Below are 56374 nucleotides of genomic sequence, written 5' to 3'. Positions count from 1 at the left end.
CCGCTACGAAGCCGCCGGACTGATCTTCATGGGCCGCGCCGACGAACAGGTCAAGCTCGGTGGACGCCGCATCGAACTGGGCGAAATTGACGCCGCCCTGCAGGCCCTCCCGCACGTTGCCGGAGCTGCTGCAGCAGTACGGACAACCGCTGCAGGAAACCAGATCCTGGTGGGCTACCTGGCCGCCGCCGACGCTGACCTGGATCTGGCGGCCGCCCGCAAACTCCTGGCGGAGAGCCTACCCGCGCCGCTCATTCCGCTGCTGACCGTCGTCGACTCCCTGCCTACCAAAACCAGCGGCAAGGTGGACCGCCACGCCCTGCCCTGGCCGCTGACCGGGACCGGCGCGGCGGAAGCCGACGCTGCCCCCTTGAACCTGCCCGAAGATGCCTCCTGGGTGGCCGAACAGTGGACTGCAGTCCTGGGCAGCCGCGTAACAAGCCTCGACGCCGACTTCTTCGCCTACGGCGGCGGCTCCCTGTCCGCTGCCCAGCTGGTCTCAGCCCTCAGGGTCCGGTACCCGACCATCACAGTCGCCGACATTTATGCCACACCCAGGATCGGTGCGCTGATTGATGCGGCCCGCCAGACCCTTCCCGACGGAGTGGCCACCGGGCCGGCGCCGTCCCGGACTGTACGCCCCACCGCGTTTAAGTCCCAGGTCTTCCAGTCGCTGATGGGTATTCCCTTGCACATTCTGGTGGGGATGCGCTGGCTGACCTACCTCATGGCGGCCAACAACGTGCTGGCCGCGATGGCCGGCTTCAGCGCTGCCCCCACCGTTTCCTGGTGGTGGGTGGCCGCCTCCTGGCTCGTCTTCGTCTCCCCGGCCGGCCGGATGCTGATTTCCGTGGCCGCGGCCCGGATGCTGCTCCGGAAGGTGCGGCCGGGAACGTACCCGCGCTCCGGGCGGGTGCACCTGCGCCTCTGGCTGGCCGAACACGTCCAGGACCTCGCCGGGGCCATCAGCCTCGCCAGTGCACCATGGGTGCCGTACTACGCCCGGGCGTTGGGCGCCAAGATCGGCAACAACGTCCAACTGCACTCGCTGCCGCCTGTCACCGGGATGCTTTCCCTCGGCAGCGGCTCCAACGTCGAGCCTGAGGTGGATCTTTCCGGTTGGTGGATCGACGGGGACATCGTCCACATCGGGGCCGTCCATATCGGGGCAGGAGCCAGCGTCGGGGCGCGCAGCACGCTGATGCCCGGCGCTTCCATTGGCGCCGGAGCCCAGGTGGAGCCCGGCTCGGCCGTCCTCGGCAAGGTGAAGGCCGGCCACCACGTTGCCGGGTCCCCGGCCGAGCGCAGGGGCAGGGCCAAGCACTCGCTGCCGGACACTCCTGCCGAACATCGGCTGATTGGCCGGCTCTGGTTCGCCGGATTCGCCATGGCTTCAGCCGTGCTGGCCCTGATCCCTTACGTCTCCGCCGCCGCTGCGGCACTGGTGGTCTTTGCCTTCATCCAAGGCAGTGAATCGCTCTACGCAGCCGTCCCGCAACTCCTGCTGGCCCTCGCACCCGCGGCCCTCGTGTGGTTCGTCGTCAACCTCCTCCTCATTTTGGTCACTACCCGGCTGCTCGGCATCGGCCTGGCGGAGGGCTACTACCGCGTCCGCAGCCGGATCGGCTGGCAGGTCTGGGCGACGGAACGCGTACTGGACCTGGCCCGCGACCTGCTCTTCCCCATCTACGCTAGCCTTTTCACGCCGGTCTGGCTGCGCCTGCTGGGCGCCAAGATCGGCAAGAACGTCGAAGCCTCCACGGTCCTGCTCATCCCCAAGATGACCACCGTGGGCGAAGGCGCCTTCCTGGCCGACGACACCATGGTGGCCTCCTACGAGCTCGACGGCGGGTGGCTGCGGATTGCGCCCGCGAAGATCGGCAAGCGCTCCTTCCTGGGCAACTCGGGCATGACCGCTGCCGGCCGGAATGTCCCCAAGAACTCACTCGTCGCCGTCCTGTCGGCCACACCGGCCAAGGCCAAGTCCGGGACCTCCTGGTTGGGCAGCCCGCCTGTGCGGCTCCGGCGCACCGCCATCGCCTCGGACGACACCCGCACGTACCAGCCGCCGCTGCGGCTCAAGTTTGCCCGCTGCCTCTGGGAACTGGGCCGCTTCATCCCCGTGGTGGTAACGGTGGCGATCGCCGCCGGCGTGATGCTTGCTTTTGACTGGCTGGCCGCTACCTACAACTACGGGATTGCCGCAGCCCTGGGCGGCGTCGTGATGCTGCTGGCGGGCGCGGCGGCCGCGGGCAGCGCCGTCGTCGCCAAATGGGTCCTCGTGGGCCGGATCCGGGCCGGCGAGCACCCGCTCTGGAGCTCCTTCATTTGGCGCAACGAGGTGGTCGATACGTTTATCGAAATGGTCAGCGCCCCCTGGTTCGCGCGGGCAGCCACCGGGACCCCGGCCCTGGTCTGGTGGCTCCGGGCGCTCGGTGCCCGGATCGGCCGCGGCACGTGGTGCGAAAGCTACTGGCTCCCCGAAGCGGACCTGGTCACCCTCGGGCGGAACTCCACCGTCAACCGTGGCTGTGTGGTCCAGACGCACCTGTTCCATGACCGGGTCATGAGCCTGGACACTGTTACCCTCGAAGACGGAGCCACCATGGGGCCCCACGGCGTTATCCTGCCGCAGGCAAGCATCGGCAGCGGCGGAACTGTTGGACCGGCTTCTCTGGTGATGCGGGGCGAATCCGTTCCCGCCGCGACCTATTGGATGGGCAACCCGGTGAGCCCCTGGAGCGGTCCCGCAGCGTCCGCTCCCAAACCCCGCTAGCCCCGCAATACCAGCTGTCCTGTCGCCCAACGCTGATCGGAAAGACCGTCTTATGAGTTCCCCCGCACCGAGCCCCACGGCCGCGAATACCGGCCCAGCACGCAACTCGGAGCACGGCGCATCTGCGCCCGACCCCTATATGCCCGGCCATGGCACAAACGCGTACAAGGTCCGCCGCTACGAACTGGACATTGACTACAAGCTCAGCAGTAACCGCCTGAGCGGGCGTGCGGTCCTGAGCGCGGTCACACAGTACGCTACGGCGGCCCTCGTGCTGGACCTGACCGGGCTCCGGGCCACGAAGATCCAGCTCAGCGGGCGCCGGGTCAAAAAGTTCAGCCAGCGCGCCGGGCAGTTGGTCATTGTGCCCGAGGCCGCGCTGCCGGCGGGCGAGGAATTTACCCTCGACATCCGCTACGAAGGCAACCCTGGTCCCCGGCGCGGGTTCTGGGGCGAGGTGGGCTGGGAGGAACTCACCGACGGGGTCCTTGTGGCCGGCCAGCCGAACGGCGCCGCCTCCTGGTTCCCGTGCAACGACCACCCCGGCGACAAGGCCAGCTACCGGATCAGCGTGACCACCGACGCCAATTACCGGGCCGTGTGTAACGGCACCCTGATCTCCCACACCAGCAGGGCCAGCCGCGAGACCTGGGTCTACGAACAGGCCGAGCCCATGGCCACCTACCTGGCCACGGTCCAGATCGGCCGCTATGAGTTCCTCGCCCTGACCCCCTTCCCCGTGGACGGGCAGGTTCCGCAGTTCGCCGCCGTCCCGGCACTGCTGGTCGACACGGCCCGCGAAGGCCTGGCGAGGCAGCCTGAGATGATGCGCACCTTTGCCAGCTGTTTCGGGCCCTACCCTTTCCCGGAATACTCCGTGGTGGTGACCGAAGACGAGCTGGAAATACCGCTTGAAGCGCAGACGCTCTCCATTCTGGGCCGGAACCATCTGACGCAGGAGTGGGAATCCCAGCGGCTCATCGCCCACGAACTCGCACACCAGTGGTTCGGGAACTCCCTCACTGCCGCATCATGGTCGGACATCTGGCTCCACGAGGGCTTCGCCTGCTATGCGGAGTGGATCTGGTCGGAGGAGGCGGGCGTCCTGCCTGTCGCGAACCGGGCCGCCGCAGCCTGGCGGAAACTCGCCGCCGGCAGCCAGGACATTATCGTGGGCGACCCCGGGCCGGAGCTTATGTTTGATGACCGCGTCTACAAGCGGGGAGCCCTGGCCCTGCATGCCCTGCGGGTCCGGTGCGGCGACCTGGCATTCTTTGCGTTGCTGCACGACTGGACGGATGCCCACCGTCACGGTTCAGTGTCCACGGCGGCGTTTATTCTCGCCGCGGACCGGGCTACCGGCCTGGACACCGAGGCGCTGCTGCACCCGTGGCTGCTCGAAGCAGCCCTCCCGCCACTGCCGGTGCGCTGACCAGCAAAACGCTGACGACAACGTCGCTAGCTGCCGGTGCGCGATACCGCGACGGCGGCGCGAAAGTTGAGCGGGAGGCCCGCCTCGCCGGCGGCCAGGTCCCGGATTTCCTGGCGCGACAAAACGTCGAGGGTGTCCGGTGCCGTGGCGAGACCGTCGCCCGTCATCTTGAGCCAGGCTTCCTTGCGCGCCCAGAGCCTTGCCCGCTCCTGCAGCAGCAGAGGCCCGGCCAGCCCGGTTAGGCCCGCGCGCTCCGCGGCGGTGAGGGCCACGCCCTCGAACCCCTCAAAGGCCATGCCGGACGGGTCCGCCAGGTCCAGGCCCATCGTGACTCCGGCCGGTGGATCCACCACGGCGCCCAACAGGATCCACCCGGAACTCCGGGACAGGCTCAGCGCGAGCGGCACCGGCTCTCCCCTGAACGCATAGCCCGGCCTGCCGTGCGATAGCTCGGGGCCGGAGCCGCACCGGGGGCAGCTGAAGTGGGTGGTGAGGTCCGACGCCGGGACGTCCAGCAGTTCTGCTGCGAACCTTCGCAGGGCACGCCGGCCGGTGACAAAAACGGCCCGCGGGCCGGGTGCCAGGGCCGCCGCGCGGGCCAGCTCGGCGGGCCCCAGCACTATCGACTGGTGGCCCGCCGTCGGGTCCTGCCCTCCGGATACGCCGGGAGGGCAGGAACGCAGGACCGGCGCCACCGGCCCCGCCCCCACCAGCCCTGCCATCCGGATCCGCGTTTAGCGCTGGACGGCGCCGAAGCGCTCTGCAGCCAGGGCAACCGCGCTTTCGCGCGCAGCCGAGGCCTCATCGGCTGTCAGCGTCCGGTCCGTTGCCCGGAAACGCAGGCCGAAGGCGAGCGATTTCTTGCCTTCTTCAATACCCTTGCCGGCGTAGACGTCGAACAGCGCCACGTCCTCCAGAAGCTCGCCGGCGCCTTCGCGGAGCGCTTCGAGGACCTGGTCCGCGGGAATCTCCTGCGGCACCACCAGGGCAACGTCCTGGGTGGCCACCGGGAACGTGGAGATGTAGCGGGCCACAATCACATCCGCGGCTGCCTCGAACAGGGCATCCGCGTTGAACTCCAGCGCCACCGAACGGGCAGGCATGTCGTGCGCGGCCAGGAGCTTCGGGTGCAGCTCGCCGGCGTAACCCACTACTTCGCCGGTCCGCAGCGAGAGCTGCGCGGCACGGCCCGGGTGGAACGCCTGGTGCGCACCCTGGCTGACCACAACCTCCACACCCAGGACATCCCCGGCGAGCCGGGCAATGTCAAGTGCGTCGGACCAGTCCCACAAGCGCGGCGTGTGGCCGGCAGCAGCGGGTGAATCATGGCCGGTGAGGACAGCGGCGACGTGCAGCGGCTGGTCCGGAACGCCGTCGTACAGTGCATCCAGTACCTCGTCGGAAGGCTTGACGCCCAGCGGCGGGATCGACGGCGTACCCAAGGTCTCGCCCGGCAGGAAAACGAGGCCCGACTCGAACAGCGCCAGGTCGCGGAACCCGCGGGAGTAGTTCCGCTTGGCCACCTCGATCAGCCCGGGGAGGATGGACGTGCGCAGGAAGCCGTGTTCCTCGCTGATCGGGTTCGCCAGCTTGACCGCGCTCCGGGCCGCACCCTGCTCGGCGACGCCGAACGTGTCGTTGGCCGCCTTGGAGGCGAACGGGTAGGCCAGGACTTCGGTCAGACCGGCGTCGGCCAGTGACTGGATGAGCCGACGTCGCTGCTGCTGCACGCGGGTCAGGCCACGTCCCGGAGGGGCCACCGGAAGGGTGGCGGGGATGTTGTCGTAGCCCACCAGCCGCGCGATTTCCTCGGAGAGGTCTTCCTTGGTTTCCAGGTCGTTGCGCCAGCTGGGGGCGGTAACGGTCCAGCCGCCGTCGGCTTTTTCCACCACGGCACCGAGGTCCACCAGCGAGGTGGTGATCTGCTCTTCGGTGAAATCGATGCCGATCCGCTGGGCGGCGAAGGCTTCCGGCAGCGCGATGGTCACGGCATCCGGTGCGGTCCCGACGTCGGTCCCCGCCTCGTCAGCAACCCCGCCGGCGAGGTCCACCAGGAGGTCAACAACACGCTGGGCAGCGATGTCCGCAACGTGCCAGTCGACGCCGCGCTCGAAGCGCTTGGACGCCTCGGACGGCAGCTTGTGCCGGCGGCGGGAACGGCCAATGGACACCTCGTCGAAGTGCGCAGCTTCCACCAGGACGTTCGACGTCGAATCGCTCACCTCGGTGGCTGCGCCGCCCATCACGCCGGCAATGCCGATCGCGCCGGATCCGTCGGTGATGAGGAGGTCCTCGACGTCGAGCGTGCGCTCCTTGTCGTCCAGGGTGGTGATCTTCTCCCCCGCCACGGCCCGGCGGACCACGATGTCGCCGGACAGTTTGTCCAGGTCATAGCAGTGCGTGGGCTGGCCAAGCTCGAGCATCACGTAGTTGGAGATGTCCACGGGCAGGGAGATGGAACGGATCCCGGCAAGCCGGAGCCTTGAGGTCATCCACGGCGGCGTCGGCTTGGTGGCGTCGACGCCGCGGACGGTGCGGGCCACAAAACGGTCGCAGCCGGGTTTGCCGTAGATGGGCGCGTCGTCGTTGAGCTTGACGCCGTAGCCGCCGGAAAGTTCCGCCGGGGCCTGGACCTTTGACGCGGGGTCCGTGAACCCCGTGCCGGTTGCGTGCGCATATTCGCGGGCCACACCACGGATGGAGAACGCGTAGCCGCGGTCCGGGGTCACGTTGATCTCGGCTGCCTGGTCATAGAGGCCCAGCAGTTCCATGGCATCCGTGCCGATTTCCGGATCAAGCCCGATGCGGGACAGGACCAGGATGCCGTCGTGGTCTTCACCGATGCCCAGTTCGCGGACGGAGGCGATCATGCCGGCGGAGAGGTGGCCGTAGGTCTTCCGCGCGGAGATGTGGAAGTCGCCGGGCAGGACCGCGCCGGGCAGCGTGACTACCACCTTGTCGCCCTCCACGAAGTTGTGCGCGCCGCAGATGATCCCCTGCACCCCGGACGGGTCGATGCCTTCGCCGGTCAGGGACTGTTCCTGGCCTTCGGGGACAACCCGGACCTGGCACCAGTTGATGGTTTTGCCGTTGGTCTGGGGTTCCTTGACGATGCTCAGGACCTGGCCCACAACGATGGGACCCTGCAGGGTGTCCGTGGGGCGGTGGACCGCTTCCTCTTCAAAACCGACCTTGACCAGTTCGGCCATCAGGTCTTCGGCCGTTGCTCCGGCCGGTACTGCTGCGAATTCACGCAGCCAGGAAAGTGGGATACGCACTGTTAGATCTCCATCCCGAAGTGCTCGCTGAAACGTACATCGCCTTCGATCATGTCGCGCATGTCGCCCACCTCATTGCGGAACATAAGGGTGCGCTCGATGCCCATGCCGAAGGCAAAGCCTGAATAGATGTCCGGGTCGATGCCCGCGGCGCGGAGCACGTTGGGGTTGACCATGCCGCAGCCGCCCCACTCGATCCAGCGGGGGCCGCCCTTGGCCCCGGGGTGCCAGATGTCCAGTTCAGCGGAGGGCTCGGTGAACGGGAAGTAGTTGGGGCGCAGCCGGATCTGGGCTTCGTCGCCGAACATCTGCCGGGCGAAATGCTCCAGCGTTCCGCGGAGGTCCGCCATGCTCAGGTGCTTGTCGATGGCCAGGCCCTCGAACTGGTGGAACACGGGTGTGTGGGTGGCGTCCAGCTCGTCGGTGCGGAACACCTTGCCCGGGCACAGCACGTAGATGGGGGCTTCGCGTTCCAGCATGGACCGGACCTGCACCGGCGAGGTGTGGGTACGCATCAGGAGGTGCGCCTCGGGCGGCTCCACGAAGAACGTGTCCTGCATTTCGCGGGCCGGGTGGTCCGGCTTGAAGTTCAGTGCGTCGAAGTTGAACCACTCGGATTCAACCTCGGGGCCTTCGGCGATTTCCCAGCCCATGCCAACAAAGATGTCCGCCACGCGGTCCTGCAGCGTGGACAGCGGGTGCCTCGCGCCGGCACGACGGCGGCGCGGGGCGGCCGTGACGTCCACTGTCTCTTCCAGCAGGATCCGGGCGTCGTTTTGTGCTTCCAGCTCGGCCGTGCGGTCCGCGAGCGCCTTGTTGACCCGGCCGCGGGAGGAACCCATGAGTTTGCCGGCGACGGCTTTCTGGTCTTTCGGCAGGCCACCGATTTCGCGGTTGGCCAGGCTCAGCGGTGACTTCTCACCGGTATGCGCCAGCCTCACCGCCTTGAGCTCGTCGAGGGAGCCGGCGCCGGCAATGGCGGCGATGGCCTGGTCTACAGCGGCAGTGATGGCGGCTTCATCCGTAGGGTTCGGGATGGCGGCGCCCGGCAAAGTTTCAGTCATCTACTGTTCTTAGCTACGAGTCGGGGCTGCCGGTGAGGGGTGCAGCCGTGCGCGGTTTCCCGGCAGCGCATCCGTCACTGGCAGGTCATGTTGTGGATTCACCCAAGGTGAAGGCACTCGATGACCAGGTCAGGGCACACCGGTCAAACTGGCGGCCACTATCTTCCAGTCTAAGTGAAGGCTCCGGCTACCATGGCCTCATGACACAAGGGCAGGGCCTGTCAGCCGCGCAGCTGTTGACGCCGGGGCAGCGCGTACGACAGCTCGCCAACCTGGTCAACGGCACTACCCTGCTGGGCCTGGCCGTTGCCGCGGCAGCGGGAGCCGCCGTCAGCAAAGGCCCCCGCGGGCTGGTCATAGCGTCCGGCTACCGGTGGCGCATTCCGTATGCGGGGGCCTTCACCCTGGGCAACGTGGTCATCTGCCGGATCCGGACTGAAGAACTGACGTCCAATCCGGCGCTCCTGCGGCATGAGGAAAAGCACTGCAGCCAGTACGCCTACTGCCTGGGGTTGCCCTTCCTTCCGCTATATTTCCTGGCCGCCGGCTGGTCGCAGCTCCGGACGGGCAATCCGGCGTCGGCAAATTTCTTCGAACGGCAGGCCGGCCTGGCAGCCGGCGGTTACGTTGACATCAGGACACCAAAGCCGGCGCCCCATGGGGCCGGCGGAATCGAGGTCTGACAATGACGGGCGAACCCAACACCACGACCAACAACAGGACCATCACCGTGACCGGAACGGGGACGGCGGAGGCGCCACCTGACTTACTGACGATTTCTGTGGGAGTCGAGTGCCGGCGGGACAGCGTGGGCGCCGCCTATGCGGATGCAGGAACAGCGTCCGCAACCGTATCCGGTGCGCTCCGCCGGCACGGCGTGGCTGACGCGGACATCCGGACCTCCGGGCTGAACGTCCGGCCGGAGTTCGTCTGGCGCGACGGCGGGGGCCAGCAGGTGACCGGGTACGTGACCTCCAGTGTGCTCACCGTGCGCCTGCGGCAGGTGAGCACGGCATCCGCTGTCATAGCGGCCGCAGTAGATGCCGGCGGCGATGACGTGCGCCTGAACGGACTGGAACTTGGCTTCTCGGATGAGTCAGCCGTCGCTTCCCTGGCCCGGGAAGCTGCATGGCAGGATGCCACTGCCAGGGCCGAGCAGTTTGCATCACTGGCGTCCGCGCGGCTTGGCGCGGTGATGTCCGTTGCCGAGCACCCGGATGCGCCCGGGCCGGTTCCGGTGGCCCGGATCCAGCGCGCCGCCGCCAGCGAAGCCATCAGCGTGGAGACGGGCCACGCGAGCATTAACGCCAGCGTCACCGTGGTGTGGGAATTGCTGGCCTGACGGTTCCCGGGGGAAGTACAGGGTGACGGTTCGACAGGAACTGCAGGAACCAGCAGTTCCCGCCAGCCGGAGGTGAGCCCGGCGCGCGGACTTCCGCGGCGCCCGGTCCTTGACTTAAGTTCGAACATATATTCGAATAGGGGACATGAGATGGGATGCACAAGCGCTGATGCCCCGGCCCGCCGATGACCTCGGAAGTGGCCCATCACCCGCCCTGCTTCCCCTTGCCGGGTTGGTCCGTTCTGTGACCACCCCCGAATTCGCCGGCATCACCTTCCATGAGGTCACCGCCAAATCGGTGCTCAATAAGGTGGTGGCCGGGTCGCGGATGCCGTTTGAGTGGACCGTGAACCCATACCGCGGCTGCAGCCACGCCTGTGTTTACTGTTTTGCGCGCAAGAGCCACACGTATCTCGACTTTGACGCCGGACTGGATTTCGACAGCCAGGTGGTGGTCAAGGTCAATGCGGCCGAGGTCCTCCGGAAGGAGCTGGCCAAACCGTCCTGGGGCCGTCACCAGGTGGCGCTTGGCACCAACACGGACCCCTACCAGCGGGCCGAGGGCCGTTACCAGCTGATGCCGGGAATCATCACGGCGCTGGCTGACTCAGGCACGCCGTTGTCCATCCTCACCAAGGGGACGCTGCTCGGCCGGGACATCCCGCTCCTGAAGCGGGCCGCCGCCCAGGTGCCGGTAGGGGTGGGCATTTCACTGGCCATGACGGATGAGGCACTCTCGGAAGCCGTGGAACCAGGCACGCCCGGGCCTCGGGCGCGGCTGAAGCTGGTCTCACGCTTACGCGATGCCGGGCTCCCCTGCGGTGTTATGGCGATGCCCATCCTGCCGTGGCTGTCCGACAGTGACGAAGCCCTTGATTCCCTGTTCGCTTCGTTGGCCGCGGCCGGTGCCACGGGCGTCACCGCCGGCGCCCTCTACCTGAAGCCGGGAACACGCGAGTGGTTTATGCAGTGGATTGCCAAGAACCATCCGGAACTGGCTGGCCGCTACCGGCGCCTCTATGGCACAGGGTCCTACGCGTCCAAGGAATACCGCACCTGGCTCGCCGCAAAGGTGCGCTATTTCAAGCACCGGCACGGCTTCACCAGCGGCCACGGCTTCAGCCACCGTGACCTCGAAGATGATCCCCGTGGCGAGGAAGCCCAGTATCCGGCGGGGAGTATCCCGTCTACCGGCGTCGGCACACAGGAACGGCCGGCTGGGGAGTCCCAACCGGCCGCCGCCGGGCCGCGTCAGCAGCCCACCCTGTTCTAGGACGGATTCCAGCTGGCCGGAATGACCAGGCCCTTGTACTTCTCCTGCAGGAAGTACTTCATGTCCTGCGAGGTCAGGATCTTGCAGAGCTTCTGGACCCGGGGATCGTCCTTCATCTCGGCTGTGACTGCCAGCACGTTGTAGCAGGCGCTGTCCTTGCCTTCCACCAGCAGCTGCTTGTCCGCGCTCAATCCGGCAGGCAGTGCGAACGCCAGGGTCACAATGGCGGCGTCCTTGTCGTTGAGGGCCTGCGGGACGCTGGCGTTCTCAATCTCGGTCAACTGGATGTTCTTCGGATTGGCCGTGACGTCCTTGAGCGTAATGGGGTCTCGGTCACCTCGATCAGGCCCTTGGAGGCAAGCAGTTTGAGGGCCCGGGACTCGTTGGTGGGATCGTTCGGGATGGCGATGCTGGCGCCGTCGGGCAGGTCCTGGAACTCGGCGATGTCGTTCGAGTACAGGGCCATCGGCGGCAGGTAGACCTTGCCGACGCTGACCAGGTTTTGCCGGAGGCTTTGTTGTAGGTCTCCAGGAACGTGGTGTTCCGGAAGAGGTTGGCATCAATGTCACCGTCGCTGACGGCGGGGTTCGGCGTGTTGTAGTCGCTGAACTCCTTGTACTCGACCGTCAGGCCTTCCGCCGCTGCAAGCTCGCGCTGGACGTGCTTGACCATGTCCCCGGCGGGAACGGCGAGGGCGCCCACCTTGATGGTGCTGGACGCATCTGAGGACCTGCTGGAACCGCAGGCGGACAGCGCCAGGATGGCTGCGATACCGGCGGCTGCTGCTTTGAGGACATGTGTTCGGATCATGGGGATCTCTTTGAGGACATGTGTTCGGATCATGGGGATCTCTTTCAGGATGGTGCGGGGTGATTTGGGGATGCGTCACTAAGGGAATACGGGGTGCCGTGGCCAGCGGTGTGCTCCAGGATTCGTCCCTGGCTCATCACCGCGGCGGAGTCGCAGAAGCTGGACGCCAGTGCGCGGGCGATGCCCACGCGCTGCTTCTGGCCGCCGGACAGCTGCGAGGGATAGGCGGAGGCCTTTCCGTGAAGGCCTACAAGCTCCAGGATTTCCAGCGCACGCGAACGGCGTTGCCCGCAGCTGGCACCTGTGATTTCCAGTGACAGCTCCACGTTCGCCTGAACTGTGCGGCTACTGAGCAGGTTGAAGTGGAGACATCGTCCAACGCCCGAACCCGTTTCGGGACGTCGGGGCGTCCTAAAATTCAGCGGGGAACGATTGAGCCCACGGGCGTGCCCAGTGATTCAAGAAGTGCTCGGACAATCGGGAAGTCGGCGGGAATCCACGGAAGACTGAGAGCTTCATCACGATTCGTGGTGCTGATCCATCTCAGCTGGTCATGGTCTTCGAGCGGCTGGGGATCGCCGTCGGAAATCTCCGCGAACCAGACCCGCATGCTGGCCCGCTCATTCAGCCGCCAACCAGCTGCCGTCCCGGCGGGGAGTTCCGGCCCCAGACGGACCTCTACGCCCAGTTCTTCCCTGAGTTCCCGGTGCAACGCGGCCTCGCATTCCTCACCGGCGTCCACTTTCCCGCCGGGAAATTCCCAGAGCCCAGCGAACTGCTCGGGAGCAGTCCGCCTGGCCACCAGCATGCGGGCAGGGTTCGCCAACGAGTCCACTATTGCTCCGCCAACTACCTGTATCAGTCCACTCACCGCCCCAGTCTATGAGGGAGAATGGTTTGCGGACCCTCCCCCAGCATCCCCTTTGAAAAGCAGGCCCATGAGCAGCGTCGTCCAAACCTCCACCGCATCCAAGACGAAGTCTCCACACGTTGGCGCAGCGATTTTTGCACTGGCAATGGGCGGCGTCGGAATCGGTGTCACGGAGTTCACCATGATGGGCCTGCTGAAAGAGGTGGAACAAGGACTCGGAATCAGCACCCCGGAGGCCGGACACCTCATTTCCGCCTACGCGCTCGGAGTTGTGGTGGGCGCGCCGCTGCTCGCCGCAGTCGGTGCCAAACTGCCACGCAAATACCTCGCACTGGGCCTCATGCTGTTCTTCACGCTGGCCAACCTGACGTCCTATGTTGCTCCCGATTACGGGAGCATGCTGGTTTCCCGGTTCGCGGCCGGGCTGCCGCACGGTGCATTCTTCGGGGTCGCGGCCGTGATCGCCGCCTCCCTGGTTTCCCCCACGCGTCGGGGTTGGGCCATCTCCATGGTGATGGCGGGCCTCTCCGTTTCGAACGTTATCGGCGTGCCCGCGGCCACCTGGGTGGGCCAGACCTTCGGCTGGCGGCTGCTGTTCCTCCTCGTAGGAGGCATTGGCTTGCTGACACTGGTGCTGCTGTGGCGCTATGTCCCATACCAGGCCCCCCATCCTGACGCGAGCATCCGCCGCGAACTCGGTGCGCTCAAGCGGCTCCAGGTGTGGCTGGCCATCCTGATCGGCATCGTGGGTTTTGGTGGATTCTTCGCGACCTACACCTACATTGCGCACACAATGACCCTGGTGGCCGGGATTCCGGGATCGCTGTTGCCTATTGTGGTGGCTCTCTACGGACTGGGCATGGTGGCCGGAACAGTCGTCGGCGGCAGGCTTGCCGACAAGTCAGTGATGGGCACGCTGTACTGGGTCCTGCCCGGTATCGGCGTCGCCCTGGTGGTTTACGCGGTGGCTGTGCACTGGCCCTGGTCAGCCCTCGTGATGGTCTTTGTGGTGGGGGCGTCCGGCTCCATGCTGATCCCGGCCCTCCAGACCCGCCTGTTGGATGCCTCGCCGGACGCCCCCTCCCTCGCTTCTTCGCTCAACCACGCCGCGCTCAACGTTGCCAACGCCTTGGGCGCCTTCCTGGGCGGCCTGGTGATCGCCTGGGGCTGGGGCTTCGTGGCTCCCGCGCTCGTGGGGGCCGTGTTGGCTGTCCTGGGCTTTGGCATCGCCGTGACCAGCGGGATCCTGGAACGCCAGAAGCCGCTGGCCACCTGATCCTGGGGAACGGGCAGCCAGCGGCTTCACCAAAGCATTTGGTGCGCTGAGGAAGGAACGTCAGGCCTGCGGGTCCTGAGCCCCGGCCTCCGCGGCTATCTGGCCGGCATTGGGAACCTGACCGGCGCCTGAGACTTCGTCCGTGCGACTGTCCTCGCGGTGCAGATCCGGTTCGAGGTAGATCACCCGGGCCATCGGAACGGCCGTGCGGATTCGGGACTCGGCACCATCAATCGCGGCGGCGATGTCCCGGCCGGTTTCTGCGGCACCCACGGAAATCTTGGCGGCTACGAGCAGCTCCTCCGGTCCGAGGTGAAGGGTCTTGAGGTGGATGATGCGGTTGGTTCCGCCGGCCTCGATGGCCTCGCTGATGCGGGCCACGTCATCCCGGGTGGCGGACTCGCCCAGCAGCAGCGACTTGGTTTCGACAGCCAGCACCACAGCGATGGCCACGAGCAGCAGGCCGATCATGCCGGTACCCGCGGCGTCCCAGATCCCGTTGCCGGTGACGAGGGTCATGCTCACACCCACGAGCGCGAACACAAGGCCAAGAAGCGCCCCGAGGTCTTCCAGCAGGATGACCGGCAGCTCCGGCTGCTTGGCCGTGCGCACAAAGCTCACCCAGCCCTGCTTGCCGCGGACGTGGTTGGATTCGATGATGGCCGTCCGGAACGAGAAAGACTCAGCAACAATGGCGCCGATCAGCACCGCCAAAGGAACCCACCAGAAGTCCCCTTCGATGGCGTGCGGGTGCTGCAGCTTCTCCCACGCTTCGAACAGTGCAAAAAGCCCGCCCACGCTGAAGAGCACGATCGAGACGATAAAGGCGTAAATGTAACGTTCACGGCCATACCCGAACGGGTGCTCCGGGCTGGCTGCCTTCCTGGCGCGCTTGCCGCCGATCAGGAGCAGCAGCTGATTGCCGGAGTCGGCAATCGAGTGGATGGCTTCGGCCAGCATCGACGAGGAAGCCGTCAGAAAAAAGGCCACGAATTTCAGGACGGCGATGGTCAGGTTTGCGGCTAGGGCCGCGACGATCGCCTTGGTACCGCCATTTGCAGCCACGGAGGCTTCTCCTCTTCACAGGTTCAAGAACAAGCAGGGATTCGCGGCGCCGAAGTCGGCTCCGCCCACGAATACCGTACCTTTTCGGGCGCAGAAGACGCACCTCTGACATGCACTAAGCCTGCTGACATTAGAGGGGCCATATGTTAGCTTGAACACTAATCGGGACGATTAATCCCGACGAATATGAAGGAGGAGACATGGGTTTTCTTGCTTGGATTATTCTCGGCCTCATCGTAGGGGCCATCGTCAAAGCCGTTATGCCGGGCAAAGTCGGCGGCGGCTGGGTGACGAGTCTCGTGCTCGGCGTTGTCGGCGCGATTGTAGGCGGCTGGATTGGCAGCCTCCTGTTCGGCAAGGGTGACCTTGCCTTCTTTGATCTGGGTACCTGGATCCTGGCCATCGTAGGCGGCCTGGTCGTTGCCGGCGTCTACGGCGCCATCACAGGACGCAGCAAGAGCACACGGGCGCCCTGATTAACCCCTACCTCATCTGATTCATACAGCAAGGGCCCCGGCGAACTTCCGGGGCCCTGCCTTTTAAGGCACGTATTCAGTCACGCCTTCTGGGATCTGGCACTCGCGTAGAGGCACACCGTTGCCGCCGTGCCGAGGTTCAAGCTTTCCGCTGCGCCGTAAACAGGCACAGCCACCCGGTGATCGGCCAAGGCCAGTTCATCTTCGGCGAGCCCCTGCGCTTCATTTCCGAACAGCCACGCTGTGGGACCCTCCAGGGCGAACAGCGATTCGACGCCGGGGCCAGCGATCCGGCGTGCGGCGTTTTCGTCCTGGAGCGTATCCAGGTTGACGTCACCGTCACCGTCGGCGGCCAGTATGCCAATCCCCCGCGCACGGCAGGCGGCTGCCACATCCGCGATATCGGCGCCCAGGACCACGGGCAGATGGAACAGGGAACCGGCGGTGGAACGGACCGCCTTGGGGTTATAGATGTCAACGCTGGACGAGGTCAGGATGACGGCGTCCGCCCCGGCCGCGTCAGCAGCCCGGAGTACAGTGCCGGCGTTGCCGGGGTCCCGGACCTGACACAGCACTGCAAGCAGCCGAGGGCCAGCGTCGAGGACCTGCTCGAGGCTCACGTCCAGGAAACCGCAGACCGCGAGAATGCCCTGCGGGGTAACCGTGTCCGCCATCGCGGCCAGCACTTCGTCGGTAGTGAGGTATGCGTCAATGCCCTCCGCGAGAGCCTCCAGGTCCGGGTGCCGGTCGAGGCAGGCCTCGCTCGCGTACACCTCATAGACGACGCCGGGCTCGCCCGCTGCAATCCTTTTCTGGTGCAGGGTGAGGGCCTCACGGACAGCTTGGGGACCCTCCGCCAGGAACTCGCTGCGCTTTGAACGGGCCGGGCGCCCGGCAAGCTGTGCCACCTTCCTCACCCGATCAGCTCGGGGGTTGGACAGTGGAAAGTCTTGCGGGCGCCCGGTTTCGTTCATATAAGAACCTTAGTGGCTTCAGCCACCAGTCCTCGAACTGGCGTGGGTGCTACTTGGCAGCCACGTCAGCGGCAGGCTTTGCAGCCTTGGCCTTGGGTGCCTTGGCAGCCTTGGGGGCTGCGGCTTCGACGGCCGGAGCGGACGTGTCGGCAGGCAGGGAATCCTTGGCGATCTTCACCAGCGCGGCGAATGCGTTCGCATCCGAAACGGCCAGCTCAGCAAGCATACGGCGGTCAACCTCAACCTCAGCGGCCTTCAGGCCCTGGATCAGACGGTTGTAAGTCAGGCCGTTGGCGCGGGATGCAGCATTGATGCGCTGGATCCACAGGCGGCGGAAGTCGCCCTTCTTCTTCTTGCGGTCGCCGTAGCTGTACACAAACGAGTGCAGCAGCTGCTCTTTGGCCTTGCGGTACAGGCGTGAACGCTGTCCACGGTAGCCCTTTGCGCGTTCAAGGATAACCCGGCGCTTCTTGTGGGCGTTGACCGCCCTCTTCACACGTGCCACGTGCGTACTCCTTCGAAAATTCTGATCCCAAGCATCTACTGCCGGAACAACCGGCTGGCCTGAGAAGCCTTTTTGGTAGTTGACTGCTGCCAGGTGGCATCAGTCAGAGAACTTGGAACTTAGATGCCGAGCATCTTCCGGATGACCTTAGCGTCACCCTTGAAGACAATCTTGTCGCCAGCGAGGCGACGAGTCAGCCTGGAGGACTTGTGCTCAAGGTAGTGGCGGCGGTTGGCCTGCTGGCGGCGCAGCTTGCCGCTGCCGGTCAGCTTGAAGCGCTTCTTAGCACCACTGTGGGTCTTCATCTTCGGCATGGGAACCGATCTCCTTACGTGTCCACAGACATGGTCTGCAGTTCGTTCGAGCAGCCGCCCCTGCAGGCGGCATACTGGTTGCGTACTGCAGGAGGATAACCTCCCGCAGCTTTGAACTAGGTAGTCTTCTTGCCAGCCGGCTTCGGAGCTGCCTTGGGGGCAGGCCTTGCAGCAGGCTTCGGCGCTGCCGGCCGCGCGATCGGCTTAGGCATCGGCACCGGCGGCCTCGGAACTGCCGGAGCCGCAACTTCGGCGGGCTTGGCAGCGACAGGAGCCTTGACAGGTGCCGGGGCTGCCTTGGGAGCCTCACGCTTGGGAGCAGCGGCCCTCGGGGCAGCCTGCTTGGGCGCCTCCTGGACGGCGGCTTCCTTCACGGGTGCTGCCTTGGCGGCGGTTTCCTTTGCAGGAGCTTCCTTCGCGGCGGCTTCCTTGACGGGAGCTTCCTTCGCCGGCGCTTCCTTGACAGGGGCTTCGGCTTCCGGAGCGGCTTCAGCAGGCGCCTCAGGTGCTTCAGACTGTGCCGGAGCTTCGGTTTCCGGCTCCGTGGTGATGGCGAAACCTTCCGGAAGAAGGTCAGCCAGCGACTGCGTGAGCGGTGCCTGGTCGTCGCCGGAGACGTCGATGCGGCCGCCACCCGTAGCTTTCGCTTCGTTCTGCGCCTTGGCCTCTGCACGCTGCGATGCGCGGCGTGCCTCAGCCTTTGCTTCGGCCTTGTTCTTCAGCGGGCCCACCACCATGACCATGTTGCGGCCATCGATGCGGGGGCTGGACTCCACAACGCCCACTTCGGCGACATCGTCAGCGAAGCGCTGGAGCAGGCGGATGCCCATTTCCGGACGCTGCTGCTCACGGCCACGGAACTGGATCATGGCCTTGACCTTGTCACCGGCACCGAGGAAGCGCAGTGCATGGCCGCGCTTGGTCTCGTAGTCGTGGGTGTCAATCTTGAGGCGGAAGCGGATTTCCTTCAGAACCGTGTTGGTCTGGTTCTTCCGTGCTTCACGTGCCTTGACGGCGGCCTCGTACTTGTACTTGCCGAAGTCCATCAGCTTGCACACCGGAGGCTTGGCCTGCGGTGCAACTTCAACGAGATCAAGATCGGACTCGGCAGCCAAACGCAGGGCATCGTCAATACGGACGATTCCTACCTGTTCACCTGCAGGACCGACCAACCGCACCTCGGGGACGCGGATACGCTCATTGATTCTTGGCTCGCTAATGTTAAAGCTCCTGTGATTGATGTGGTATTCCACCGGCAAATAGAGAAGGCCCCCAATTGCCGGAGCAATCGAAGGCCTCGATGATCGGATGCACGGTCCTCAGCAGAGGCAGTGCGCACTTCCCCAGGCTCAACGCCTGAAAGAACTGTCCGACCGGTACCCGGCAACCTTGCTTCCTCAGGAATTGCTTCCGGCGGGAAAACGGCTGACGCGGGTGGGAGAGTACTCCGCTTGCAAACTGCATGTCATTCTACAGAAAAAATCCCGCCTAACGCAGCTAGGCGTTGGTGGGACCTTCCACAGCGAAATAACGACATCCAGTCGGTCTGTGACAAGCTTACCAGTATGAGCACCCCAGACAGTAATTCACACGTTTTCGAGGCCCCGGCCGCCAAGGCTGACGTGACCCAGCAAATCCGCGATATCTCGGAGGTGCCGGCCATCGAGGTCATCACCACGGCCGCAGTGCACCTGATGAGCGCAGCCGCGGTCAAGCTGGGCCTCGCCGCCGAGGACAATGCGGAGGAACTCAAGGACCTGGACGAGGCCCGCAAGCTCATCACCGCCCTTGCCGGACTGGTGACCTCAGCGGCCCCCGAAATCGGATCCCAGCACGCCGGCCCATTGCGCGATGGCCTGCGTTCCCTGCAGCTCGCGTTCCGCGAGGAGTCCATCATCCCGGATGCCCCGGGCAAGGGCCCGGGCGAGAAGTACACCGGCGCCGTCAACTAGACCCAAAACAGCAAACTTCACAAAGTACGACGACGGCGGCGGACGGTCCACACGGACCCTCCGCCGCCGTCGTCGTTCAGTCAGCGGTACGCCGGGCCGCCCGTCTCATCGGTTGCTCCGCAGCCGCCGTTTTGAAGGCCCAAAAGGGCCGTGCCGGAGCAATCGATGGGACTTACATCAGGCGGCGGCGCGCCGGCGTCGGTGGGCCTGGAGCAGCAGTCCCACCAGGCAGAACAGAACGCCGGCCACGCCCACGGACACAAAGCCGCCGGATGGTCCTATCCCGTCGATGAAAATCCCGGCAAGGGGCGCCCCGAGCGCCACGCCGGCAGTCAGCGCAGAACCGTACCAGCCCATTGCCTCGCCGCGGCGGTCCTCCGCCACCAGGTCTGCCACATGTTCGGAGGCGGCCGACAGGACGGGGGCGCACAAAAGGCCCGGAAGGATCGAGACGAAGGCCAGTGTCCAGGTGTCCTGGGCGAAGCCCATCGGGATAGTCAGGGCCGCCATCCCCAGCAGCAGCAGGATCGGCGAAACTGGACGGTGCATGGCCCCGTAGACCAGTCCGCCGACCACCGATGCGGCGCACCAAAAGAGGAACACAATGCCGATTTCGCCCTGGTGCCCGCCTGTTTCCAGGGCAGCAACAATGCCAACGTCCGTGCCGCTGAGCACCATGCCGGTTCCAGCCGCCACGGCGAATACGGCCGCTACAGTGGCCGTGAGCCAGGCGAAGTTGTGGGCCACCTTGCCGCGCAGCCCCGCCGGCCCGCTACGGGTGCGTTCTGCCCCTGCCGGGACGAGGTCTGCCGCTGCTTCCTGGAGGTGTGCCGGTGCGGCGGAAACCACAGCCACTTCCGCGGCGTGGCGCTGGTCTGCCTGGCACTCCTCAGTCTGCGTGGCACTTCGAGTAGGCGGGTTAAACCACATGAGGAACAATCCGGCCAGTGACGTGGAAACGCCCACCACGGTGAGTCCCAGAACGGTGAAGCCGCTGGTGGCCACAACGGCTCCGGCGGCAGGCCCGATCATAAACACCATCTCCGTGGCGATCGAGTCCAGCGCAAAAGCGGTCCGCCGCTGGTCGCCGTCCGCGAGGACGCCCAGGGACTGGCGGATCACACTGAAGATCGGCAACGTCAGCAGGCCGCCGACGAACACCAGCGGAAGCAGCCACTGGTAGGACACGTGCGGCACCATGGACCAGATGAGGGCCTCTGACACCACTGACGGAATCAGCGCCCGGCGCAGGCCAACAGTGTCCACGCGCCGGCCGCGCCATGGTGCGCCAACGGCAATGCCGATGGTCATAACAGCCGCTGCGGCACCGGCCGCTGCGTAGCCCTGGTCCAGGGTCAGCACGATGTGCAGGGTCAGCAGCACGCCTGCCGCGGAGTGGGGGATGCGGGCGATCATGCCGACCAGCAGCAGCCGCCGGATGGGCCGGTGGGCCAGCAGCTCCCGGTAAAGAGCGAAGTTCACGGAAAATCCTTTGGGTCTGCCCGCGGCAACCCGGGATCTCCGCGCCAACCGTCAGCTATTGTGCTGCGCGCCGCAACTTGATTTCGATCGAGTCGACACGCTCTCCAAACAATACATTCCGGGACCATGCCTGCTGGAGCGCGGACACCAGGTCCTGGACTGCCGCAGCGTCCAACCCATCCTCAAGGTGGAGCAGCACCTGAAGTTCCGGTCCGGCACCGCCCCCTGGGAGCGTGGCACCCGTGCCGGTGCGGACGGCGACGCCGGAACCCGGGAGGAGGGCAAGCTTGCGCACCGCAGGGAAGGCGGCCGTTACCTCAGCCATCTCGGCTGCCAACGCCGCATCTGTGTAGGAAGGGATCCACTCCCGTTGTTGGGCCAGCGCCCAGACGGCGGGCCGCCGAACCACGAACGTGACCTCCGAGCCCGGATCGAGCACCAGTAACTCGGCCCCCTCGGCCACGGCTGAGAGGGCGGCCCGGGCTGCGTACACCGCAACGGGCCGGGCTTCGGGGTGCCAGGCAGCCAAGGCATTCGCCGACGTGAAGGCCGGCATGGCCGTCCGGCCGTCGGCGGCCTTCAGGGTGACCAGCGCCATGTCAGCCTGCTTGTCCGCCGCCAGGCCGTCGACGCCGGCCGCTTCCTCGCCGAGCTGGGCGATGATCGGGATAAAGACCCGGGCGGTGGCCAGCGAGGCCACCACAGCCGCTTCGTTGCCGTTGCCGTCAACCAGGGCCGCGACGGCGGCGAGGTAGCCGGCGTCGGCCGTGCCGTCGTCATCCCCGAAGTTGTGGATCCTGCCGTCGTCCCCGGCGAGGCTCCGGCCTTCCCACGGCTGGCCAGCCGAGTCAGTACGGCCGCCCGCGCCCGCCAAAGCCGCCGCAATGTGCCCGGGCAGATGGCGCGGCGGCGGCGATTCCGCTGCCGGATCGGCGTTATGCGTGCTGTCCACGGAAACTGCCTAACGGCGGCCGGCGACGTCGAGTGCTTCGGGGAGTGTGAAGGCACCGGCGTACAGCGCCTTGCCCACAATCGCGCCTTCCACGCCCAGCGGCACCAGGGAGCGCAGCACTTTCAAGTCGTCAAGGCTGGAGATGCCGCCGGAGGCGACCACCGGTTTGCCGGTCTTCTCCACCATCTGGCGCAGGAGTTCAACGTTGGGACCCTGCAGTGTGCCGTCTTTCGTCACGTCAGTCACAACGTACCGGGAGCACCCGGCTTCTTCGAGCCGATCCAGGACCTCCCAGAGGTCGCCGCCTTCTTTTGTCCATCCGCGGCCTGCCAGCGTGGTTCCGCGGACGTCGAGGCCGACGGCGATCCTGTCGCCAAAGCGGTCGATGGCACTGCGGGTCCACTCGGGGTTTTCCAGCGCCGCTGTGCCCAGGTTGACGCGGGCAACACCGAGGGCCAGCGCCGCCTCGAGGGATTCGTCGTCCCTGAGTCCCCCGGACAGCTCCACCTTGATGTCGAGCCGGCCCACCACTTCACGGAGCAGCTCGGCGTTCGAGCCTCGGCCGAACGCGGCGTCGAGGTCCACCAGGTGTACCCATTCGGCGCCCTGCTGCTGCCAGTTGAGGGCTGCCTCCAGCGGTGTGCCGTAGCTGGTCTCGCTGCCGGCCTCTCCCTGGACCAGCCGCACGGCCTGTCCGTTTACGACGTCGACGGCGGGCAGCAGTTCAAGAACCGGCAGATCGGTTGCGGTGGTCATCTCAAATCCTCATGGGTGTTGGGTTGCTCGTGGAAGGGGAACTGGTGAATGCGTGGGGCTAGGTTCCAGGAAGCGTCAGCAGGTAGGCGGCCAGCAGCGCCATGCCGGCCAGGACGCAGAAGCCCACCTGGGTCCACAGCGGTTTGTGCTGCTGCCTGAAGGACAGTGCGCCGCCCACCAGGACACCGGCCAGGCCCATCAGGACTATCGACCACATCTAGGCGGCGTCCGTGGCAGCTGGCTTGCGAAGACCGTCCACCCAGTTGCGCAGCAACCGTGCACCGGCGTCGCCGGATTTTTCGGGGTGGAACTGCGTAGCGCAGAGCGGTCCATTCTCCACAGCGGCGATAAAGCGGGCGCCGTGCTCCGACCAGGTCACCAGAGGTGCGGTCATCCGGGGCTGGATCACGTCGAAGTCCCACTCCTGGACACCATAGGAGTGAACGAAGTAGAAGCGCTGGTCGGCAACGCCGGCGAAGAGCTTGGATCCTTCCGGTACGTCCACAGTGTTCCAGCCCATGTGCGGTACCACCTCGGCGGGAAGCAGCTCCACCTTGCCGGGCCACTCCCCCATGCCTTCGGCTTCTGTCCCGTGCTCCACTCCGGCCTCGAACAGGACCTGCAGGCCCACGCAGATTGCCAGGACCGGCCTGCCCCCGGCCACGCGCCTGCCGATCAGGCGGATGCCGTCCACGGCCTTGAGCTCACGCATAACGGTCTCGAAGGCGCCGACGCCTGGTACTACCAGGCCGTCGGCATTAAGCACGTCCTCGGGCTTGGAGCTGAGGATGACCTCGGCCCCGGCCCGCTCCAGGGCGCGCACGGCGGAGCGGACGTTTCCGGAACCATAGTCCAGGACGGTGACCGTGGGCTTGCCCTCGGGCGATACGGGCTTCTTGCCCGCGGCCGGATCGATGACGGCGCCGTCCCGGAGAATCTGGCCGCTCACAAGGCACCCTTGGTGGACGGAATCCCCTCAACACGGGGGTCGGGTTCGACCGCAGCACGCAGGGCGCGGGCGAAGGCCTTGAACTGCGCTTCCACGATGTGGTGCGGGTCGCGGCCCGCGATGACGTTCATGTGGAGGCAGATGCCGGCATGAAGGGTGATGGCCTCAAAGACGTGGCGGGTCAGGGACCCCGTGAAGTGGCCGCCGATCAGGTGGTATTCCTGCCCGGCAGGCTCGCCGCCGTGCACCAGGTAGGGGCGGCCCGAGACGTCGACCACAGCGTGCGCCAGGGCTTCATCGAGGGGCACGGTGGCCTCGCCGAACCTGCGGATCCCGGCCTTGTTGCCCAGGGCGGTGCGCAGAACTTCGCCGAACGTGATGGCGACGTCCTCCACCGTGTGGTGGACGTCAATGTGGGTGTCACCGGTGGCCTTGACCGTCATGTCAATGAGCGAGTGCTTGCACAGTGCCGTCAGCATGTGGTCGTAGAACGGGACCGTCGTATCGATGTCCGATACGCCCGTGCCGTCCAGGTTGATCTCCACGAGGACTGACGATTCACTGGTGGCACGCTCCATGCGTGCGGTCCGGGGCTCGGCAGCGTTCGATCCGGTGGAACTCATGGTCATATGTCCTTTAAGCGAAGTCAGTGGTGCGTAAGCGAAGGAGACGTGCCGGCGCGCGGGGGCGCCGATACTTCAAGTTTAGGCGGGCAGCGTGGCCTGGCTGGCCAGGATGCGTTCCAGCGATGTCAGGAACGCTGTGGTCTCCGTCTCAGTGCCCGCCGTGACACGCAGGTGGCCGGGGATGCCCACGTCACGGATCAGCACGCCGTCGTCCAGCAACCGCTGCCAGACGTCGTGCGGGTTGTGGAGGCCGCCGAAGAAGACATAGTTCGAATCGGAGGCGGCCGGCTTGAGGCCCATGCGGGTCAGCTCCGAGACGATGCGGTCGCGCTGTTCCTTGATGTCCTCGACGTCGGCCATCAGGGCAGTGCGGTGCTGGAGGGCGGCGAGGGCTGTTGCCTGGGTGATGGCCGAGAGGTGGTACGGCAGCCGCACCAGGCGGAGTGCGTCCGTAACTTCGGGGGCGGCGGCCATGTAGCCCAGGCGGGCACCCGCGAGGGCGAACGCCTTGCTCATGGTGCGGGACACAATAAGGCGTTCCCGGCCGGGCAGCAACGTGAGGGCGCTGGGCGTTCCATCGTGGGCGAACTCGTGGTACGCCTCGTCAACGATCACGATGGTCTGGCTGACCTCGCCGGCCGCGTACACAGCCTCCACAACGTCCAGGCCCAGGCCCGTGCCGGTGGGGTTGTTCGGTGAGCACAGGAAAACGATGTTGGGCTGAAGCTCTTTGACCTGCAAAGCAGCCGATTCGGCGCTGAGCCCGTAGTCATCGGCGCGCTGTCCGGTGATGTACCCGGTGTCCGTGCCGCTGGCCAGGAGCGGGTACATGGAATACGTGGGCGGGAATCCCAGGGCCGTGCGCCCGGGTCCGCCGAAAGCCTGGAGGATCTGCTGGAGGACCTCATTGGAGCCGTTGGCTGCCCAAATGTTGGTGGCATCAAGACCGTGGCCGAGGTATTCGGCCAGCGCTTCCCGGAGTTCGGTGAACTCACGGTCCGGGTAGCGGTTGAGGCCTGCCGCGGCTTCCGTCACGGCCACACTGATCGCGGCCCGGACATCCGCCGGGACTCCATGGGTGTTTTCGTTGACGTTCAGCAGGATAGGTACATCCAACTGCGGGGCACCGTACGGGGTCAGTCCGCGGAGGTTGGTCCGGAGGGGAAGTCTGTTCAGACGCTCTAGCTGGTCATTCACCTGAACAGTTTAGGTCCGAAGCAGACGGCCGGAAAATGTGACGGCCTGCGGCGGCACGCTCCAGAGACTACAGCCTCCCTACTTGGTGGGGACGAAGAGCTGCTGTCCGGGGACTACGCCGCCGGTGGAAAGGTTGTTCAACTGAGCAATATCCGCGATGACATCACGGGGATCACGCTCGGGCGCAACGATACTGGCGATGGCCCAGAGGGACTGCCCGGCCTGCACTGTGACCGAGACTGTTGGCGTCAACGACAGGTCGGCGGCAGAGTCGGCCGCCTTTGCCGGGGCGTTGAGGAAACCTGCCAGCGAAAGCAGGATTGCGGCAAGGATCACCAGCGGGATGCCGATGAGGACAATCCGGCCCCTGCGGGTCAGGCGCAGCGGCGGCAGGGATTCCGAGCGCTGCCTGGACGCCGAACCCAACGTCGACACGGGTGCGGACCACTGCCGCGAGGTGAGGTCCTGCACGGAAATGAACTGTGGACGCGAGTCCTGCGAAGCAGATATAGCTGACATGAAATGAGCCCTCCTGGACCATACTGTGCTGCCCGGCGCGCCCTCCGCGTCCACTTGCCGGTGCCGGCCTGGGCCGTCCATAAATTCGAATATTCGAATCCGCAAGCAACGAGTAGAACACATGTTCGAACTTTGCTTCTTCATTTTTAGCACTTATCAACGAATATTGTCGAGACTCGCTAGAACAAATGTTTGAAAAAGCCCTGCGGCTGGCCTACGTTTGGATCAAAGAACAACCACCTCCGTAGTTGATCAGCAGGGTCTGACAATCAACTCCGACACCAGCCCCGGGGCGTTCCAGGCACCAGCGGCCGGAGCGGATCCGGGCAACCGAAAGGCATTGGCGAACATGGCAGCACCAGCCGCCGAGGGCAAGGCGACACCGCAGCGCCGCCAGCCCCCACGGACCCCGAAGGGGCTCACCGCCCGCCAGAAGAAGATCCTTGAAACCATCCAGCGCTCGGTGAATGACAACGGCTATCCGCCGTCGATGCGTGAAATCGGTGACACCGTGGGCCTGGCGAGTTTGTCGAGCGTGACCCACCAGCTCTCACAGCTGGAGAAGCTGGGATACCTTCGCCGGGACCCCAAGCGTCCCCGCGCCATGGAAGTCCTGATGCCGTTGACGCTCGACGGCGGGTCCACAAAGTCCAATGGGACAACCAAGCCCTCAGTGCTGCAGGGCATCGGCGGAACGGTCACCGAACTGCCCTCTGCCATGGACACCGCCATGGTGCCGCTGGTGGGCCGGATCGCGGCCGGCGGGCCCATCCTTGCTGACCAGGTGGTGGAAGATGTGATGCCTCTGCCCCGGCAGCTCGTGGGCCAGGGTGAGCTGTTTATGCTGCGCGTGGCCGGCGACTCCATGGTGGATGCTGCCATCTGCGACGGCGACTGGGTGGTGGTCCGGCGCCAGGCCGACGCCTCCAACGGCGATATTGTCGCGGCCCTGCTGGACGATGAAGCCACCGTGAAGACTTTCCGTCAGCGCGATGGCCACACATGGCTGTTGCCGCAGAACACCCAGTACGAGCCCATTCTGGGCGATCACGCCACGATCATGGGCAAGGTCGTCTCGGTCCTGCGGTCGCTATAGGACGCCAGCTGGCGCTGCACGCGCTGGCCAGGACGGGCCCTGGCTTGTAGGACCCTCGCAGGTATCCGCGCGCAGTCAGGCTCCCTTCCCTGCCAGCCTTTCCAGGGCGGCGAACGCCGTCTTGCGGTCGGTGGTGGGCCAGAACGGCGGCAGCGCGGCGCGGAGGAATCCGGCGTAGCGCTCGGTGGCAAGCCGGGAATCAAGCACGGCCACCACGCCTTTGTCTCCGGTGGAACGGATCAGCCTTCCCGCGCCCTGGGCCAGGCGGATGGCCGCGTGGGTCGCCGATACCGCCATAAAGCCGTTTCCGCCGGCCTGCGCAACGGCGCGGGACCGTGCGGTCATCAGCGGGTCATCCGGCCGCGGGAACGGGATGCGGTCGATCACCACCAGCCGGCATGATCCACCCGGAACATCAACGCCCTGCCACAGGGACATGGTGCCGAACAGGCAGGTATCGGGCTCGTCCGCGAACTGCTTCACGAGGGCCGTCATGGTGGAGTCGCCCTGGCAGAGAATGCTGAGGCCAAGCCGGGGACGCATCGCTTCAGCGGCCTCCTCGGCGGCTCGGCGGGACGAAAACAGACACAGGGCGCCGCCGCCGGACGCGCGGATCAGCGCCTCGAGTTCATCGAGGGCCTCCGGCGACGCCCCGCGGCCCGGCTTGGGGAGGTGCCCTGCGACGTAGAGGATCCCCTGTTTGGGGTAGTCAAAGGGCGATCCGACATCGATCCCGCTCCAGCTGGGCGCGCCCTCTCCCACCAGTCCCAAGCCGCCGGCGGTCGGTTCAAAGGCTGAGCCGATGGCCAGGGTTGCCGAGGTCAGCACAACCGTGTGGCCGGCGAACAGCCCTTCGCGGAGCTTGCCGGCAACGCTAAGCGGCGCGATGTTGACCAGGACCGGCGCAGAGTCGTCGGGCTGCGCATAGCCCTGTTGCGGATCGAAGGAACTTGCACGGGAGAACCACACCACTTCGCGGTTATCACGGGCCACGATCAGCCGCTCACACAGCTCGAGGATCAGCATCAGGCGTGAGCGCGCGAGCTGCCGCCCGCCGTCGGCCGTTTGGCTGCCGTCCCCCTTGGAATCGGACAGTGCAGCGCGGCAGGCCTCACGCAACTGGTCCACACAATCCAGCTGTTCGTCGTTGAGGCCGTTCGGGAGCAGCCCGTTGGGCACGCCGGCCAAGGCGAGTTCCAGGTTGGCGGCCGCTGCGTTGAGGGCATCCACGGTGATGGCCGTGTGTTTCCGTGCGCCGGATGCGGCAGCGTGGACCATTGCCACGGAGAGTTGCCCCGACACCGCACCGGTGACGCGGTCCTGCAGTTCGTGGGCCTCGTCCACCACCACAACGTCGTATTCGGGAAGCACTGCCAGGCCTTCAAAGGCGCTGACGGCGAGCATGGCGTGGTTGGTCACCACAACGTCGGCCTCGGCGGCGTTGTGGCGCGCCAGTTCGCTGAAGCATTCGGCTGCCATGGGGCATTTTTGGGCCCCCAGGCATTCCATGGACGTCACCGAAACCTGCCGCCAGGCCCGGTCAGTAACGCCGGGCAGGAGTTCGTCACGGTCGCCCGTGGTGGTCTTCTCCGCCCACTCGCGCAGGCGCACCACTTCCTTGCCGAGCTGGGACGACGGCCCGCCCAATGCGGCGGCGAAATGCGGGACGCTGGTGTCTTCGCCGAGGGAGAACAGCTGGCCCTCGGCGGGTTCCTCGGAGGGGAACCCGCCTTCGAGCTTGTGCTGGCAGACATAGTTGGAGCGGCCCTTGACCAGGGCCACCTTGACCGGGCGGTCCAGGGCAGGGGTGATCGTCTTCAGGAGCCGGGGAAGGTCGCGGCCCACAATCTGGGTCTGCAGCGCAAGCGTGGCTGTGGACACCAGGGTGGGCTTGTGGCTCACGAGCGAGTGCGCAATGAGCGGAATCAGGTAGGCCAGCGACTTTCCGGTCCCCGTTCCGGCCTGAACCAGGAGGTGGTCGCCGGTTTCGATGGCCCTGGCCACCTGCCTGGCCATCTCGTGCTGCCCGCTGCGGCTTTGACCGCCCATGCCGGCCACGGCGCGGTCGAGCAGTTCGATCACGAACTGTTCGCCGGCCGTACCTTTGATTTCCCCCGCCACAACTTCAGTCATGGTTGATGAAGGATTCCAGTTCAGCCGCAAGGCCCTCACGCACCATCACCAAAGCGCGGGTACCGTGCTCGCCGTGATCCAGGCTCAGGATCTCGGCATCGGTCTCGTGCAGTTTGCTGATCAGGTCACCGCGATCGTAGGGAATCAGGAGCTCCAGCTTCACGCCGGGCCGCGGAATCCCGTCACTGATGGCCCGCAGCAGTTCGGCGATCCCCTGGCCGGTGCGGGCCGAGACCACGACGTGGCGCGGCTCGCGCTGCTTGAGGCGCTCCACCACAAACGGATCAGCGGCATCGGCCTTGTTCAGGACAATGATCTCTGGCACCTTGCGGGCATCCACTTCGCTGAAGACCTTGCGGACAGCAGCAATCTGGCCCTCGGGGTCCGGGTGGGACACGTCCACCACGTGCAGGATCAGATCCGCGTCAGCCACTTCCTCCAACGTGGAGCGGAAAGCCTCCACCAACTGCGTGGGCAGCGACCGGACAAAACCCACGGTGTCCGCGAGGGTGTACCCGAGGCCGTCGGAGGTCTCGGCCTTTCGCACGGTGGGATCCAGTGTGGCGAACAGTGCGTTCTCCACCAGCACGCCGGCGTCGGTCAGCCTGTTCAGCAGCGATGACTTCCCGGCGTTGGTGTACCCGGCAATCGCAACCGAGGGCACTGAATTACGACGGCGGTTGGCCCGTTTGGTTTCCCGTGCCGGCTTCATTGCCGCGATCTCGCGCCGTAGCTTGGCCATGCGGGTCCGGATCCGGCGGCGGTCCAGTTCGATTTTTGTTTCACCCGGTCCGCGCGAACCCATGCCTGCGCCAGCGCCGCCCACCTGGCCACCGGCCTGGCGGGACATCGATTCACCCCAGCCACGCAGGCGTGGCAGGAGGTATTCGAGCTGCGCCAGTTCCACTTGGGCCTTGCCTTCACGGCTCTTGGCGTGCTGGGCAAAGATGTCCAGGATCAGGGCCGTGCGGTCAATGACTTTGACCTTGACAATGTCCTCAAGGCTACGCCTCTGGGACGGTGCCAGTTCGGCATCAACCACAACGGTGTCAGCCCCGGTGGCCATCACGATTTCCTTGAGCTCAAGGGCCTTTCCGGAACCCAGGAACGTGCCCGGGTCCGGTTTGGCACGGCGCTGCACCATCCCGTCCAGGACTTCCGAGCCTGCTGTTTCGGCGAGGGCGGCGAGCTCACGCAGGGAATTCTCCGCGTCCGCCAAGGTACCTTCGGACCATAGCCCGGCCAGGACCACACGTTCGAGCCGCAGTTGCCGGTATTCAACTTCGGTGACGTCTTCGAGTTCAGTGGACAGCCCGGCCACGCGCTTCAGTGCCCGGCGTTCCTCCCGGTCCTGCTGGTCGCCGTCGTAGCTGGTGTGTTCGTCGTCCAAGCGGGAGATCGCCTGAGCCCTGCCGAACACGCCCTTGTCACCGTCTGCGGCGGTGACGTTCCTGGCCGGTACGTCCTTGGCGAGAATCCGGTCAATGACAGCTTGGATCTCCTCGGGACTCATGTCCTGGGCTGCTGGATCTGAACCGGGGTTGGGCTGGCTGGTCATGGTCTCCTTTGAAGTTTCGGCATTTTCAGAATAGTGCCGATCGTTGTTCAGTGGTGAAGTATTCGCGCTGGGCTGACGGCTTGCAGTCATCCGGGCCTCCTGGTCTGCTGCGCGCCGGTCAGGACCGGGCCGCGCAGGGAGTCTTCGCATCCGGGGATACGTGGAGTGGTGGAAAGCGCGGGCAAAACAGCAAGGACCGGCGGCGGCAGATCGCTCGAGGATTGCCCGGCGGCATACCAGATACGGAAGACCTGGCATGTGGCGCACTCGCGGAAGGTTAATACCTGCATCGCTGCGGGGCACGGCTTCGGAACAGGCGGCGTCCGGGAGGGACACCGGCCGTGCCGGCTACTCGAAGATCAAGAACATGGGTTCAAGATTAGCAGAAGCGGTGCCCGCGGTTTCGCATTGTCCACCCCGGCCAACTAATCTGGCCAGTTATGGAGTCCGCACATTATTTCAGCGCATCGCCCGCCGGGCCGTTCACCCGCAAGCCGCTCACCGTGGAACTGGCCGGCCAGACGCGCACGCTGCAGACGTCCGGCGGCATCTTCAGCCCCGACGGCATCGACAAGGGGACGGCGGTGCTCCTGGCCGAGGTGCCGGCCCCGGACCCCACAGGCAACCTCCTTGACATCGGCTGTGGATGGGGGCCCATTGCCCTGACCCTCGCATTGCGGGCGCAACACGCCAAGGTCTACGCCGTGGACGTCAACGAACGCTGCATCACGCTGACCAACGAGAATGCGGCCCTGCTGGGCCTGGGCAACGTGCTGGCCAGCACGCCGGAGGCGGTGGACCCGGACCTGCGCTTCGACACGATCTGGTCCAATCCGCCAATCCGGATCGGCAAAGATGAACTCCACAGCCTCCTGAAGCTGTGGCTGCCCCGGCTGGCGCCGGGCGGCTCCGCATGGCTGGTGGTCCAAAAAAACCTGGGCTCGGATTCTCTTCAGCGCTGGCTCGCGACGGAACTGGATGCATCCTTCGCCGTGAGCCGGGAGTCCACGTCCAAGTCCTTCCGCATCCTTCGGGTCAGGAAAGCGTCCCAGTAGCCACAATTACGGCGGGCCCGCTGAGCTCGACGTGCTCGTGCCCGCCCGCCCCGGCGAAGAACTTGACCCCGACGACGCCGCCCGGCACGTTGACCTGCCAGGAGTCCGGTGCTTCCGCCCCGGCCCAGTGCCGGATGGCCACTGCGGCGGCGCACGCCCCTGTTCCACAGGACTGGGTCTCGCCCACACCCCGCTCATGGACGCGCATGGTGATGGTGCCGATCCCGTTGTGGACCAGCGGTTCGGCAGGCACGACGAATTCAACGTTGGTTCCATTGGCCGGCACCGGATCGACCTTCGGAGCAGTGTAGAGCCTGGTGGCTTCCAATTCGGACAGTTCAGCCAGTGCCACCACGGTGTGCGGGTTGCCCATGCTCACTGACAGGGCCGGGCGGGGCACTTCCAGGCCGTCTGCGGTTACCAGCGAGTCCATGGCTTTCGCCGTCGCGTCGCCGGGGAAAATGAATTTCCACGGCCCCATGTCCACCGCATAGCTGTCCCCTGTCCGGACCACGGTCTTGACGCCGCCGCGAGTCCCGATGGTGAGCGCGCCGCCGTCGGGCAGGTCAACCAAGCCCTCGGCACGCAGGAAGTGCACAAATACGCGGACCCCGTTGCCGCACATTTCCGAGAGCGACCCGTCGCCGTTGCGGTAGTCCATGAACCATTCGGCCTCGGGGCTGCTCAGCAACAGCTCGCGGCCTTCGGAGAGGTACCGGGACGGGACGGCCCGGATCAGTCCGTCGCCGCCGATCCCGCGGTGGCGGTCGCAGAGGGCGGCTACCTGGCCGGCGTCGATGGTGTGGACGCCGTCGGGGTCGGCGACCAGCACAAAGTCGTTGCCGGTGCCGTGTCCCTTGGAGAAGCGGAGTCCGCCCAAGGTGCGGAAGACGGGCTCTGTGGTCTCTGCGGGAGTTGCGTCCATGGTCCTAGATTACCGGCTGAGAGCCACGGCCTGGGCCGCAAGATCCGGCGCCTCCCAGTCCAGCCAAGTGATGCGGGGATCGGCGCGGAACCACGTGAGCTGGCGTCTGGCGAACTGCCGGGTGGCCACAATGGTGTCCTCGGCTGCCTCGGCAACTGTTGAGCCGCCGTCGAGCACTCTCAGGAACTGTGCATAGCCCAGGGCCCGCGGCGCAGTTTTGCCGCCGCGGAGACCCGCCGCGTCCAGCCGGCGCACTTCCCCCAACAGCCCCTGGTCCACCATGTTGTGGACCCGCAGTGCCAGCCGTTCACGGAGGACGTCGCGGTCCACCGCAAGGCCGATCTGGACGGCAGGCTGGAAATACTCCCGCTGGGGCATAAAGGAACTGAAGGGCCGGCCGGTGAGCTGATGGACTTCGAGCGCCCTGATGATGCGGCGCGCATCGGAGACACGGCCCGCGGACACCGGGTCCACGTCCCGGAGCCGCGCCAGGAGGGCATCCTGGCCGGCTTCAGCGAGCTCAGCCTCGAGCCGCTGCCGGAGGACAGGATCCGTGCCGGGGAATTCGAGGACGTCGAGGGCAGCCCGCACGTAGAGACCCGAACCGCCCGCCAGAATGGCGCGTTTGCCGCGCGCGTGGATGTCGCTGACGATGCTCCGGGCCTGCTGTTGGAAGTCTGAAACGCTGGCCTCCTCCGTGACGTCCAGGATGTCCAGAAGGTGGTGGGGAACGCCCTTGCGCTCTGCCGGCGTGATCTTGGCGGTGCCTATGTCCATCCCGCGATAGAACTGCATGGCGTCGGCATTGATGACCTCGCCGTCCAGCTCCAGGGCAAGGTTCACGGCTAGATCGGACTTACCTGACCCCGTGGGACCAACAACAGCAATAACCGGAGGCTGGACCACCGGTCAGCGGCTCCGTACCGGCAGCGTGGGCATCCCCAGCGAGACTCCGGTGCGGCCAGCGCCGCCTGCGGCAGCCGGCACGGGAGCGCCGCACGAATCTGCCTGCGACCTGTCCCAGGCGTCCCCCGCGCGGGAACGCCGCAGGCTGTAGTCCTGCAACGACGGGTCGGCCACGAGGTGGAAGGCTGCGGCTTCGGTGATTGTGACGGTGACCAGGTCCCCCGGACGCGGCACCTCTGCCCCCTCGGGAACGGAGAAGTGCACCAGCCGCTGGTCCTGGGACCGGCCCGACAGCCGGTGGGTTTCTTCGGACTTGCGCCCTGAGTGGGCGGTGACCATCACCTCTACCCGGCGGCCAAGCTGCGTGGCGTTTTCCTCGGCGGCGATCCTGTCCTGCAGTGCGGTCAGGCGTTCAAATCGCTCCTGGACCACGGCCTTGGGAAGCTGGTCCGGCAAGTCTGCGGCGGGAGTACCCGGACGCTTCGAGTACTGGAAGGTGAAAGCCGTGGCGAAGCGCGACTGCTCCACAACGTCAAGGGTGGCCTGGAAGTCTTCCTCGGTTTCGCCGGGGAAGCCGACAATGATGTCAGTGGAGATGGCGGCGTGCGGGATCTTCTCGCGGACCTTGTCCAGGATGCCTAAAAACTTGGTGGAGCGGTAGGACCGTTTCATGTCCTTCAGGACTTTGTCGGACCCGGACTGCAGCGGCATGTGCAGCTGCGGCATCACGTTGGGGGTTTCGGCCATGGCGTCTATGACATCGTCGGTGAACGCGGCGGGGTGGGGGCTGGTGAAGCGGACCCGTTCCAGGCCTTTGATTTCGCCGCACGCGCGCAGGAGTTTGGAGAACGCCTGCCGGTCGCCGAACTCCACACCGTATGAGTTCACGTTCTGACCCAGCAGGGTGACTTCGATGGCGCCGTCATCCACCAGGGCCTGGATTTCAGCCAGGATGTCGCCCGGGCGGCGGTCCTTTTCCTTCCCGCGCAGGGCCGGGACGATGCAGAACGTGCAGGTGTTGTTGCAGCCGACCGAGATGGAAACCCAGCCGGAATAGACCGAGTCACGCTTGGTGGGCAGCGTGGAGGGGAAGACGTCCAGGGATTCGAGGATCTCCAGCTGGGCTTCGTTGTTGTGCCGGGCCCGGTCCAACAGTGCCGGAAGGGCTCCGACGTTGTGGGTGCCGAAGACAGCATCCACCCAGGGAGCCTTCTTGAGGATGGTCTCGCGGTCCTTCTGGGCCAGGCAGCCGCCCACGGCGATCTGCATCCCGGGGTTGGCGGCCTTGACGGACGCCAGCATGCCCAGGTTGCCGTAGAGCTTGTTGTCCGCATTTTCCCGAACGGCGCAGGTGTTGAATACCACGACGTCGGCCTGCTCACCGCTGGCCGGTACGTAGCCCGCGTCTTCGAGCATGCCGGCCATCCGCTCCGAATCATGCACGTTCATCTGGCAGCCGAAGGTGCGCACCTGATAGGTACGGGGCTGCTGGAGGGCTGGGTCGGCTAACGGGGCGGTACCGGATGCGGGGGAAGGAATGGTCAAACTCACCTGTTAAGGGTACCGGGTCGCTACGGTTGTGGGATCGCTCAGGTTGCCGTATCGGCTGGGGCACCGCTTCACCGGGCCTACAGATGCAGCGGGCTGTCCGGTGGCTCTGCCTGGCTATCCGCACGTGCGTCGAGCACCTCTCCGACGATCCGGAACGCCTGCGACGGCTGATAGCCCTTGCGGGCCAGCATTGACGCCAGCCGCCGGGTGATCTTGTCCCGCTCAGCACGGTCCGACAAATCCGTGCCTGCCCGGAGCTTCCGCTCCACCAGGAGCCGGGCAGACACTTCCTCGTCCGCGTCGGAAAGCTGTTCCAGCGCGGCGGCAGCGGTGTCTGCGTCAATTCCTTTGTCCGCCAGTTCGCGCCGGAGGGCCCCCTTGGCGAGCTTCCGGGACTGCGACCGGCTGCGCACCCACATGTCGGCGAACTCGGCATCGTCAATGAGGCGGACCTCCTGGAAGCGGTCCAGGACGGCTTCCGCCACATCCTCCGGAATGTTCCGCTCGGCCAGTTTCCTAGCCAGCTGCAGCCGGCTCTTGGCCGAACTGGTCAGCTGCCGGAGCACGATGGCCCGCGCGACGGACGCTGGATCCGCTTCGGCGCCTGGGTTTGCGTCGGTGTCTCCGGCGATGGCAGCATCCGGATCGGGTCCGTCCGGCCCGAAGCCGGGGCGTCCGCCCCGTCTCCGCTGCCGTCGCCCCGATCCGGTGTCCTGCCCGGCCGCACGCCATCCGGCGCTCTGCCCGGCCCTCACGTCAGGGGCGTCCCTAGAAGCCGTCAACAGCCTTCAGCTTCGGTGTGTCTTTGGCATCGGCTTCGGCGGGCTTGACTACCCCCACACCAAGCTTCTCCTTGATCAGGCGCTCCAGTTCGGTCGCCAGCTCGGGGTTGTCGCGCAGGAACCGGCGGGAGTTCTCCATTCCTTGGCCCAGCTGGTCGCCGTCGTACGTGAACCACGAGCCCGACTTCTTGATGATGCCGTGCTCAACGCCCATGTCGATGATGCCGCCCTCGCGGGAAATGCCCTGGCCATAGATGATGTCGAATTCGGCGATCTTGAAGGGCGGGGCCATCTTGTTCTTGACGATCTTGGCCTTGGTGCGGTTACCGACGGAGTCGGCGCCTTCCTTGAGCGTCTGGATCCGACGGACGTCGATGCGGATGGACGCGTAGAACTTAAGGGCCTTACCGCCGGTGGTGGTCTCCGGGGAACCGAAGAACACGCCGATCTTTTCACGGAGCTGGTTGATGAAGATGGCGGTGGTTTTGGTCTGGCTCAGGCGGCCGGTGATCTTACGCAGCGCCTGGCTCATGAGGCGTGCCTGCAGACCCACGTGGCTGTCGCCCATGTCGCCCTCGATTTCCGCACGCGGCACCAGGGCAGCAACGGAGTCGATGACGATGACGTCCAGCGAGCCGGAGCCGATCAGCATGTCCATGATTTCCAGGGCCTGCTCGCCTGTATCCGGCTGCGAGACCAGCAGGGCGTCCGTATCCACGCCCAGCCTGGCGGCGTACTCGGGGTCCAAGGCGTGCTCGGCATCGATGAAGGCGGCAATGCCGCCCAGGCGCTGCGCGTTGGCAACGGCGTGCAGGGCCACGGTGGTCTTACCCGAAGATTCCGGGCCGTAGATCTCCACGACGCGGCCGCGGGGCAGGCCGCCAATTCCCAAGGCCACGTCCAACGCGATGGATCCGGTGGGGATGACCTCGATGGGGGCACGGACCTCATCGCCCAGTCGCATGACCGAGCCCTTGCCGAACTGCTTGTCAATCTGTGCCAGCGCTGCGTCGAGCGCCTTTTGACGATCCGGGGCTGCCGCCATGGTTCACACCTCTAATGCTTTCTCGCTTTGGAGTGGCCTCAGCGGCCATTTCTTGGTCATCTCTGACGCTAATGGCACCCGCTGACATTCTGGCCGGATGACATCGCCTATGTGGATAACCCACTACGAAAAAGCATAGCTTTACCCGAACAGATATTCGAACAGATCCGGCGGCGTGTCAGCGCAGAAAGGGCGCACGTGAGCCTGGGGAACGCTATCCGGTTGGTGGCAGCGTCAGTCGCGCAGGGGTTTGACGTCGCGTCCCAGGCGCCGCTCCGGCGGCACATCCTGGACATCGCAGATGGCCAGCCACACCTGCCGGGGGCTCATTCCGGCCGCGAGGGCCTGGTCGGCGGTTCGCCCGCCGGCCCCGGCCAGGACCAAGGTGCTGCTCAAGACCCGGGAGTAGCCAGCCCCGAATTCGTCGTCCATAAGCCGCCAATAGTCACTGATCCGCACCAATAGAGTCTCTCACGGTCCCGGACCCTAGAATTGTTGCCATGAGCAACCCTGCCGACGGCCCTCCTGCGACAGGCCTTCCCGAAACCGGCCTTCCGGCGACGTCCCCCGCGGCGACAGGTACCGACAAGGACACCGTCGATGAGGCCCTGAACACCGTGGAACACCAAATCAGTCTCTTTTGGCGGCGCGCCCGGTCGGTGTCCCATCAGCTTTCGCGGCAGGTGCACCCGGACATGGAACCGGCGGCCTACGGCCTGCTTTCGGTCATCCGGCGCGAGGGACCCATCCGGTTGACAGACCTTGCCCTGAACATCGGCGTGGGCAAGCCATCCGTCAGCCGCCAGATCGCTTTCCTGGAAAGCATCGGGCTGGTGTTCAAGGAAGCTGACCCCCTGGACGGAAGGGCGCAGTCAATCCGCCTCACCGAAAAGGGCGAGGAAAAGATGCATCAGGTCCAGGATGCGCGCCGCCAGGATTTCCGTGAGCGGCTCGGTGAGTGGCCGGTCGGGGAACTGCAGACCCTCGCCGAATACATGGCAAAGCTCAACTCCCTCTTTGAGCTCGACGGTTTCGCGAAGGACCCGTCCGCCGGCGACACGGCAAAATAGCCGCCACACGCAGCAAAGCCTCCGGCCAATGGCCGGAGGCTTTGCTGTACTCCTGTCTGGCTCCTGCGGACGGCTTACCGTGCGCCGGAAAGCAGGCCCTTGGACAGTTCGTTGTTGAGTTCAGCGTTCAGATCACGATCAAGGTCGCGGCCGTAGCGCTGTGAGAATTCCTGGGGAACGGTGTCCGGAACGGCTACGCCCTCGGCGACGGCGACACGGTCGCTGACTTCCCTGAGCATGCTGGACAGCGGCACGTCCAGGGCTGAGCAGATTGAGGAGAGGAGCTCTGATGAAGCTTCCTTCTGGCCGCGCTCTACTTCGCTGAGGTAGCCCAAGGAAACACGGGCACTGTGCGAAACTTCGCGGAGCGTGCGTCCCTGGCGCTGGCGTACATCGCGCAGGACATCACCGATTTCGTGACGAAGTACAACCATCTTGCGCTCCTTCTGTTCGCTCTTGGCCTGATCGGCGAGGCCCACATCCTTCCAGCGGACAACGCCGTTTATGGATACGGGCTGCTTTACCATCTGTATCGCCTTGCTCCCTCATAAGTGCGGTCCGCCGTGGAGCGAACCGTGGTGGTTTATTCATCCTAGGCGCCTCCGCTATCCGGAAGCGACACAATGTAATAACTAATGGACGCCGGGATTTGTTCCCGGCAACTTTACGCCCGGTAGCTTCAGGAAGATAGGGCCGCGATCAGGCTTTCCAACGCGGCACCGCAAGCCTGTCCGCGGATCTCTGCCCGGTTACCCGTGAAGCCGTACTCGAGGTAGGACGCACCGGCCGCTGTGGCAATCCCGATGAACACCGTCCCCACCGCTTTGCCGTCATGTTCCTCCGGGCCGGCTACCCCCGTGGTGGCGACGCCGAGGTCGGCGCCTAGCGCGGTCCTGGCCCCTGCCGCCATGGCCGCTGCGACAGCACCGTCAACGGATCCGGCGGCGGCCAGCAGCTCTGCCGGAACACCCAGGACGTCCACTTTGACGGAGTTCTGGTAGGCCACCACACCGCCTTGGAGCATGCCTGAGGCTCCGGCTGTGTCGGCGAGGACGGCGCTGACCATTCCCGCAGTGAGCGATTCCGCGGTCGCGACGGTGCGGCCCGTTTCCAGGGCCATTTTGACTGTCTGTTCCGCCAGGTGGTGAAGGTTGGTCACATCGGCTCCCTAGTTGCCAGCTGTAGTTTTTCCGGCCCGTTTGCCCTGTGACCGGATGCGCAGGGCTTCAATGACGTATTCGACGCCGGTCCATACCGTGATCAGGACAGCCACGATCATGACGGCGAAAGCCACCCAGACAAGCCACGGCGCCAGCGCGCCGAGGGGCAGGAGATACAGGAAGATCGCTGCCGTCTGAACGACAGTCTTGAGCTTGCCCCCGCGCGAGGCCGGGATGACACCGTACCGGATGACAAAGAAACGAAGGGCGGTGATGCCCCATTCCCTGACGAGGATGACGATGGTGACCCACCACGGCAGTTCATTCAGGATGGACAGCATCACCAGGGCTGAGCCGATGAGGAGCTTGTCGGCGATGGGGTCGGCAATTTTGCCGAAATTGGTGACGAGGCCGCGGCTCCTGGCGATGTCGCCGTCGAGCTTGTCGGTGTAGATGGCGACGGCGAACGCCACCACCGCGGCCCAGCGCCACGGCCCGGACTCGCTGTCCAGCCCGGGGGCATCGGCGAGGAGGAACCAGACGAAGAACGGCACCAGGGCGATGCGCAGCATGGTCAGGATGTTGGGAAGATTCCAGATTCCTGGGCTGCTGGAGCCGGCGGCAGTTGCTTCGGTGCTAGTCACACTCCTAGGCTACCGTCCGGTGAGTGACCAAGCGTCTTCGGAACCGTCCTCGTCGTCGCCCGAGGTGCCGTCGGCGCCGTCGAAGTACTCAACCTTCTGGTTGCGCTGGTCCAGGTCCGCCTGCACGAGGTCCTCCGCATAACCGCCCTGGGCAATGTTGGCGTTGGCGTTGTCGCTGAGCGCTGCCGTCTGTGAATCAGCAACGGCCGGCGCGTCCTGGCCCTTCATGGCTGCCAGCACGGACGCGAGGTCGTCCGGCTTCACCAGGACGTCGCGTGCCTTGGACCCTTCGGAGGGGCCAACCACTCCCCTGGACTCCAGGAGGTCCATTAGCCGTCCGGCCTTGGCGAAGCCCACCCGGAGCTTGCGCTGGAGCATCGACGTCGAACCGAATTGTGTGGTGACCACCAGTTCGGTAGCCGAAAGCAGCACTTCGAGGTCGTCCCCGATATCGTCGTCGATCTGCTTTTTTGGCGCTTCGGGGGCGACATCGTGGCGGTAGTCGACCTTGAGCTGGCCCTTGACGTGTTCCACCACCTTGTGGATTTCAGACTCCGTGACCCAGGCGCCCTGGACACGCATGGCCTTGGAGGCACCCATCGGCAGGAACAGCGCATCACCCTGGCCGATGAGCTTTTCGGCCCCGGGCTGGTCAAGGACCACGCGGGAGTCCGTGACGGAGGACGTGGCGAAGGCCATCCGGGAAGGCACGTTGGCCTTGATCAGGCCGGTGACGACGTCCACGGAGGGCCGCTGGGTGGCCAGGACCAGGTGGATGCCGGCGGCACGGGCCAGCTGGGTGATGCGGACGATGGAGTCTTCGACGTCGCGCGGGGCCACCATCATCAGGTCGGCGAGCTCGTCGACAATCACCAGCAGGTACGGGTAGGGCCGGATGACGCGCTTGGAGTCCACGGGAGGCTGGACCTTGCCGGCGCGGACTGCCTTGTTGAAGTCATCGATGTGCTTGAACCCGTAGTTGGCGAGGTCGTCGTAACGCGCATCCATTTCGCGGACGACCCACTGCAGGGCCTCCGCAGCCTTCTTCGGGTTGGTGATGATGGGAGTGATGAGGTGCGGGACGCCTTCGTAGGCGGTCAGTTCCACACGCTTGGGGTCCACCATGACCATGCGGACCTCGTCCGGCGTTGCCCGCATGAGGATAGACGTGATCATGGAGTTCACGAACGAGGACTTACCGGCGCCGGTGGCACCTGCGACGAGCAGGTGGGGCATTTTGGCGAGGTTCGCCACGACATAACCGCCTTCGACGTCCTTGCCGACGCCCATCACCATGGGGTGGTCGGTCCGGCGGGCGTTCTGGCTGCGGAGGACGTCACCGAGGGAGACGGTTTCGCGGTCCGTATTGGGGATCTCGATACCGATGGCGGACTTGCCCGGGATGGGGCTGAGGATCCGGACGTCGCTGGAAGCCACTGCGTAGGAGATGTTCTTGGACAGGGCGGTGACGCGCTCCACCTTGGTGCCCGGGGACAGCTCAATCTCGTACCGCGTGACGGTGGGTCCGCGGCTGAAGCCGGTGACCTGCGCTTCCACGTTGAACTGGTTGAGGGTCTCGGTCAGGGAAGCCACGATCGCGTCGTTGGCCTCCGTGCGCTCTTTGGGAATGGAGCCCGGGGTCAGAACGTCCGACGGCGGCAGGGTGTAGGTGACGTCGCCCGCCAGTGAGAGTTGCTCGGTCCGCTGCGGAATAGGAGCCGGAAGGGGCATGGGCGTGACGGGCTTGGCCGGCACCTGCGCAGCGGCGGCGGGTGCCGCGTTGAGTGAGCCCGCGGCCACCATCCCGGGTGTGACCAGCGGGATGGCCTCGGTGGCGTTGTCCTCTGCCGGAGCCTTCCCTGCAGTGCCGAGGCCCTGGGCCGCTTTGATTTTTTCGACGGCGATTTCCGCCTGGGTGGGGCGGCGCACGCCGGGAGCGGGACGCGGTCCGCGGCCCGACTTTGCGTCGGTCTCGTCGTCGTCGATGACGGCGTGCTCAAAGGCTTCGTCGCCCACATAGCCTTCCAGCCCGGCGTCGGACTCGTCGTCCTTGCCGAAGAAACGCCGCTTCTTCTTCCGCGGCGCCGGGGTTGCCTTCGATTCCTCGAGGTAGCTGCGGTCGTGGCTGTCCCCGTCGTCGCCGGGTTCCTGCAGATCCAGGCCCATCAGATGCTCATAGGCACCCCGCAGGCGGCGTGGAATGGCCCCGAAGGGGGTGGCGGTAATGATGAGCAGCGAGACGAAGGCCAGCAGGCCGTAGACCGCCACGGGCACCGCCGCGTGGATGGCCGCGAGGGGTGAGGCTGCCAGGAAGCCGAGCATGCCGCCGGCCTGGCGGAGGCCGTCGAAGCCTTCGGCAACGGTGGGCTGCCCTCCCACCACGTGGGCAAGGCCGCAGCCCGCAAAGGTCATGATGAGGAAACCGATGCCCACCCGGTTGTTTCCCCGGCCGTCGTCGGGCTGCCGGAAGAGCCGGAAGGCGCACGCAAAAAGCATCAGCGGCAAAAGCAGCGACATCCAGCCGAAGGTGCCGTTGACCACGCTGTAGACGGCGTCGGGGAACCAGCCGGTCATTCCCCACCAGGCGAAGGTGGCTATGAAGATGCCCAGGGCAAGGTTGAACAGGGCAGCGCCGTCACGGCGTTCGTCCGCCGGCAGGTCACTGACATCGGAGCCGATCCTGCGGACTCCGCCGCCGACCAGATGGCCCACGCCTAACCAGGCGCCGCCGACAACGCGCAGGAGCCAGGGCTGCCGCTGTTCGACGGCGGGAAGCTGGCGGGTGCGTGCGGTGCCCGCCGATGAACCGGCCCGGCCGCCGGTGCGGCTGGACCCTGTGGCGCCTGCACCGCGGCCCGCCGAGCTGCCGGATTTGGCGCTGGATTTGCCGCCAGTGGCGCCTCGGGGCGGGGGAGTGGTACGAGTGGCCATACGTGCCACGGTACCGGAACTGGGGCGGTTTTCCGCGGATTTCCGGCTGTTCCCGGCCTCATGTTGCGGATGGGAAAGGCCCGGTTCCACAAGAACCGGGCCTTTGCCATTCCGCTTGCCTTCGGGGCTGTTACGCCTCGAGGACCACCGGGATGATCATGGGCTTGCGGCGCAGCTTGCGGTTGACCCAGGTGCCGACAACTCGGCGGACAACCTGCTGTAGCTGGTGGGTGGTGTGGTCCGTGCGGTTGAGCACGGCTTCTTCCAGTGCGGCGTTGATCTTGGGGATGATCTCGTCGAAGACCGAATCGTCCTCGGCCACGCCGCGGGCGTGGATCTCGGGTCCGGAGACCACCTTGCCGGTGGTGCGGTTGATGACGGTGATGATGGAGATGAAGCCTTCATCGCCAAGCGTCTGACGGTCTTTGAGGTCCGCTTCCGTGACTTCGCCGACGCTGGAGCCGTCCACGTAGACAAAGCCCACTTCAACCTGGCCCACCACGTCTGCGCGGTGGTCCTTGAGGTCGATCACGGTGCCGTTGTCGGCAAGGATGACGCTGGCGGTGGGGACGCCGGACTCGATGGCGATCTTGCCGTTGGCGATCAGGTGGCGGGTCTCGCCGTGCACTGGCATGGCGTTGAGCGGCTCAAGGATGTTGTAGCAGTAGAGCAGCTCGCCGGCGGCTGCGTGTCCGGAGACGTGCACCTTAGCGTTGCCCTTGTGGATGACGTCCGCGCCGAGCTTAAGCAGCCCGTTGATGATGCGGAAGACGGCGTTTTCGTTGCCCGGGATGAGGCTGGAGGCCAGGATCACGGTGTCGCCGTCCCCCACCACTACACGGTGGTCGCCGTTGGCCATGCGGGACAGCGCGGCCATCGGTTCGCCCTGGGAACCTGTGGACATCAGGACCACGCGGTTGTCCGGCATGTTGTCGATGTTCTTGATGTCCACGAGGAGGCCGTCGGGAACGTCGAGATAGCCGAGCTTGGCGGCTATGGCCATGTTCCGGACCATGGAGCGGCCCACGAAGGCCACCTTGCGGTTGTGCTTGGCGGCGGCGTCGAGCACCTGCTGGACGCGGTGGACGTGCGAGGAGAAGGACGCCACGATGATCCGCTTGGTGGCCTGGCCGAACAGCCGTTCCAGCGTGGGGCCGATTTCTTTCTCGGCGGTGGTGAAGCCCGGCACGTCGGCGTTGGTGGAGTCGGACATAAAGAGGTCAACGCCCTCTTCACCCAGCTTGGCGAAGTGCCGGAGGTCGGTGATCCGGCCGTCCAGGGGCAGCTGGTCCATCTTGAAGTCGCCCGTGTGCAGGACGGTGCCGCCGGCCGTGCGGATGAACACTGCCAAAGCGTCGGGGATCGAGTGGTTGACCGCGACAAACTCGCATTCGAAGGGGCCAAACTTTTCGACCTGGCCCTCTTCAACGGTCATCGTGTACGGACGGATCCGGTGTTCCTGCAGCTTGGCCTCGATGAGCGCCAGGGTCAGCTGTGAGCCCACCAGGGGGATGTCGGCGCGCAGCCGCAGGAGGTAGGGAACGGCGCCGATGTGGTCCTCGTGGCCGTGGGTCAGGACAACGGCCACGATGTCGTCGAGTCGGTTCTCGATGTAGGAGAAATCGGGCAGGATCAGGTCAACGCCGGGCTGGGTCTCCTCCGGGAAGAGGACACCACAGTCCACGATGAGCAGTTTTCCGTCGATTTCGAACACGGCCATGTTCCGGCCGATCTCCCCCAGTCCGCCCAGCGGAACGATCCGGAGGGTGCCTTGCGGCAGGCGTGGAGGCGTGACAAGGCCGGGAAGGGCGGTTTGGGTCATAGTGCACTACTTTCCAGGCGGAAGGGTGCCGGTCTTAGCCCTCAGGGAAAGACCAGCCCCGCTTCCGCCAAATCCTCGCGGATGGATACGATCTCGGCTTCGTCCGGCTCCACGAGGGGCAAACGGACAATCGAGTTGGGCAGGACTCCCTGCCATTTAAGAATTTGTTTGGCTGCAACGGCTCCCTGGACGCGGGTCATCGTTGCCCTCACGACGGGCAGCAGCTCGAAGTTGATCTTACGCGCGGTTTCGAGGTCGTTCGCGTTGATGGCGTCGATCAGTTCTCGGAACCGGCGCGTTGCGACGTGGGTTGTCACACCCACAAGTCCGACGGCGCCCAAGGACATCCATGGAAGGATCAGTCCGTCGTCGCCGGAGTAGAAGTACAGGTCCGTCTCTGCCATCACGCGGCTGGCTGCCATGAAATCGGCTTTGGCATCCTTAACGGCGACGATGTTCGGGTGCTTCGCCAAGCTGATCATGGTTTCGGGTTCGATGGCGATGGAGGAGCGGCCCGGAATGTCGTAGAGCATTACGGGCACATCGGTTGCGGACGCGACGGTCTCGAAGTGTGCGCGGACGCCCGCCTGGCTGGGCTTGTTGTAGTACGGCGTGACGAGCAGCAGGCCGTCGACGCCGAGCGCTGCGGCCTGCTGGGAGAGGTGCACCGAGTGTGCGGTGTCGTTCGTCCCGGTGCCGGCGATGATGGCGGCGCGGTCTCCCACGGCTTCCTTGACAGCGCGGAACATGCCAAGGTTTTCTTCATCCGAAAGGGTGGATGTTTCGCCGGTGGTCCCGGTGACGACGAGGCCGTCACAGCCATCGTCCACGAGCTTGGTGGCCAGTTCGGCTGCCTGCTTGTAGTCCACGGCGCCATCCTTGGTGAAGGGCGTGACCATGGCGGTCAGGAGCGTACCAAGGGCAGGAGCGGTGGCGGATTTGTGAGGCATGGAAAAAACGTTACCCTGTCGGCGGCTGGTTAGGACAATGGGGGCGGCGTGATCCGCGTCAACTGGCGGGCTGCCATGCCCCACGAACTGCGGGTCAGCACGCACTGCAGATCGGCTCCCGCGGGGTCAGCGGAATTTCCGCAAGGCACTCCGCTGCAGGATGGCGGTGACTACTTCAGTGCCGGTTCCGGCCGCCTTTTTCAGCTCGAACCCGTCCGGTCCCCAGAACCCGCTCAGGCCGCAGGAGGGACCCAGCGAGGTGGATCCGCCGAGGTTTGCCAGGATAGCGAACATCCGGTTGTCCATGGCCCTGGCTCCGAGATGCAGGCCAAGCCGCCGTTCTTCCGCCTGCGTGTAAAGGGCCGAAACGGCGTAGATATCGGCGCCGGCCTGAGCTGCCCCGGTGGAGTGGGACGGAACCGCGGCGTCAAAGCAGATGGCCAGCGCTATATTCCAGCCATCCAACTCGATCATGAGTGCACCGTCGCCCGCGGCGAAGACGTCCCGCTCCGGGCCGTGGAGGTGGGTTTTGAAGCCGAGTTCGGTGGTGCCGTCGGGGTGGATCACGAGGCTGGCGAGCCGCGGCGTGCCGTCAGGTTCCCGATAGGCGGCACCTGCCACCACAGTGATCCCGGTCCGGCGACAGATTTCGTGGAGATCGGCCAAGCGTGGATCGTCGCGTTGAAGCCACGAACCGTCAGCGGCCAGTAGGGCCAGGTTGTACCCCGTCAACGACAGCTCAGGGAACACCACCAGCCGGGCACCGTGGGATTCGGCATCCTCGATCAGCCGGACGTGTTCTTGCACGTTCGGGATAATCCCGCCTTCCAGCGCCTGGTACTGCACGGCAGAGACGGTCAGGGCATCAGTCACCCCTTTATCCTAGAGATGCGCGCCTAGCCGAGGGAACCACGCCATCCTGCGGCTTCCCTGGCTGGCAGTACCGGTCCACCGCAGCCTCCCGCAGCCCCTCAGCCCAGGCCGCGAGCCGCTGGGCCGCCCGGACGTAGTGGAACAGTTCCGTAGGCGTCAGCGCGTCCAAGTCGGTGTCGGCCAATCTGCGGGCCAGTTCTGCCCCCGCTGGCTGGGCGGTGAGTGTGACGCCTTCGTCCTGCCACTGGATGTCCACAGGGGGCCGACCTTCCACGAGCTGACGGAAGAGGAAGTCCACCACTCCCGGGCTCATCGCTTTCATCAGTCCAACAGGCTGTGCCGAGCCGGGGTCCTGGGCATCCCGCGCGGGGCGCACCGATCCGCCGACGGTTGAGGATTCCGGAAACGGTCGCGGCTGGGATGGGGTTTGCATGGTGTCCATATTATTCGAACATATATTCGAACACAAGGTCTACAAGACCGTGTTTCCGGCTGGCTCTTGACTGCTGCCACAAAGGTTGGTGTGAGAACATCGCCTCATGACGTCCCGTGCCCCGGCAAGACCCTCGCGGGTGCCTCGAACCTCACAGGCCGTGGGCCGCCTCCGCGGTATTGACGCAGCCAGGGGGCTGGCACTCCTAGGCATGATGGCCACACACCTGCTCCCCACCTTCGAGGCAAACGCCGACCTCACTCCCACGTGGATCGGCCTGACCTTCTCCGGCCGCGCGGCAGCCCTCTTCGCCGTGTTGGCGGGCGTGGGCCTGGCGCTGTCCACCGGAAAACAGGTACCTCCGGAAGGTGTTGCCCTGAACGCAGCCCGCCGCGGCATCGCACTGCGCGCCCTGGTGATTGCCGCCGTCGGGCTCTCTTTGGGCGGGCTGGAAGTGAACCTTGCGATCATCCTGGTCCACTACGCGCTGCTGTTCCTGTGCATCCTGCCGTTCCTGGGCCTGAAGCTGAAGGCCCTGTGCGCCTGGGCCGCCGGCTGGATCGTGGTTTCCCCGGTGCTCGCATATCTGCTCCGACCCTGGCTTATGGCAGCCAATCCGCCCCTGAACCTGGGGCATAACCCGTCATGGGAAGACCTCTCGACGCCCTTTCCTCTGCTGGGAGACCTGTTCCTGACCGGCTACTACCCGGTGTTCCAGTGGCTGTCGTACCTGTTGGTGGGCCTGGTCATTGGCCGACTGGCCCTCACCAAGGCGATGGTTCCTGTCCTGCTGCTCGCCGGCGGGACTGCGGTGGCCGCACTGGCCAAGGCTTTGGGCACGGCCGCAATGGAGAACTGGGGCGGCCGTGCCGCGCTGGAGGCAGTCCTGAACGCCCCCGGATACCCGCTGGACAGTGTCCTCCAGGTCAACCTCACGGGAATCCCGCAGGAAGGATCCTGGTGGTGGCTGGCGGCCGCGGCACCGCATTCGGCCACCATGCTGGATCTGCTTCACACCTGCGGCGTGGCGGCCGCCGTTGTGGGTGTGTTCCTCCTGCTCGGCAGGCTGGCTGACTGGCTGGACCTGGACCTGTTGCTGCCGCTGCGCGGCGCGGGGGCAATGACGCTCACGCTCTACTCAGCGCATGTGTGGGTGGTTTCGTCGTTCTACCTGAAGCCGCTGCCCGCCGGCTGGACCGAGGCGGGAATGTACTGGGCACATGCCGCGACGGCCATCGCCGTGGGCATCGTGTTTGTCCTCCAGAAATGGCGGGGGCCACTGGAACTGGTAGGCCATGCCGCCAACCAACTGGGTCGCGGCGGACGAGCCGGCCTGCGCTAGCCTGCCGCCATTGACCTGCCGCCGCCGAGAGTAGTCGCGGAGAGCAGGCTCCTACGCCGGAACCTGGCCGCGGAACAGCTTTACGGCGTCGCGCATGGAGGCGCGGGCGCGCTTGCGGTCCCCGGCAGCGTCATAGGCGCAGCTGAGCCGGAACCACGAACGCCAGTCGCCGGGCGCAGCCTCAGCTTCGGCCTTGTACTTTTCGAATTCCAGATCCGCCGCGGAGCGGACGATCCGGCCGGCGGGTGTGCGCGGAAGTTCGTCTACCGGGAGCCCGCCTTCGGCCTCGAGGACCTTGGCCATCTGTTCCGTGCGCGCACCGAAGAGCAGTTCACGGATCATGGCCCAGGCGCCGATGGCCGGGAGGACCAGGTAGGCAGCTCCGATGGCCTTGGCGGCGGGGCTGCTGTCCACCAGCAGGAGCACGGAGCGCTGGAATGACACCACCAGGTAGAAGACCAGCAGGAGCGTGACGGCACCCACCCAGATCTTGGTGCGGTTCTTCCGGAACGCAGCCAGGAACTCGCCCACGGCCTAGAGCCCCAGGTCCAGGTAGCCGTCCAGGCCCACCGTCAGTCCCGGATGCGCGGCGACGTTGCGCACGCCAAGCAGCACGCCGGGCATAAAGGAAGCACGGTCAAAGGAATCGTGGCGGAAGGTCAGCTGCTCCCCCGGACCGCCAAGCAGCACCTCCTGGTGGGCCACCAGCCCGCGCAGCCGGACGCTGTGAATGCGGACTCCTTCAACGTCGCAACCCCGCGCGCCAGCGAGTTCGCTGGTGGTCGCGTCAGGACTGGGCGGAACGTCCGCAGCCTTGCGCTCGGCTGCAATGAGCTGGGCGGTGCGCACAGCGGTCCCGGACGGCGCATCAACCTTTTCCGGGTGGTGCAGTTCGATGATTTCCACGGACTCGAAATATTTGGAAGCCTTGGCAGCGAAGGCTGAGGCCAGCACGGAGCCGAGGGCAAAGTTGGGGGCGATCAGCACTCCGGTTTCCGGGTGCTCCGCGAGCAATGCTTCCAGGGCGGCGAGCCGTGTGGAATCCCAGCCGGTGGTTCCCACGACGGCGTGCATGCCATGCTCGACGGCGTAGCGCACGTTCGCTTCCGTGCTCTCGGGGACGGTTAGGTCCACCACGATGTCGGCACCCGAAGTGGCGAGCTGGTCCAGCGAGTCGCCGCGTCCCAGGGCGGCTACGAGCATCAGGTCGGAGGCAGCTTCAACGGCCTTTACGGCTTCGGCGCCCATGCGCCCGTTGGCGCCCAGGACAGCCACGCGGGTGGGCGCGGAGAGTTGTTCGGTCATGCCGTTAACCCTACCGTCGGGCCGGGTGCGGGATTGAACCGGAGGCTGTGCGTTACCTCGCAGCCACAGGCAGGCGAAGGGAAGCCAGTGGTGCTCAGCTGCCTGCGCCCACCCACTCCACCGTGCCGTCGGCGAAGAACTGTTCCTTCCAGATGGGAACCTGCTCCTTGATGCGGTCCACGAGTTCGGAACACACGGCAAAGGCCTGTCCGCGGTGCGCCGCGGAGACCGCACAGACCAGCGCCGGATCTCCGATTTCCAGCATGCCGATGCGGTGGGCGGCCCAGATCCGCACGGGCTGCGTGGCGGTCCCGTCGCCGGCATGTTCGGCTGCCAGGCGGGCGACGACGTCGGCCATCACCTGGTGAGCCGTGGGGTGCGCACTGTAACTGAGCCGCTCCACTGCCTTGCCGACGTCGTGATTCCTCACCACTCCGCTGAAACTGACCACGGCCCCTGCGGTGTCAGATTCCACCGCAGCGATCGCCTGATCGACTGAGATGGGTTCGGCGCTCAGCACGGCGTGGACCACTTCGAAGACCGGTTCAGTGGCCATGGCCGCCCTCCAGCTGGTCGCACAGGTGCCCGATCAACGGGTCCAGCACCGACAGGCCGTCCATAACGCCCTTGGGTGAGCCGGGCAGGTTAATGATGAACGTCTGCCTGGCCGCTCCGGCGTGCCCGCGGCTGAGCGCGGCGAGCGGCGTCTTGGCTGCGCCTTCGCGCCGGATGGCCTCCATGATGCCCGGGATTTCCCGGTCCAGAAGGGGCAGGGTGACGTCGGGTGTGCGGTCGTCCGGGCTGAGCCCGGTCCCGCCGCTGGTGATCACGACGGCCGGATGCTGGGTGAGGAGGGCCCGGATCGCCGCGCCGACAGGCTCGCCGTCCGGCACCACCATGGCGGGGTACGCTTCGAAGCCGTGCTCGGTGAGCCAGTCGATAATGACGGGCCCGGTTTCATCCTCGTAGATGCCTGCGGCGGCGCGCGTGGAGGCAATGACAACCCCGGCCTTCCGCCCCTGCACCTCGCCGTGCGTGTGCGGCTCCGGCAGGTGAGGTTGCGGCGTGTACGGCTCCGTGCCTGGCTCAGCCGGGTAAGTGCTCTCGGTGCTCATAGTGTCCAGTCCCCGCTCTTGCCGCCGCTTTTCGCCAGCACTTTGATGTCGGTCAGCACGGCGTGTTTGTCGACGGCCTTGATCATGTCGTACACGCTGAGGGCAGCCACGGAGGCCGCCGTGAGCGCTTCCATCTCCACCCCGGTGACCCCGCGGGTCTTGACCGTGGCCAGGATCGCCACGGAATCGGCCCCGAGTTCGAAGTCCACGGTGACTTTCGAGAGCGGCAAGGGATGGCAGAGCGGGATGAGTTCAGGGGTCTTTTTTGCCGCCATGATGCCGGCAACACGCGCCACGGCCAGGGCATCACCCTTGGGTAGGCCGCCGGATCCAAGCAGGCGCAGCACTTCGTCAGTGGTGCGGACGGTGGCAGTGGCGGTGGCTTCCCGCGTGGTTTCGGCTTTCGCGGACACGTCCACCATCTGGGCGCTGCCGTCCTGGCGGAGATGGGTCAGCGCGGTGGGGTTATGTTCTGGATTCACAGCATCCATACTTCCACCTCGTCACCCTCAGCGAGCGCCGAGACCCCCACGGGCACGTGCACCAGCGCGTTGGAGCCGGCGAGGGCATGCATGAGGTGGGAGCTTTCGCCCCCTTCCAGGCGGACGGTTCCGTTCCCCTGGAGGGTTCCGCGCCGGATCTGATGCTTGTGTTCAGGCGACGAAAGGCTGTGGCCCAGCCGTGCGCGGACCGGGATCCGCGGTGCAGGCGATCCAAAGAGTTCGGCCAGCACGGGCCGCAGGAACATTTCGAAGGAAACCAGGCAGCTAACGGGATTTCCCGGGAATCCCAGGAAGGGCACACCGTCGAACGTCCCGATGCCCTGCGGACCGCCGGGCTGCATGGCGACATGCAGGAACTCGGCGGCTTGGCCCTCCATGGCCTGGCGGACCACTTCGTAGGCTCCCTTGCTGACCCCGCCCGTAGTGACGATCAGGTCCACAGTGCCTGCATGGCTGCGCAGCAGTGTGCGGAATTCGTCAGGATGGTCCGAGGCGATGACCGTGCGCACCACGGCCAGGCCCGCCTGCCGCATGGCACTTTCGAGGAGGGTTCCGTTGGAATCGTAGATCTTGCCGGCCGGCAGGGGCTGGCCGGGTTCCACCACTTCGTCGCCCGTGGTTGCCAGGAGGACGGTCACCGGCCTGCGCACAGTGACCTCGGCGATCCCCAGGGCCGCCAGCAGCCCCAGCTGTGCCGGGCCAAGAAAGGTTCCCGCGGCCAGCGCCCGCTCCCCCACTGCAATATCGCTCCCGGCCGACCGCACGAAGGTGCCGGCAGCCGTCGCCGGCAACCACACAGTGGTGGTTTCCCCCGGGGCGGGGAACCGGTCCGGAACGGCACGTTCCACGGGCACGACGGCGTCAGCACCGGCGGGAATCATCGCTCCCGTCATGATGGGGGCGGCAGTGCCACGGTCCAGGGCCGCCGGCACGGCACCTGCCGGAACGGGGACAACGACAGGCAGCTCCGCACCGCCGTCGGGCACGTCCAGGCTGTTGACGGAAAAGCCGTCCATTTGGGAATTGGCGAACGGCGGGAGGCTCAAGGGGGCCAACACGTCCTGGGCCAGGCCCCTGCCCAGCGCGTCGCGAAGTGCCAGCGTCTGCGTCCGTGCCTGGACGAGCAGGGGCTTCAGCAGTTCGGTGACGGCGGCGCGGTGCAGGGCCACGGACCGTGCCTGGTGGGGCGTGTGGCTGTGCTCAGTATGGCTGTGCCCGGCCTGGACGTGCTCGCTGCTGTTCGCGGTGTGGCCGTGCTGGTGCGGAGGGCTGTGCATGGTCCTGCCTTCGGTCCGGGCCGTCATGGATTCACGTCAACTCTAATCGTGTGGAAGCCGGTGGCCCCGTCGGGAGCAACCGGCCGGCGTTCCTCCACCTGCGGCTCGCCGCTGACGTCCGTGGCGCGGACCTGGACCTCGTACTGGCCCGGCGTCAGCTCGATGCCAAGCTGCCACTGGTACCAGGTGTCCAGCGAAATCCCGGGTGCGAGGCGGGCCGCCTGCCACTGACCGCGGTTGACGCGGAGTTCCACCCTGCCGATCCCGGTGTGCTGTGCCCAGGCCACACCGCCGAACATGACCGTTCCGGCACCCACCCGCCGGCCGGTGCGGGGCACATCGATCCGCGAGGACGTCTTGATGGGGCCGCGGTCGGACCAGCCGCGCGGCGTCCAATAGCCGACGTCGTCCGCGAACCTGGTGACGCGGAGTTCAGTGAGCCATTTGGTCGCGGAAACGTAGCCGTAGAGGCCTGGCACGATCATCCGGACCGGGAAGCCGTGTTCCAACGGCAGCGGTTCGCCGTTCATCCCTACCGCGAGCAGGGCGTCCCGCTGATCTGTGAGGACTTCGAGCGGGGTGCCTGCCGTCCAGCCGTCGGAGCTTCGGGACAGCACCATGTCGGCGCCGGCTTGCGGCCGGGCCAGGGCCAGGAGTTCCCGCACGGGCCAGCCGAGCCAGCGGGCGTTGCCGATCAGGTCTCCGCCCACTTCGTTGGAGACGCAGGCGATGGTGACGTGCCGTTCGACCAGGGGTTTGGCCAGCAGATCAGCCAGGTTCAGTTCAATCTCCTGTTCCACCATCCCGGTGACGCGGAGTACCCAGGATTCGGGATCGAGGGAGGGGACGATCAGGGCGGTGTCGATCCGATAGAAGTCACGGTTCGGTGTGACCAGCGGCTGCATTCCGTCCAGTCCTACCTCGGCGCCGGCCGGGATGGCAGGCGCTTGCGAGGCTGCGGCAGGAAGTTGCAGTTTTTCGCGGGCGGTGCTGATTCCTGCTGCGGCACCTCGCCAGACTGCTGCCATAACCCCGCCCACGGCGGTGGCCCCGGCGCTCGCAGCCAAGACCTGCAGGAACGTGCGCCTCCCGGCGGTTGTTGCCGTCCTCGCGGGACCTTGCGCGTTCGCGGCGTCTGTCCCGGCACCTGTCCGGGCTGCGCCGGCCGGGGGCCCTTCGTGGAGCCGGCGGATCAGCCATCCCAGCAGGAGCGCACCGGACAGGGCTGCGGCCAGTGCCACGACAGCCGCGGCCAAGGTCATCTGGGCACGCGTGAGGACCGCACTAAGCCCGACGAGTCCAAAAACAGCAATCACCGCCACACCGGCAAACCGCCTGCGCTGTTCCAGGATCCCGGCCAATGCCCCGACGGCCGCGATAACCAGCAGCATCCCGCCCACGAACACCGCTTTGTCGGCGGTGCCGAAAAGGGAGATGGCCCAGTCCTTCACACCCGGCGGAACAGCATCGATCACGGCTCCGCCTACTGCCGTCAGGGGCGAGAGGGACGGACTGAACAGACCTGCCAGCAGCTCCCCTATCACGACGGCGGCGCCGGCGGCCACGGCTCCCGACGCGGCGGCCCAGCGGCGGCTGCCTCGAGCGGCACCGTCGGTTCCCGAGCGCCCTGGAGAGGTGGCGCCGTCGTCGGCCGTTTCCTGCAGGGGCTGGAAGCTGTTCACCTCTCCAGCATAGGTTCGCGGCGCCCCGGCAGCGCCGGACTTCGCCACCGTTCGGAGGGACTTCCGGCGATGGACCGGATCCCGGGCGTCATGGGCGTGATCCCCGGGGTAAAGGTGGCGTAGCCTGAATTCATGAGTGTTCAGCTAGGCATGCCACAACCCCGGGAGGATGCAGGGCCGGGCCTGCCGCCTGCCCGGCCGGCCGGCACACCGCCGGGTCTGCTGGACCAGTACGGACGCCGGGCCACGGACATGAGGCTGTCGCTGACGGACAAGTGCAACCTGCGCTGTACGTACTGCATGCCGGCCGAGGGGCTTGAATGGCTGTCGAAGCAGGCCGTGATGTCGGCCGAAGAGATTGTGCGGATTGTCCGCATCGGCGTGGACCTGCTCGGTGTCCGCGAACTGCGGCTGACCGGCGGGGAGCCCCTGGTCCGGGCGGACCTGATTGACATCATCGCGGCCCTGCGCAGCAATCATCCGGAGCTGCCCATCTCCATGACCACCAACGGCGTGGGCCTGGACAAAAAGGCGGCCGCGCTGAAGGCCGCGGGCCTGACCCGCATCAACGTCTCACTGGATTCGCTGCACGAAGAGACCTTCACCAAGCTGACCCGGCGCCCGTTCCTGGACCGTGTCCTGGCCGGCGTCGATGCCGCCTGGGCCGCGGGGCTTGGCCCCGTCAAACTCAACGCCGTGCTGATGCGGGGCATCAACGACACCGAGTCGCCGTCCCTGCTCGCGTGGGCGCTGGACCGCGGCTACGAACTGCGGTTCATCGAGCAGATGCCGCTCGACGCGGACCACGGCTGGACCCGGCGGAACATGATCACCGCGGCCGAGATCCGCGCCCTGCTCTCGCACGACTTTGTGCTGAGTCCCGATCCCCGTGCCCGGGACGGGGCCCCGGCAGAACGCTTTGAAGTACGACGCCGGGCGGCCGGGACCGCGGGGCCTGCGCCGGAAGCCGACAGGCCGGTGCTTGGGACTGAGGGACCAGTGTCTGCCGCTGACGTGCATCGGCCGGAAGGCGTGGAGGCGGCGCCGGAAGCCCACGGGCCGGTGCTCGGCACCGTGGGCATCATCGCGTCCGTCACGGAGCCCTTCTGCGCCGACTGCCGTCGCACACGCATCACCGCCGAGGGCAAGATCATGAGCTGCCTGTTCTCCCGTGAAGAATTCGATCTTTTGGGTTTGCTGCGGGAGGGAGCCAGTGACGATGCCCTGGCCGAACGCTGGCAGGACGCCATGTGGGTCAAGCCAAAGGCCCACGGAATGGACCACACAGGTCTCGGCGCGGCGGACTTTGTCCAGCCGGACCGCAGCATGAGCGCCATCGGAGGCTGAATTCTTGAACGTACGTTACTTCGCTGCCGCACGCGCTGCCGCTGGGGTCGAAGAGGAGTTCTTTGATCTCGCGCCGGGGGCCACAGTGGCCGACCTGCTGCAGGCAGTCCTGACTGTGGACCGAACCGAGCCCCCGGCCGGCACTCCTCCCCTGCAACGTATCCTGTCCCGGAGCAGTTTCCTGCTCAACGAGGTGGCCGTCCGGGACCGCACGACTGTGTTAACTCCGGGCGATGTGGTTGACGTGCTGCCTCCGTTCGCCGGCGGGTAGACCACCCCACCGACAGCGCGAACGGACAGTTGAGGCCCTACAGACCTTTGCGTGAACGGACAGGTGAGGCCCCCTATGCCGAGGGCCGCAACCGTCGCCTCGTGCCGAAGCTGCCGGAGCATAGTCCCGCCCATCGCCAAAGGGGCTCACGTCGTCGCTTCAGAATTATCCACATAGGCGTTTGTCCTCGCTGTTTTTGTCGGACCCTGCTGGGATGCTGTGGGTATGGATAGCAGAGCGGCTGTGGCGTCGGCGGAGGCCCTTGCGGTGTCTTTCGCTGAGCTTGCCGTGGTGCTCCGTGGCGGGACCGATTCCTCCGGTTCCGGGGACGCTGATCCGCTGCGCCGGGTGGCGGATGGTTTCCTGGACGGGCTGGCCGAGATCTCACGGCTGGACGCGAAAAGTGCCGCCCTNAAATCGTCAAAGACGCGGACGGCAAGATCATAGAATTATCCACATAGGCGTTTGTCCTCGCTGTTTTTGTCGGACCCTGCTGGGATGCTGTGGGTATGGATAGCAGAGCGGCTGTGGCGTCGGCGGAGGCCCTTGCGGTGTCTTTCGCTGAGCTTGCCGTGGTGCTCCGTGAATCTGCCGATGCCTCGATTCCGTGTGCTGATCCGCTGCGCCGGGTGGCGGATGGTTTCCTGGACGGGCTGGCCGAGATCTCACGGTTGGACGCGAAAAGTGCCGCCCTGAAAGTCTGGCTGGC

General features: G+C 66.0%; 53 protein-coding genes and 5 pseudogenes (1 of these 58 cut by a window edge). 16 read left to right on the top strand and 42 right to left on the bottom strand.

Features of this window, described 5'->3' with window-relative positions; translation table 11 throughout:
• Together ASG77_RS06905 and ASG77_RS06900 are read left to right on the top strand one after the other, a co-directional pair.
• Positions 1-2776 carry the 3' portion of a Pls/PosA family non-ribosomal peptide synthetase gene (locus tag ASG77_RS06905; RefSeq protein ID WP_056343061.1) on the top strand. 1109 nt of this gene lie to the left of the window's left edge, so 2776 of the gene's 3885 nt are visible here — the last part of the coding sequence; its start codon lies off the left edge, out of view; the stop codon is at positions 2774-2776.
• A 52-nt stretch (positions 2777-2828) separates the two neighbouring features.
• Positions 2829-4208, top strand: coding sequence for a M1 family metallopeptidase (locus ASG77_RS06900; RefSeq protein WP_082575874.1), 1380 nt, complete (start codon positions 2829-2831; stop codon positions 4206-4208).
• 26 nt (positions 4209-4234) lie between these two features.
• Here the strand turns inward: ASG77_RS06900 and ASG77_RS06895 are convergent, their stop codons facing one another.
• From ASG77_RS06895 to pheS, 3 genes are read right to left on the bottom strand one after another with little or no spacing between them, the layout of a single operon-like run.
• Positions 4235-4930, bottom strand: coding sequence for a 4'-phosphopantetheinyl transferase family protein (locus ASG77_RS06895; protein ID WP_156380201.1), 696 nt, complete (start codon positions 4928-4930; stop codon positions 4235-4237).
• A gap of 12 nt (positions 4931-4942) precedes the next feature.
• Positions 4943-7486 (bottom strand): phenylalanine--tRNA ligase subunit beta, encoded by a 2544-nt coding sequence (gene pheT / locus ASG77_RS06890; protein WP_056342981.1) that lies wholly within the window; start codon positions 7484-7486, stop codon positions 4943-4945.
• Between the two features lie 2 nt (positions 7487-7488).
• Positions 7489-8550 (bottom strand): phenylalanine--tRNA ligase subunit alpha, encoded by a 1062-nt coding sequence (gene pheS, locus ASG77_RS06885; RefSeq protein WP_056342978.1) that lies wholly within the window; start codon positions 8548-8550, stop codon positions 7489-7491.
• A 200-nt stretch (positions 8551-8750) separates the two neighbouring features.
• On the opposite strand from pheS, the gene ASG77_RS06880 reads away from it, so the two are divergent.
• From ASG77_RS06880 to ASG77_RS06870, 3 genes are all read left to right on the top strand, one after another.
• On the top strand, positions 8751-9233 hold the full coding sequence (locus tag ASG77_RS06880; protein ID WP_235564358.1) for a hypothetical protein: 483 nt from the start codon (positions 8751-8753) through the stop codon (positions 9231-9233).
• A gap of 2 nt (positions 9234-9235) precedes the next feature.
• The gene (locus ASG77_RS06875) at positions 9236-9892 is read left to right on the top strand and encodes an SIMPL domain-containing protein (RefSeq protein ID WP_056342975.1); all 657 of its coding nucleotides are present in this window, start codon (positions 9236-9238) and stop codon (positions 9890-9892) included.
• A 145-nt stretch (positions 9893-10037) separates the two neighbouring features.
• Complete coding sequence (locus ASG77_RS06870; RefSeq protein ID WP_056342972.1) at positions 10038-11165, top strand: Rv2578c family radical SAM protein; 1128 nt, start codon at positions 10038-10040, stop codon at positions 11163-11165.
• Here ASG77_RS06870 and ASG77_RS06865 read toward each other — a convergent pair.
• From ASG77_RS06865 to ASG77_RS06855, 3 genes and pseudogenes are all read right to left on the bottom strand, one after another.
• Positions 11162-11837 (bottom strand): annotated as a pseudogene (locus ASG77_RS06865) (MetQ/NlpA family ABC transporter substrate-binding protein). The gene ASG77_RS06870 and the pseudogene ASG77_RS06865 overlap by 4 nt on opposite strands.
• 296 nt (positions 11838-12133) lie before the next feature.
• Positions 12134-12397: pseudogene (locus ASG77_RS22475) on the bottom strand (ATP-binding cassette domain-containing protein); the annotation flags it as partial.
• A complete protein-coding gene (locus ASG77_RS06855; protein WP_056342966.1) occupies positions 12394-12846 on the bottom strand; it encodes a (deoxy)nucleoside triphosphate pyrophosphohydrolase in 453 nt (150 codons plus the stop codon). The gene ASG77_RS06855 and the pseudogene ASG77_RS22475, both read right to left, overlap by 4 nt.
• A gap of 67 nt (positions 12847-12913) precedes the next feature.
• Here ASG77_RS06855 and ASG77_RS06850 point away from each other — a divergent pair, with 67 nt between their 5' ends.
• Positions 12914-14122, top strand: a complete 1209-nt coding sequence (locus tag ASG77_RS06850; protein ID WP_056342963.1) for an MFS transporter — start codon at positions 12914-12916, stop codon at positions 14120-14122.
• A 60-nt stretch (positions 14123-14182) separates the two neighbouring features.
• Here ASG77_RS06850 and ASG77_RS06845 read toward each other — a convergent pair whose 3' ends face one another.
• Positions 14183-15187, bottom strand: a complete 1005-nt coding sequence (locus ASG77_RS06845; RefSeq protein WP_056342961.1) for a cation diffusion facilitator family transporter — start codon at positions 15185-15187, stop codon at positions 14183-14185.
• A 200-nt stretch (positions 15188-15387) separates the two neighbouring features.
• Between ASG77_RS06845 and ASG77_RS06840 the strand changes: the two genes are divergently transcribed.
• A complete protein-coding gene (locus ASG77_RS06840; protein ID WP_056342958.1) occupies positions 15388-15663 on the top strand; it encodes a GlsB/YeaQ/YmgE family stress response membrane protein in 276 nt (91 codons plus the stop codon).
• A gap of 80 nt (positions 15664-15743) precedes the next feature.
• Here ASG77_RS06840 and ASG77_RS06835 read toward each other — a convergent pair whose 3' ends face one another.
• The 3 genes from ASG77_RS06835 to rpmI all read right to left on the bottom strand — a co-directional run bounded on the left by ASG77_RS06835 (position 15744) and on the right by rpmI (position 17456).
• Positions 15744-16637, bottom strand: coding sequence for a TrmH family RNA methyltransferase (locus ASG77_RS06835; RefSeq protein ID WP_056342956.1), 894 nt, complete (start codon positions 16635-16637; stop codon positions 15744-15746).
• A gap of 49 nt (positions 16638-16686) precedes the next feature.
• Entirely contained in the window at positions 16687-17142 is a 456-nt protein-coding gene (gene rplT / locus ASG77_RS06830) for a 50S ribosomal protein L20 (RefSeq protein WP_056342954.1), read from the bottom strand.
• 119 nt (positions 17143-17261) lie between these two features.
• Positions 17262-17456 carry a 50S ribosomal protein L35 gene (rpmI, locus tag ASG77_RS06825; protein ID WP_009358635.1) on the bottom strand — a complete coding sequence of 65 codons (195 nt, stop codon included), beginning with the start codon at positions 17454-17456 and terminating at the stop codon, positions 17262-17264.
• 129 nt (positions 17457-17585) lie between these two features.
• On the opposite strand from rpmI, the pseudogene ASG77_RS22985 reads away from it, so the two are divergent.
• Positions 17586-17876 (top strand): annotated as a pseudogene (locus tag ASG77_RS22985) (hypothetical protein); the annotation flags it as partial.
• Between the two features lie 356 nt (positions 17877-18232).
• On the opposite strand, the pseudogene infC reads toward ASG77_RS22985, so the two are convergent.
• Positions 18233-18634: pseudogene (gene infC, locus ASG77_RS22980) on the bottom strand (translation initiation factor IF-3); the annotation flags it as partial.
• 387 nt (positions 18635-19021) lie between these two features.
• On the opposite strand from infC, the gene ASG77_RS06815 reads away from it, so the two are divergent.
• Positions 19022-19408, top strand: a complete 387-nt coding sequence (locus ASG77_RS06815) for a DUF1844 domain-containing protein (RefSeq protein WP_056342948.1) — start codon at positions 19022-19024, stop codon at positions 19406-19408.
• 177 nt (positions 19409-19585) lie between these two features.
• Here ASG77_RS06815 and ASG77_RS06810 read toward each other — a convergent pair whose 3' ends face one another.
• From ASG77_RS06810 to ASG77_RS06780, 8 genes are all read right to left on the bottom strand, one after another.
• Positions 19586-20890 carry an MFS transporter gene (locus tag ASG77_RS06810; protein WP_056342945.1) on the bottom strand — a complete coding sequence of 435 codons (1305 nt, stop codon included), beginning with the start codon at positions 20888-20890 and terminating at the stop codon, positions 19586-19588.
• Positions 20891-20945: 55 nt separating this feature from the next.
• Entirely contained in the window at positions 20946-21842 is an 897-nt protein-coding gene (locus tag ASG77_RS06805; RefSeq protein WP_056342942.1) for an SseB family protein, read from the bottom strand.
• Positions 21843-21851: 9 nt separating this feature from the next.
• Positions 21852-22598: a bifunctional 1-(5-phosphoribosyl)-5-((5-phosphoribosylamino)methylideneamino)imidazole-4-carboxamide isomerase/phosphoribosylanthranilate isomerase PriA gene (gene priA / locus ASG77_RS06800; protein ID WP_056342938.1), complete on the bottom strand. Its 747-nt coding sequence runs from the start codon at positions 22596-22598 to the stop codon at positions 21852-21854.
• A gap of 58 nt (positions 22599-22656) precedes the next feature.
• A complete protein-coding gene (locus ASG77_RS22190; RefSeq protein ID WP_200950683.1) occupies positions 22657-22815 on the bottom strand; it encodes a hypothetical protein in 159 nt (52 codons plus the stop codon).
• Positions 22816-23547, bottom strand: a complete 732-nt coding sequence (gene hisH / locus ASG77_RS06795; protein ID WP_056342935.1) for an imidazole glycerol phosphate synthase subunit HisH — start codon at positions 23545-23547, stop codon at positions 22816-22818.
• Positions 23544-24170, bottom strand: a complete 627-nt coding sequence (gene hisB, locus ASG77_RS06790) for an imidazoleglycerol-phosphate dehydratase HisB (protein ID WP_056343053.1) — start codon at positions 24168-24170, stop codon at positions 23544-23546. Before hisB ends, hisH begins: the two co-directional genes overlap by 4 nt.
• 81 nt (positions 24171-24251) lie before the next feature.
• Positions 24252-25370, bottom strand: a complete 1119-nt coding sequence (locus tag ASG77_RS06785) for a histidinol-phosphate transaminase (protein WP_056342933.1) — start codon at positions 25368-25370, stop codon at positions 24252-24254.
• 78 nt (positions 25371-25448) lie between these two features.
• Positions 25449-25889: a LysM peptidoglycan-binding domain-containing protein gene (locus ASG77_RS06780; RefSeq protein WP_156380200.1), complete on the bottom strand. Its 441-nt coding sequence runs from the start codon at positions 25887-25889 to the stop codon at positions 25449-25451.
• A gap of 349 nt (positions 25890-26238) precedes the next feature.
• Here ASG77_RS06780 and lexA point away from each other — a divergent pair, with 349 nt between their 5' ends.
• Positions 26239-26985 (top strand): transcriptional repressor LexA, encoded by a 747-nt coding sequence (gene lexA, locus ASG77_RS06775; protein WP_056342930.1) that lies wholly within the window; start codon positions 26239-26241, stop codon positions 26983-26985.
• A gap of 75 nt (positions 26986-27060) precedes the next feature.
• On the opposite strand, the gene ASG77_RS06770 is transcribed toward lexA, so the two are convergent.
• Together ASG77_RS06770 and hflX are read right to left on the bottom strand one after the other, a co-directional pair.
• Complete coding sequence (locus ASG77_RS06770; protein WP_056342927.1) at positions 27061-29118, bottom strand: ATP-dependent DNA helicase; 2058 nt, start codon at positions 29116-29118, stop codon at positions 27061-27063.
• Positions 29111-30676, bottom strand: a complete 1566-nt coding sequence (gene hflX, locus ASG77_RS06765; protein WP_056342924.1) for a GTPase HflX — start codon at positions 30674-30676, stop codon at positions 29111-29113. Before hflX ends, ASG77_RS06770 begins: the two co-directional genes overlap by 8 nt.
• 440 nt (positions 30677-31116) lie before the next feature.
• Between hflX and ASG77_RS06760 the strand changes: the two genes are divergently transcribed.
• Positions 31117-31731 (top strand): class I SAM-dependent methyltransferase, encoded by a 615-nt coding sequence (locus tag ASG77_RS06760; protein WP_056342922.1) that lies wholly within the window; start codon positions 31117-31119, stop codon positions 31729-31731.
• Here the strand turns inward: ASG77_RS06760 and dapF are convergent.
• From dapF to ASG77_RS06730, 6 genes are all read right to left on the bottom strand, one after another.
• Positions 31712-32656 carry a diaminopimelate epimerase gene (dapF, locus tag ASG77_RS06755; RefSeq protein ID WP_056342919.1) on the bottom strand — a complete coding sequence of 315 codons (945 nt, stop codon included), beginning with the start codon at positions 32654-32656 and terminating at the stop codon, positions 31712-31714. The two genes, ASG77_RS06760 and dapF, sit on opposite strands and share 20 nt — an antisense overlap.
• Positions 32657-32665: 9 nt before the next feature.
• The gene (miaA, locus tag ASG77_RS06750) at positions 32666-33562 is read right to left on the bottom strand and encodes a tRNA (adenosine(37)-N6)-dimethylallyltransferase MiaA (RefSeq protein WP_056342916.1); all 897 of its coding nucleotides are present in this window, start codon (positions 33560-33562) and stop codon (positions 32666-32668) included.
• Between the two features lie 3 nt (positions 33563-33565).
• Positions 33566-35113, bottom strand: coding sequence for a tRNA (N6-isopentenyl adenosine(37)-C2)-methylthiotransferase MiaB (miaB, locus tag ASG77_RS06745; protein WP_156380199.1), 1548 nt, complete (start codon positions 35111-35113; stop codon positions 33566-33568).
• A gap of 77 nt (positions 35114-35190) precedes the next feature.
• Entirely contained in the window at positions 35191-35745 is a 555-nt protein-coding gene (locus ASG77_RS06740; protein WP_056343048.1) for a regulatory protein RecX, read from the bottom strand.
• A gap of 136 nt (positions 35746-35881) precedes the next feature.
• Positions 35882-36940, bottom strand: a complete 1059-nt coding sequence (gene recA, locus ASG77_RS06735; protein ID WP_056342912.1) for a recombinase RecA — start codon at positions 36938-36940, stop codon at positions 35882-35884.
• 234 nt (positions 36941-37174) lie between these two features.
• A complete protein-coding gene (locus ASG77_RS06730) occupies positions 37175-37399 on the bottom strand; it encodes a DUF3046 domain-containing protein (protein WP_056343046.1) in 225 nt (74 codons plus the stop codon).
• A 41-nt stretch (positions 37400-37440) separates the two neighbouring features.
• On the opposite strand from ASG77_RS06730, the gene ASG77_RS06725 reads away from it, so the two are divergent.
• The gene (locus ASG77_RS06725; RefSeq protein ID WP_056342907.1) at positions 37441-38010 is read left to right on the top strand and encodes a MarR family winged helix-turn-helix transcriptional regulator; all 570 of its coding nucleotides are present in this window, start codon (positions 37441-37443) and stop codon (positions 38008-38010) included.
• A gap of 74 nt (positions 38011-38084) precedes the next feature.
• Here ASG77_RS06725 and ASG77_RS06720 read toward each other — a convergent pair whose 3' ends face one another.
• From ASG77_RS06720 to ASG77_RS06685, 8 genes are all read right to left on the bottom strand, one after another.
• Positions 38085-38537: a helix-turn-helix domain-containing protein gene (locus ASG77_RS06720; RefSeq protein WP_056342905.1), complete on the bottom strand. Its 453-nt coding sequence runs from the start codon at positions 38535-38537 to the stop codon at positions 38085-38087.
• Positions 38538-38689: 152 nt separating this feature from the next.
• A complete protein-coding gene (locus ASG77_RS06715; RefSeq protein ID WP_056342902.1) occupies positions 38690-39169 on the bottom strand; it encodes a CinA family protein in 480 nt (159 codons plus the stop codon).
• Between the two features lie 9 nt (positions 39170-39178).
• Positions 39179-39814 carry a CDP-diacylglycerol--glycerol-3-phosphate 3-phosphatidyltransferase gene (gene pgsA, locus ASG77_RS06710; protein WP_056342899.1) on the bottom strand — a complete coding sequence of 212 codons (636 nt, stop codon included), beginning with the start codon at positions 39812-39814 and terminating at the stop codon, positions 39179-39181.
• A gap of 9 nt (positions 39815-39823) precedes the next feature.
• Positions 39824-42745 (bottom strand): FtsK/SpoIIIE family DNA translocase, encoded by a 2922-nt coding sequence (locus ASG77_RS06705; protein WP_056343043.1) that lies wholly within the window; start codon positions 42743-42745, stop codon positions 39824-39826.
• 130 nt (positions 42746-42875) lie between these two features.
• Positions 42876-44567: a ribonuclease J gene (locus ASG77_RS06700; RefSeq protein WP_056342897.1), complete on the bottom strand. Its 1692-nt coding sequence runs from the start codon at positions 44565-44567 to the stop codon at positions 42876-42878.
• A 41-nt stretch (positions 44568-44608) separates the two neighbouring features.
• A complete protein-coding gene (gene dapA, locus ASG77_RS06695; RefSeq protein WP_056342894.1) occupies positions 44609-45517 on the bottom strand; it encodes a 4-hydroxy-tetrahydrodipicolinate synthase in 909 nt (302 codons plus the stop codon).
• 126 nt (positions 45518-45643) lie between these two features.
• A complete protein-coding gene (locus tag ASG77_RS06690; protein ID WP_056342891.1) occupies positions 45644-46390 on the bottom strand; it encodes a carbon-nitrogen hydrolase family protein in 747 nt (248 codons plus the stop codon).
• Positions 46391-46394: 4 nt separating this feature from the next.
• Positions 46395-46823, bottom strand: a complete 429-nt coding sequence (locus tag ASG77_RS06685) for a hypothetical protein (protein ID WP_235564357.1) — start codon at positions 46821-46823, stop codon at positions 46395-46397.
• Positions 46824-46929: 106 nt separating this feature from the next.
• Between ASG77_RS06685 and ASG77_RS06680 the strand changes: the two genes are divergently transcribed.
• Positions 46930-48165 carry a heparan-alpha-glucosaminide N-acetyltransferase domain-containing protein gene (locus ASG77_RS06680; protein WP_056342888.1) on the top strand — a complete coding sequence of 412 codons (1236 nt, stop codon included), beginning with the start codon at positions 46930-46932 and terminating at the stop codon, positions 48163-48165.
• Positions 48166-48216: 51 nt separating this feature from the next.
• On the opposite strand, the gene ASG77_RS06675 is transcribed toward ASG77_RS06680, so the two are convergent.
• The 7 genes from ASG77_RS06675 to ASG77_RS06645 all read right to left on the bottom strand — a co-directional run bounded on the left by ASG77_RS06675 (position 48217) and on the right by ASG77_RS06645 (position 53930).
• Positions 48217-48696, bottom strand: coding sequence for a hypothetical protein (locus ASG77_RS06675; RefSeq protein WP_056342885.1), 480 nt, complete (start codon positions 48694-48696; stop codon positions 48217-48219).
• Between the two features lie 3 nt (positions 48697-48699).
• Positions 48700-49470 carry a 4-hydroxy-tetrahydrodipicolinate reductase gene (gene dapB / locus ASG77_RS06670; RefSeq protein WP_056342882.1) on the bottom strand — a complete coding sequence of 257 codons (771 nt, stop codon included), beginning with the start codon at positions 49468-49470 and terminating at the stop codon, positions 48700-48702.
• A gap of 94 nt (positions 49471-49564) precedes the next feature.
• Entirely contained in the window at positions 49565-50026 is a 462-nt protein-coding gene (locus tag ASG77_RS06665; protein ID WP_056342879.1) for a molybdenum cofactor biosynthesis protein MoaE, read from the bottom strand.
• A complete protein-coding gene (locus ASG77_RS06660; protein WP_235564356.1) occupies positions 50016-50585 on the bottom strand; it encodes a MogA/MoaB family molybdenum cofactor biosynthesis protein in 570 nt (189 codons plus the stop codon). The genes ASG77_RS06665 and ASG77_RS06660 overlap by 11 nt, the downstream gene beginning before the upstream one ends.
• Positions 50582-51076 (bottom strand): cyclic pyranopterin monophosphate synthase MoaC, encoded by a 495-nt coding sequence (moaC, locus tag ASG77_RS06655; RefSeq protein ID WP_056342875.1) that lies wholly within the window; start codon positions 51074-51076, stop codon positions 50582-50584. The genes ASG77_RS06660 and moaC overlap by 4 nt, the downstream gene beginning before the upstream one ends.
• Entirely contained in the window at positions 51064-52365 is a 1302-nt protein-coding gene (locus ASG77_RS06650) for a molybdopterin molybdotransferase MoeA (RefSeq protein ID WP_082575876.1), read from the bottom strand. The genes moaC and ASG77_RS06650 overlap by 13 nt, the downstream gene beginning before the upstream one ends.
• A gap of 23 nt (positions 52366-52388) precedes the next feature.
• On the bottom strand, positions 52389-53930 hold the full coding sequence (locus ASG77_RS06645; protein ID WP_235564363.1) for a molybdopterin-dependent oxidoreductase: 1542 nt from the start codon (positions 53928-53930) through the stop codon (positions 52389-52391).
• A gap of 249 nt (positions 53931-54179) precedes the next feature.
• Here ASG77_RS06645 and moaA point away from each other — a divergent pair, with 249 nt between their 5' ends.
• From moaA to ASG77_RS06625, 3 genes and pseudogenes are all read left to right on the top strand, one after another.
• Positions 54180-55394 carry a GTP 3',8-cyclase MoaA gene (gene moaA, locus ASG77_RS06640; RefSeq protein WP_200950681.1) on the top strand — a complete coding sequence of 405 codons (1215 nt, stop codon included), beginning with the start codon at positions 54180-54182 and terminating at the stop codon, positions 55392-55394.
• A gap of 4 nt (positions 55395-55398) precedes the next feature.
• Positions 55399-55665, top strand: coding sequence for a MoaD/ThiS family protein (locus ASG77_RS06635; RefSeq protein ID WP_056342866.1), 267 nt, complete (start codon positions 55399-55401; stop codon positions 55663-55665).
• Between the two features lie 509 nt (positions 55666-56174).
• Positions 56175-56374 (top strand): annotated as a pseudogene (locus ASG77_RS06625) (HNH endonuclease signature motif containing protein); the annotation flags it as partial.

The sequence above is a fragment of the Arthrobacter sp. Soil762 genome (assembly GCF_001428335.1).
Taxonomy (GTDB): Bacteria; Actinomycetota; Actinomycetes; order Actinomycetales; family Micrococcaceae; genus Arthrobacter.
This window is presented reverse-complemented; position numbering and strand designations above follow the sequence as displayed.

What these genes read in the sequence shown, in the direction of transcription:
- ASG77_RS06880 (WP_235564358.1), top strand. Translation starts at nt 8,751, where the DNA reads ATGACACAAGGGCAGGGCCTGTCAGCCGCGCAGCTGTTGACGCCGGGG.
- ASG77_RS06685 (WP_235564357.1), bottom strand. Translation starts at nt 46,823, where the DNA reads ATGCAAACCCCATCCCAGCCGCGACCGTTTCCGGAATCCTCAACCGTC.
- ASG77_RS06835 (WP_056342956.1), bottom strand. Translation starts at nt 16,637, where the DNA reads ATGAACGAAACCGGGCGCCCGCAAGACTTTCCACTGTCCAACCCCCGA.
- priA (WP_056342938.1), bottom strand. Translation starts at nt 22,598, where the DNA reads ATGACCACCGCAACCGATCTGCCGGTTCTTGAACTGCTGCCCGCCGTC.
- ASG77_RS06870 (WP_056342972.1), top strand. Translation starts at nt 10,038, where the DNA reads ATGAGATGGGATGCACAAGCGCTGATGCCCCGGCCCGCCGATGACCTC.
- ASG77_RS06850 (WP_056342963.1), top strand. Translation starts at nt 12,914, where the DNA reads ATGAGCAGCGTCGTCCAAACCTCCACCGCATCCAAGACGAAGTCTCCA.
- dapA (WP_056342894.1), bottom strand. Translation starts at nt 45,517, where the DNA reads ATGCCTCACAAATCCGCCACCGCTCCTGCCCTTGGTACGCTCCTGACC.
- lexA (WP_056342930.1), top strand. Translation starts at nt 26,239, where the DNA reads ATGGCAGCACCAGCCGCCGAGGGCAAGGCGACACCGCAGCGCCGCCAG.
- ASG77_RS06680 (WP_056342888.1), top strand. Translation starts at nt 46,930, where the DNA reads ATGACGTCCCGTGCCCCGGCAAGACCCTCGCGGGTGCCTCGAACCTCA.
- dapF (WP_056342919.1), bottom strand. Translation starts at nt 32,656, where the DNA reads ATGGACGCAACTCCCGCAGAGACCACAGAGCCCGTCTTCCGCACCTTG.
- ASG77_RS06875 (WP_056342975.1), top strand. Translation starts at nt 9,236, where the DNA reads ATGACGGGCGAACCCAACACCACGACCAACAACAGGACCATCACCGTG.
- ASG77_RS06760 (WP_056342922.1), top strand. Translation starts at nt 31,117, where the DNA reads ATGGAGTCCGCACATTATTTCAGCGCATCGCCCGCCGGGCCGTTCACC.
- ASG77_RS06700 (WP_056342897.1), bottom strand. Translation starts at nt 44,567, where the DNA reads ATGACCCAAACCGCCCTTCCCGGCCTTGTCACGCCTCCACGCCTGCCG.
- ASG77_RS06895 (WP_156380201.1), bottom strand. Translation starts at nt 4,930, where the DNA reads ATGGCAGGGCTGGTGGGGGCGGGGCCGGTGGCGCCGGTCCTGCGTTCC.
- ASG77_RS22190 (WP_200950683.1), bottom strand. Translation starts at nt 22,815, where the DNA reads ATGTGGTCGATAGTCCTGATGGGCCTGGCCGGTGTCCTGGTGGGCGGC.
- hisB (WP_056343053.1), bottom strand. Translation starts at nt 24,170, where the DNA reads ATGAGTTCCACCGGATCGAACGCTGCCGAGCCCCGGACCGCACGCATG.
- ASG77_RS06840 (WP_056342958.1), top strand. Translation starts at nt 15,388, where the DNA reads ATGGGTTTTCTTGCTTGGATTATTCTCGGCCTCATCGTAGGGGCCATC.
- moaA (WP_200950681.1), top strand. Translation starts at nt 54,180, where the DNA reads ATGAGTGTTCAGCTAGGCATGCCACAACCCCGGGAGGATGCAGGGCCG.
- rpmI (WP_009358635.1), bottom strand. Translation starts at nt 17,456, where the DNA reads ATGCCGAAGATGAAGACCCACAGTGGTGCTAAGAAGCGCTTCAAGCTG.
- hflX (WP_056342924.1), bottom strand. Translation starts at nt 30,676, where the DNA reads ATGACCAGCCAGCCCAACCCCGGTTCAGATCCAGCAGCCCAGGACATG.
- ASG77_RS06650 (WP_082575876.1), bottom strand. Translation starts at nt 52,365, where the DNA reads ATGCACAGCCCTCCGCACCAGCACGGCCACACCGCGAACAGCAGCGAG.
- pheS (WP_056342978.1), bottom strand. Translation starts at nt 8,550, where the DNA reads ATGACTGAAACTTTGCCGGGCGCCGCCATCCCGAACCCTACGGATGAA.
- ASG77_RS06660 (WP_235564356.1), bottom strand. Translation starts at nt 50,585, where the DNA reads ATGAGCACCGAGAGCACTTACCCGGCTGAGCCAGGCACGGAGCCGTAC.
- ASG77_RS06705 (WP_056343043.1), bottom strand. Translation starts at nt 42,745, where the DNA reads ATGGCCACTCGTACCACTCCCCCGCCCCGAGGCGCCACTGGCGGCAAA.
- ASG77_RS06665 (WP_056342879.1), bottom strand. Translation starts at nt 50,026, where the DNA reads ATGGCCACTGAACCGGTCTTCGAAGTGGTCCACGCCGTGCTGAGCGCC.
- ASG77_RS06770 (WP_056342927.1), bottom strand. Translation starts at nt 29,118, where the DNA reads ATGACTGAAGTTGTGGCGGGGGAAATCAAAGGTACGGCCGGCGAACAG.
- ASG77_RS06725 (WP_056342907.1), top strand. Translation starts at nt 37,441, where the DNA reads ATGAGCAACCCTGCCGACGGCCCTCCTGCGACAGGCCTTCCCGAAACC.
- dapB (WP_056342882.1), bottom strand. Translation starts at nt 49,470, where the DNA reads ATGACCGAACAACTCTCCGCGCCCACCCGCGTGGCTGTCCTGGGCGCC.
- ASG77_RS06900 (WP_082575874.1), top strand. Translation starts at nt 2,829, where the DNA reads ATGAGTTCCCCCGCACCGAGCCCCACGGCCGCGAATACCGGCCCAGCA.
- ASG77_RS06780 (WP_156380200.1), bottom strand. Translation starts at nt 25,889, where the DNA reads ATGTCAGCTATATCTGCTTCGCAGGACTCGCGTCCACAGTTCATTTCC.
- ASG77_RS06815 (WP_056342948.1), top strand. Translation starts at nt 19,022, where the DNA reads ATGAGCACCCCAGACAGTAATTCACACGTTTTCGAGGCCCCGGCCGCC.
- moaC (WP_056342875.1), bottom strand. Translation starts at nt 51,076, where the DNA reads ATGGATGCTGTGAATCCAGAACATAACCCCACCGCGCTGACCCATCTC.
- ASG77_RS06720 (WP_056342905.1), bottom strand. Translation starts at nt 38,537, where the DNA reads ATGGTAAAGCAGCCCGTATCCATAAACGGCGTTGTCCGCTGGAAGGAT.
- recA (WP_056342912.1), bottom strand. Translation starts at nt 36,940, where the DNA reads ATGGCGGCAGCCCCGGATCGTCAAAAGGCGCTCGACGCAGCGCTGGCA.